This is a genomic window from Helicobacter sp. MIT 01-3238 (assembly GCF_003364135.1).
Taxonomy (GTDB): Bacteria; Campylobacterota; Campylobacteria; order Campylobacterales; family Helicobacteraceae; genus Helicobacter_B.
Genome location: NZ_NXLN01000023.1, coordinates 1 through 45084, shown reverse-complemented (window position 1 = coordinate 45084; position 45084 = coordinate 1). Strand labels below are relative to the sequence as shown.

36 protein-coding genes and 1 tRNA gene are annotated in these 45084 nt (G+C 40.5%); 28 read left to right on the top strand and 9 right to left on the bottom strand.

All coding sequences use genetic code 11. The annotated features are described in order from the left end of the window. The 9 genes from CQA40_RS08360 to CQA40_RS08320 all read left to right on the top strand — a co-directional run. Positions 1–2696: Plug domain-containing protein (locus tag CQA40_RS08360; RefSeq protein ID WP_115520411.1), on the top strand; the 2696-nt coding region annotated here is incomplete at its 5' end. Between the two features lie 14 nt (positions 2697–2710). Next, complete coding sequence (locus tag CQA40_RS08355) at positions 2711–3532, top strand: outer membrane beta-barrel protein (RefSeq protein WP_115520410.1); 822 nt, start codon at positions 2711–2713, stop codon at positions 3530–3532. Between the two features lie 170 nt (positions 3533–3702). Further along, positions 3703–4707 carry a phosphate acetyltransferase gene (gene pta / locus CQA40_RS08350; protein ID WP_115520409.1) on the top strand — a complete coding sequence of 335 codons (1005 nt, stop codon included), beginning with the start codon at positions 3703–3705 and terminating at the stop codon, positions 4705–4707. 17 nt (positions 4708–4724) lie between these two features. Then, positions 4725–6398, top strand: a complete 1674-nt coding sequence (mnmE, locus tag CQA40_RS08345; RefSeq protein ID WP_115520408.1) for a tRNA uridine-5-carboxymethylaminomethyl(34) synthesis GTPase MnmE — start codon at positions 4725–4727, stop codon at positions 6396–6398. Positions 6399–6443: 45 nt separating this feature from the next. Continuing rightward, positions 6444–7145: a hypothetical protein gene (locus CQA40_RS08340; RefSeq protein ID WP_115520407.1), complete on the top strand. Its 702-nt coding sequence runs from the start codon at positions 6444–6446 to the stop codon at positions 7143–7145. A 183-nt stretch (positions 7146–7328) separates the two neighbouring features. Beyond that, positions 7329–8354, top strand: coding sequence for a M23 family metallopeptidase (locus tag CQA40_RS08335; RefSeq protein WP_115520406.1), 1026 nt, complete (start codon positions 7329–7331; stop codon positions 8352–8354). Positions 8355–8392: 38 nt separating this feature from the next. Further along, entirely contained in the window at positions 8393–8713 is a 321-nt protein-coding gene (locus tag CQA40_RS08330) for a hypothetical protein (protein ID WP_115520405.1), read from the top strand. Positions 8714–8777: 64 nt separating this feature from the next. Continuing rightward, entirely contained in the window at positions 8778–10022 is a 1245-nt protein-coding gene (locus tag CQA40_RS08325; RefSeq protein ID WP_115520404.1) for a glucosyltransferase domain-containing protein, read from the top strand. Then, positions 9994–10485 carry a hypothetical protein gene (locus tag CQA40_RS08320; RefSeq protein ID WP_115520403.1) on the top strand — a complete coding sequence of 164 codons (492 nt, stop codon included), beginning with the start codon at positions 9994–9996 and terminating at the stop codon, positions 10483–10485. Before CQA40_RS08325 ends, CQA40_RS08320 begins: the two co-directional genes overlap by 29 nt. 182 nt (positions 10486–10667) lie before the next feature. On the opposite strand, the gene CQA40_RS08315 is transcribed toward CQA40_RS08320, so the two are convergent. The 5 genes from CQA40_RS08315 to CQA40_RS08295 all read right to left on the bottom strand — a co-directional run bounded on the left by CQA40_RS08315 (position 10668) and on the right by CQA40_RS08295 (position 15287). Next, positions 10668–12029: an MFS transporter gene (locus CQA40_RS08315; RefSeq protein WP_115520402.1), complete on the bottom strand. Its 1362-nt coding sequence runs from the start codon at positions 12027–12029 to the stop codon at positions 10668–10670. A 206-nt stretch (positions 12030–12235) separates the two neighbouring features. Beyond that, entirely contained in the window at positions 12236–12976 is a 741-nt protein-coding gene (locus CQA40_RS08310; RefSeq protein ID WP_408941419.1) for a YggS family pyridoxal phosphate-dependent enzyme, read from the bottom strand. Positions 12977–13082: 106 nt separating this feature from the next. After that, a tRNA-Arg gene (locus CQA40_RS08305) sits at positions 13083–13159 on the bottom strand. 48 nt (positions 13160–13207) lie between these two features. After that, positions 13208–13492, bottom strand: a complete 285-nt coding sequence (locus CQA40_RS08300) for an HU family DNA-binding protein (RefSeq protein WP_023927675.1) — start codon at positions 13490–13492, stop codon at positions 13208–13210. 337 nt (positions 13493–13829) lie between these two features. Further along, positions 13830–15287 carry a phosphomannomutase/phosphoglucomutase gene (locus CQA40_RS08295; RefSeq protein WP_258864511.1) on the bottom strand — a complete coding sequence of 486 codons (1458 nt, stop codon included), beginning with the start codon at positions 15285–15287 and terminating at the stop codon, positions 13830–13832. A gap of 300 nt (positions 15288–15587) precedes the next feature. Here CQA40_RS08295 and CQA40_RS08290 point away from each other — a divergent pair, with 300 nt between their 5' ends. Then, the gene (locus CQA40_RS08290; RefSeq protein WP_115520401.1) at positions 15588–18581 is read left to right on the top strand and encodes an autotransporter outer membrane beta-barrel domain-containing protein; all 2994 of its coding nucleotides are present in this window, start codon (positions 15588–15590) and stop codon (positions 18579–18581) included. Between the two features lie 66 nt (positions 18582–18647). Beyond that, positions 18648–18806: a hypothetical protein gene (locus CQA40_RS11240; RefSeq protein WP_181882895.1), complete on the top strand. Its 159-nt coding sequence runs from the start codon at positions 18648–18650 to the stop codon at positions 18804–18806. 79 nt (positions 18807–18885) lie between these two features. On the opposite strand, the gene CQA40_RS08285 is transcribed toward CQA40_RS11240, so the two are convergent. After that, positions 18886–19338: an acyltransferase gene (locus CQA40_RS08285; protein ID WP_115520413.1), complete on the bottom strand. Its 453-nt coding sequence runs from the start codon at positions 19336–19338 to the stop codon at positions 18886–18888. A gap of 34 nt (positions 19339–19372) precedes the next feature. Continuing rightward, positions 19373–21385, bottom strand: coding sequence for an N-6 DNA methylase (locus CQA40_RS08280; protein ID WP_115520400.1), 2013 nt, complete (start codon positions 21383–21385; stop codon positions 19373–19375). A gap of 48 nt (positions 21386–21433) precedes the next feature. Here CQA40_RS08280 and hisA point away from each other — a divergent pair, with 48 nt between their 5' ends. The 14 genes from hisA (at position 21434) to CQA40_RS08210 (ending at position 37236) form a co-directional block, all read left to right on the top strand. Further along, on the top strand, positions 21434–22159 hold the full coding sequence (gene hisA, locus CQA40_RS08275) for a 1-(5-phosphoribosyl)-5-[(5-phosphoribosylamino)methylideneamino]imidazole-4-carboxamide isomerase (RefSeq protein WP_115520399.1): 726 nt from the start codon (positions 21434–21436) through the stop codon (positions 22157–22159). Between the two features lie 163 nt (positions 22160–22322). Continuing rightward, positions 22323–22697, top strand: a complete 375-nt coding sequence (locus CQA40_RS08270) for a chemotaxis response regulator CheY (RefSeq protein WP_023927681.1) — start codon at positions 22323–22325, stop codon at positions 22695–22697. A 144-nt stretch (positions 22698–22841) separates the two neighbouring features. Next, positions 22842–24032 carry a 50S ribosomal protein L11 methyltransferase gene (locus CQA40_RS08265; protein WP_115520398.1) on the top strand — a complete coding sequence of 397 codons (1191 nt, stop codon included), beginning with the start codon at positions 22842–22844 and terminating at the stop codon, positions 24030–24032. 110 nt (positions 24033–24142) lie between these two features. Beyond that, positions 24143–26083 (top strand): ATP-dependent zinc metalloprotease FtsH, encoded by a 1941-nt coding sequence (gene ftsH, locus CQA40_RS08260; protein ID WP_115520397.1) that lies wholly within the window; start codon positions 24143–24145, stop codon positions 26081–26083. A gap of 55 nt (positions 26084–26138) precedes the next feature. Next, on the top strand, positions 26139–26732 hold the full coding sequence (locus CQA40_RS08255; RefSeq protein WP_023927684.1) for a phosphatidylserine decarboxylase: 594 nt from the start codon (positions 26139–26141) through the stop codon (positions 26730–26732). 187 nt (positions 26733–26919) lie between these two features. Beyond that, entirely contained in the window at positions 26920–27657 is a 738-nt protein-coding gene (gene pssA / locus CQA40_RS08250) for a CDP-diacylglycerol--serine O-phosphatidyltransferase (RefSeq protein ID WP_023927685.1), read from the top strand. A 76-nt stretch (positions 27658–27733) separates the two neighbouring features. Beyond that, positions 27734–29365, top strand: coding sequence for a 2-isopropylmalate synthase (locus CQA40_RS08245; protein WP_115520396.1), 1632 nt, complete (start codon positions 27734–27736; stop codon positions 29363–29365). Between the two features lie 6 nt (positions 29366–29371). Continuing rightward, the gene (locus tag CQA40_RS08240; RefSeq protein ID WP_115520395.1) at positions 29372–31867 is read left to right on the top strand and encodes a cation-translocating P-type ATPase; all 2496 of its coding nucleotides are present in this window, start codon (positions 29372–29374) and stop codon (positions 31865–31867) included. A 76-nt stretch (positions 31868–31943) separates the two neighbouring features. Continuing rightward, positions 31944–32162 (top strand): heavy-metal-associated domain-containing protein, encoded by a 219-nt coding sequence (locus CQA40_RS08235; RefSeq protein ID WP_115520394.1) that lies wholly within the window; start codon positions 31944–31946, stop codon positions 32160–32162. Between the two features lie 184 nt (positions 32163–32346). Continuing rightward, positions 32347–34092: an ABC transporter ATP-binding protein gene (locus tag CQA40_RS08230; RefSeq protein WP_115520393.1), complete on the top strand. Its 1746-nt coding sequence runs from the start codon at positions 32347–32349 to the stop codon at positions 34090–34092. Between the two features lie 9 nt (positions 34093–34101). After that, the gene (locus CQA40_RS08225; protein WP_115520392.1) at positions 34102–34764 is read left to right on the top strand and encodes a metallophosphoesterase; all 663 of its coding nucleotides are present in this window, start codon (positions 34102–34104) and stop codon (positions 34762–34764) included. A gap of 229 nt (positions 34765–34993) precedes the next feature. Further along, positions 34994–36211, top strand: coding sequence for a HipA domain-containing protein (locus CQA40_RS08220; protein ID WP_115520391.1), 1218 nt, complete (start codon positions 34994–34996; stop codon positions 36209–36211). 67 nt (positions 36212–36278) lie between these two features. After that, on the top strand, positions 36279–36554 hold the full coding sequence (locus CQA40_RS08215; RefSeq protein WP_181882894.1) for a hypothetical protein: 276 nt from the start codon (positions 36279–36281) through the stop codon (positions 36552–36554). Then, positions 36523–37236, top strand: a complete 714-nt coding sequence (locus CQA40_RS08210; RefSeq protein ID WP_115520390.1) for a nucleotidyl transferase AbiEii/AbiGii toxin family protein — start codon at positions 36523–36525, stop codon at positions 37234–37236. Before CQA40_RS08215 ends, CQA40_RS08210 begins: the two co-directional genes overlap by 32 nt. Before the next feature lie 97 nt (positions 37237–37333). On the opposite strand, the gene CQA40_RS08205 is transcribed toward CQA40_RS08210, so the two are convergent. Beyond that, positions 37334–38407, bottom strand: coding sequence for an outer membrane beta-barrel protein (locus tag CQA40_RS08205; RefSeq protein WP_258864513.1), 1074 nt, complete (start codon positions 38405–38407; stop codon positions 37334–37336). Between the two features lie 549 nt (positions 38408–38956). On the opposite strand from CQA40_RS08205, the gene CQA40_RS08195 reads away from it, so the two are divergent. The 3 genes from CQA40_RS08195 to CQA40_RS08185 all read left to right on the top strand — a co-directional run bounded on the left by CQA40_RS08195 (position 38957) and on the right by CQA40_RS08185 (position 43472). After that, a complete protein-coding gene (locus tag CQA40_RS08195; protein WP_115520387.1) occupies positions 38957–40732 on the top strand; it encodes a Re/Si-specific NAD(P)(+) transhydrogenase subunit alpha in 1776 nt (591 codons plus the stop codon). Positions 40733–40741: 9 nt separating this feature from the next. Continuing rightward, entirely contained in the window at positions 40742–42265 is a 1524-nt protein-coding gene (gene pntB, locus CQA40_RS08190; protein ID WP_115520386.1) for a Re/Si-specific NAD(P)(+) transhydrogenase subunit beta, read from the top strand. 130 nt (positions 42266–42395) lie between these two features. Next, the gene (locus tag CQA40_RS08185; protein WP_115520385.1) at positions 42396–43472 is read left to right on the top strand and encodes a hypothetical protein; all 1077 of its coding nucleotides are present in this window, start codon (positions 42396–42398) and stop codon (positions 43470–43472) included. Between the two features lie 102 nt (positions 43473–43574). Here the strand turns inward: CQA40_RS08185 and CQA40_RS08180 are convergent, their stop codons facing one another. Next, the gene (locus CQA40_RS08180) at positions 43575–44753 is read right to left on the bottom strand and encodes a cation:proton antiporter (RefSeq protein ID WP_115520384.1); all 1179 of its coding nucleotides are present in this window, start codon (positions 44751–44753) and stop codon (positions 43575–43577) included. Between the last annotated feature and the right edge of the window lie 331 nt (positions 44754–45084).

The window sequence follows — 45084 nt, the reverse complement described above, 5'->3', positions numbered from 1 at the left end:
ACACAGATTCTAGCGACAACCTAAAAGCAACTTCTCTAGGCAAAATCACAGCTTATGGACACAAAGACTCTTCTTCTACCTACTCATCAAGTGCGGGGACAATCTCACGCTCTTTGCTAGAATCAAACCCAAGTGGGAATGGCGATATAACCTCAATCCTGCGCTTGCTTCCAAATGTGCAGTTTGACAACTCCCAATTACGAAGCACTTCCCCCGGTGAAATCGACCCTGCAAATATCTCCATAAGTGGCGGGCTTTTTTGGCAAAATAATTTCCAACTTGATGGGTTTAATATGAACAACGACTTAGACCCGCACGGCAGCACCACAAACAACCAAACCTCCATACGCTCCACAGGCTCGCAAGGGCTAAACATCGACACAAGCCTTTTAGAATCCATAACCGTGCAAGATAGCAATGTTAGCGCAGCTTATGGAGGATTTAGCGGCGGGGTGGTGGAGGCAAATGTCCGCAGAGCACGCAAAGATGACGGAGGCTTCAAAGGCTGGCACGGCAATATCTCATATCAATTCACACAAGGCAATGCCGACCCTCAAAAATTCTCCCTCACTAAGTATCATTATGATGAGCGCGCGGAGAGCAGTCTCTTTTTAAGCGCAGATGAACGCTACCAACCAGAATTTTTCAAATACTCTATCAAATCAAGCCTAGAGGGGCATATCACTAAAGATTTAGGATTAGTAGCGAGCTTTACCACCACACAGAGCATTATCCCACTAAGCTCATATCGTAATCTCGCCTCATATCGCTATGGAAACGATTTAGACAAAAAGCGCGAAAACAAACGCCAATCCTACAACTACTACCTAAAAGCGCATTGGAATCCACGAGAAAACCTCACACTAGAAGCAAATCTAGGCTATGCCCCGCAGTATAACACTTACTACAATGACGCTGCGGCAAATAGCTACTATGAAATGCGAAGCGGAGGCTACCAAGCGGGACTAAAGGCGTTATGGCAGCTCCCAAAAGCCCTATGGACACAATCGCTAGGACTATCCTATGTAGAAAACTCACGCAAAAGCGATGCGAACTACTTTTATCAATGGTTTCGCAGTGTGGATAAAAATGGTGGTGGCACAAATTTACTTGTGTTTGAGGGTGGGTTTGGCGATTTAGACCAAACCCAAGCCACCACTACTTATAAAAGTGATTTAAGCTTTGAGCCGCTACAAATCCACCGCCTAAGCAACAATATCCGCTTAGGCTTTGAAATCTCTCATCTCTACATTGGGCGCAATCGCCCAACCGACCATTATTGGATGCAGGGCAATCCTACAAGAATGACTACGGTGCAACATTGCGGGGTGGATTCTCTAGGATATGATGGGCTTTGCTCTTCTTCGCCACTATTGCAAAACGGGCAACCTATGACAAGCGGGAGTGGTGCTGGCGGGCAATTTGCCACACAAATACGAATCAACAAAGCAAATAATTTTGTCTTTAATGGGCTAAGCTATGGAGTCTTTGCAGAAAATGATATGCAGCTAGATTTTGGCTTTATGGGGCTTCTTAACATTCGTCCGGGCTTGCGCTTTGATGGGGATAGCTATATGGGCAAGCACACTATTGCGCCGAGATTTTCGCTAAGTTATGTTACACCCGCGCCAAGAGAGTGGCAAACCAAACTCACATTTGGAGCAAATCGCTACTATGGGCGCAATTTGCTAAGCTTTTGGCTCTATGCACAGCAAAGCAAAAGCTGGGAGGTGTGGCACAGGCGAATGTGTGATGATGCTGCTAATGGTCAAGCAAATGGATATACTTGCAGTAGTGGCGCAAATGCGCCTAGCGATTGGAAGCGCAACAATGATTACAACCTAAGTAGCTTTTTTCACTTTGAAAAACTTCGCGTGCCTTATGATGATGAACTAATGGGCGGTATCACACAACAACTCGGAATCTTCGAGCTAAGCGCAAAGTATATTATGCGTTTTGGACGCGATGAAGTGATGAGGCAAGATACGGGAAATGCTCAAACGCGCAGCGATTCGTATTGGAACAATAACGGCAGCTCACAAAGCGACATAATAGCGGTAATACTACAAAATACACAGCCTATAAACACCTTTGGAATCGCTCATCACTATTTGTTTGCCTATGATGTTACGCAAGTAAAGCGCAGTTACAACATTTGGCTAAACACGCATAACGGCGTGGATAGAGATGATGATGAATATGCTAATAACGAGCTTATCTACTATGATGGGGCTCTCATACGCTACCGTGATAGACCTGTGGAAAACTTCGCGCGACCATTTACCCTGCGACTTACCACCACGCATAGCTTCAAAATCTCGCGCACAAAGTGGCTGTGGAACAACTTTTTTCGTTATCGTGGCGGGTTTGATAGAATGATAAATACCGCGCAAACCATAAGCATAAATGGCACGAATTATCAGCGGTTTGACAAAATGCACTTCAAAGCGGCATTTAGCTGGGATATGCGCATAGGAATGGAAGTAGATGTCTATCGTGGCAAAAAAATGCGAAACATACTTTATGTCAATGTGGATATTTATAATGTGCTTAACGCACGCAATATGACAACGCTCCAAGCCACAGGCGTAACAACCACTAATGGCGCGATAACTCCCGGGATTGCTTCTGCGGGAGCTTATGCAGTGTATGAAATGGGACGGCAGTTTTGGTTTCAAGTGGGATATAAATTCTAAAGGGGGGTTAGGCAATGAAAAGAGCAATCAAAGATTTATTTTTTGTAGGGTTTATAATGATTTTATCATCACAAGGACTTAAATCAAGCGATTTATTTGAATCGTCAAAATCCATAAATAGTGGCGAAGTAAGCGGATTTATACTAGGGCTTGGTGCGTCTTATGGCTCATTTGGATTCGCACAATACAGCGAAACACAAACCACTATCGTAAGCAATAAAGCCACAGCACAAGGTGGCACTACCACGACTACTACCATAACGCCACTTTCAACTATCAGTGCAAATGGCTATGGCGCGGGCGGTGGAATTATCTTGGGCTATCAGGGATTTTTAGAGCCTTTTAAGCAAATGGTGCAGTTTGGAGTGCGTGTATATGGCGACTTAAACGCCACAAAAACGCATATAAGAAATAACGACAAATTATATAACCCCACAATGCTACGATATGGACTAAATATCAATATGATGATAAATTTTATCGTAGTGAAGCGTGTGTTTGGGCTTGGGCTATTTGCAGGGGTGCGAATCGGTGGGATTTCGTATTTGGGTAAAGACATAGATAATATCAATAAGGAATTGCGCAAACTAAATAATGGCAATTTCCCCAAAAGCAGATTTGACTTAGGCATAAATGTAGGGCTAAGAGCAAATATCGCTAGAAATAGTGGGGTTGAGTTTATTTTTGCTTTGCCTATGTTTGAGCTTGATTACAAAGCAAATAAAGAGCGTGTAAATAAATCAAATGGACAAACTACAACCACCATAAATCGCTTAAGAGGCGACTTCAAAGAGCAGTGGAGCGTGGGCTTGCGCTACACTTGGACATTTGATTAGTGGCGTAAAATAAAAATGTGAAAATCTCTAACACAAAAGATTTTCATAAAAAGTGTGTATAAATGTAATCTTTTGTGCTTTTTGCCAAGCGACAAACCTATCTTTTAATCGCAAATTTATCAAAATAGCATAATATTTAGTGTCTTAAATTTCTTAAAAAGAGGTGTAAAATGAGTTTTATCGATGACATTAAAGCAAAGGCAAAGGCAGATATTAAAAAAATCGTGCTCCCAGAGACAAGCGACATACGCACGCTAGAAGCAGCGAGCGCGATTTTGGCAGAGGGCTTTGCAGAGGTGATTTTGGTAGGCGATGAGGGCGAGATAAACTCACGCGCTAAAGACAAGGGACTAAGCGTAGCCAAAGCAGAGTTTATAAACCCAGCTAGTAGCCCGCTTTTAGAAGAGTTTATCAAACTTTTTGTAGAATTGCGCGGGGCAAAGGGAATGGATAGCGCGCAAGCAAAGGATTTGCTCCTTAATAATCCTTTGTATTTTGGCGTGGCGTTGGTGCGAAGTGGCAAAGCAGACGGAATGGTAGCGGGTGCAATAAATGCCACCTCTGATGTGCTGCGAGCGGGACTGCAAATCATCGGCACGGCAAAAGATTCTAAAATCGTATCGAGCTTTTTTGTGATGGTCGTGCCAAATTGCGATTTTGGGCTTAATGGAACATTTGTGTTTGCTGATTGTGGATTGGTGCAAAATCCTAGCGCAGAGGAGCTCGCACATATTGCCATTAGCTCGGCAAAGAGCTTTGAAGCCCTTACCAAGGCTACGCCCTATGTGGGATTGCTAAGCCACTCCACTTATGGCAGTGCCAAGCACGCAGATGTGGATAAAGTGATAGAAGCGCGTGATATTGCCAAAAAGCTCGCGCCACACATTGCTATTGACGGGGAGCTTCAGCTTGATGCGGCAATCGTGCCAAGCGTGGGAGAATCTAAAGCAAAAGGCTCAAATGTCGCAGGCAAGGCAAATGTGCTGGTATTCCCTGATTTAGATTCTGGAAATATTGGCTACAAACTCGTCCAAAGGCTTGCTAAGGCGGAAGCGTATGGTCCTATCACACAGGGAATGGCAGCCCCTATCAATGACTTATCACGCGGGTGTAGCGCACAAGACATTGTGGGTGTAGCCGCACTTACCGCCCTGCAAGCACAAGACACGAAGTAGCCACGAAGCAATAAAAAATGCCAATAAAGCAAGAATCTAGCCCACACCTTAGCCCACAGCATATCTCTAGCGATACACAAGACACAATCGTAGCAATCTCTACGCCAAATATTGTGGCAAGTCGTCTAGATAGTGGCGGGGAAGGTGGGGTAAGTAGTAGTGGAGCGGGTAGTGCGGTGGGAGGGGGCATAGCCATAGTTCGCTTAAGTGGCACACAAGCCCTAAAAATCGCTTCTCTCATCGCCGTGCCTATAAAAAACAACACTTCAAACCCTAGCTACAAAAATCCAAGCAATCAAATAATTAACCAAGAAGTTAATCAAAAAACTAACCAAGAATCTAGCAAAGACAAAAACCAAATCCCTACACAAAATCCAAGTGCCACACAAGCAAAAGATACAAACACCACACAAGCAAAATCAAAAATAGATTCTATCGATTTATCCCCACGTCACGCTACGCTGTGCAATGTCTATGACAAAGGGGGAATCTTACTTGATGAGGCTATCATCATCTATTACAAGGCCCCACATAGCTACACTTGCGAAGATGTCATCGAAGTGCATTGCCACGCAAGTGATATTATCGCACAAAAGGTGCTACAATCCTGCTTACACTATGGTGCTAGGCTCGCACGCGGGGGGGAGTTTACCAAGAGGGCGTTTCTAAATGGACGCATTGACTTATCCCAAGCAAACGCTATCGCTCAAATGATAGCTACCAAAGATGCTTATCTGCAGAGTGCCCTTATATCCCAGCTAAAAGGCTCGCTAGGGGATTTTGTGCGTGAGGTGCGTGAGGTGCTGTATTTCACGCTTGCAAGTGCGGAAGTGATGATTGATTATAGTGAGGAGGATATTCCAAGTGAGCTTATAAGCGATATACACACCAAGCTAGAATCCTTGCGCATAAGGCTTGCTAAAATCTATGATTTTTCCACCACTAGAGCCAAAATCGGCAACGCGTGGAAGCTAGCAATCATCGGCAAGCCAAATGTCGGCAAATCTTCACTTCTAAATGCGATTTTGCTCCAAGAGAGGGCGATTACCTCAAGTATCGCAGGCACGACACGCGATAGAATCGAAGAGGAAATCATAATTGACGGTAGCATTGTGCGCCTTATCGATACCGCAGGCATACGCACTAGCACAGATATGATAGAATCCAAAGGCATACAGCTAAGTTTGCAAGCCTTGCAAGAAGCAAACATTGTCCTTGCGATTTTTGATAGCTCACGACTGCTAGATAGCGAGGACACTCAAGTGCTAGACGCGCTAAGCAAAAACAAAAAAGACAAAAAAATTTTAGCTATTTTTAACAAAAGCGATTGCAAAAATGTCCTAAAAAGCCAAGACATAAAGCATATAGAAAATCTATGTGATGAAAGCCTAGCCATAAGTGCGCTAGATGTCGAGCGCACCGCACACACACTCCAAGAGAAGCTAAAAGAAATCATCACCAAAAGCAATCTAAATGGCGAAGTGATTTTGAGTGCGTCCTATCAGCTAGAATCCCTAAAAGCAAGCATTGCTAATCTTGATTTGGCATTGCAAAGGCTAGACACAAGCGAGCTAGAGCTCTTTGCCTATCATATAAAAGATACGCTAGAATCTATCGGGCAAATCACTTCGCCATATACAAATGAGGAAATGCTAGATAAAATGTTTTCTCAATTTTGTCTTGGCAAGTGACAAAATGTGATAGAAGTTCAAAAGTGCGCTAAACAAGGAGAATCTATGAGAGTTTGTATATTTGCATTGTGTGTAGTGTTTGGAAGCGGTTGTATGAGTGTTTGTATGGCGGATTCTAGCATAAAATCTAGCCCAAAATCTAGCTTAGATTCTAGCGTGGATTCTACACTAGAATCTAGCGCGGATTCTAGTGAATCAAGCAGTGCAAAATCTAGTAAAAAATCTAAATCCAAAAAAGATTTTAGCCCTACTTCAAATTTTGCTTTAGGGGTTTTTGGCAATTTTGGCTCGATGATGGGTGGTGGGGTAGAAGCTGGATTTTGTATCTATTGTGGCGAAGTGTGGCAGGTGCGAAACGCCATATCACTTGAAGCAAAAGGCATAAAATTACACAGCGATTCTTATGATAGCCTAGCCCTCATCGCACACGAAAAAGTCATATTTAGCGCGACACTTGGTAGCTCTCTAGCCTCACGCATAGGGTTGCCATTTTTTCGTCCATATCTGCATATCAGTGCTGGATTTGGCTTGCTAGATTCTGCCCATACGGATTTTTTTCGCTCGCCATATTATTATGAAGTGCAAGGTGGAATGGGACACGAGTTTATCTCGCTTAGAGGGCATAGTGCGTATTTTGAAGTGGGAGGAGGGGTGGCAAACTTAAGTGCTAGAGTGCCACAAAGCCTTGAAAAAACTACATTAGGAGGGATTTTTAAAGTTTTGGTGGGAATGAGATTTTATTTCTAGAGATTTTTAGCCTAAATTTTTATTGCGCTTTTGTGGTGGCTGGACTTGTAGCTAGCTAGTTGGCTTAAAATTGTGCTTTTTTGGGTAAAATGCGCCTCTAGGGCTTTAAGCAAAATCTCTTAAAACCATTTTAAATCCTTAAAGCAAAAATCACAAATCCAAAACCCACAAAAAAGGAGCAAAATGAAAAATATCAAGCTATATATATGCGTGTTTTTGCTCACTAGCGCATTAGCCCAAAGCATAGAGCAAAATCAATCCACTCCACCACAAAATCCAAAACAAGAAAAAAATAAAGATTCTGCCAAAAAAGACACTAAAAAAACTCCTCAAAACAATCCTCAAAAAAAAGCACAAAACAACCCACAAAACAACACACCAAAACCACAAACTACTACAACCACACCACTCAAAAGCCAAACACCACTTACTTCCCCTAGTGCTATCACAGCACAAATCCCGCATATCGCTTATAATGGCACGGCATATATTTTCACTACAAATGAAGCAAATCCAAAGCCACTAAAATTTGGTGCAAAGACGATTTCTTGGCTAGCCCACCCCACAAAGACAGATACAAAAATCGCGCTTGTGGGCGTGCCATATCGCGCAAATCTTGGCAAAATCACCCTAAAAGATGGGCTTATCTTGGAGGTAAAAGCTGCCAACTACAAAAAAGAGCAAATCACAGTTACAGATACTTCCAAAGTCCGTCCAAACGCAGCACAGCAGGAGAGAATAACGCGCGAGCTAGAGGAAGCAAACAAAATCTACCTAACGCGCACGAAAGAGCGACTATGGAGTGAGAGATTTGAGCTACCACTAGGAAGCGTGATAACAAGCCACTATGGCAATGCTAGAATGTTTAACAACGAACTAAAAAGCTACCACGCAGGCACGGATTTTCGCGCAATTATCGGCACACCCATAAAAGCAGCAAATGATGGCAAAATAGCACTTGCAAAGGAGAGATTTTTATCTGGCAAAAGTGTAGTCATCGACCACGGAGAGGGGATTTATAGTGCTTACTTTCACTGCAGTGAGCTAAAAGTCGCAGTGGGCGATAGCGTGAAAAAAGGGCAAATAATCGCGCTAAGTGGCGATACAGGGCGCGTTAGTGGTGCGCATCTGCATTTCTCTATGATGGTGCAGGGAGTGAGTGTAGATGCACTGCACTTTATTGCCACGCTAAACGCACTATTTGAGTGAAGTAAAAAGTAAAATCTGAAAAAGCACAAGGGGTAAAAATGACAAAAAAACTTAAAAAACTACTCTATGATTTTTATATAGTCAATAAAAGCCTAGATGAAGCAAAAAAAGAAGTTGCCACAGATATGTCAGAATATGTCATAGCAGAAGAAAAAACAGAGGAGTTATTTCGTATTTTGAGCTTAATTTCAAAATGTCCTTGCGGGACACCTGCTTATTTGGATTCACAAGCTAGGACAGGGCTTAGAAAAAAATCAAAAAAGGCTTTTTTATCAAAAAAGCGATACGAAGAGGAAAAAGCTCAATATGACAAGATTATGAAAAAGACACTAAAGATGATTGGTAGCAAAAAGCTATAAAAAATTAAATTTGCCAAAATCCAAGCTACTAGCCACAAATCGCTAACTTACAAAGGAATCACAAATGCCACAAAGAAAAATCTCACAACACTACGCAGTTTTTAAACAAAATCTGCTAGATTTTATTCACACGCCACAATTTAAGGCTATTTTTGTTTTTGGTGTTTGTCTATATCTTGTCGCGCTTTTTGCGTTATTGCGAGGGAATGCGTATTATTTAGATGATTGGGTTAGGAGTATGAATCGTCAAGGGTTCAGTGGCTTTTCTCGCTATATGGCGACATTTTTGGTAGAGGTGCTAAATCTTTTTGATGGGATTTTGGATATTTCCCCACTTTATCAGTTGCTAGGCATTTGCTTTCTCACTCTTGCGTCTATGGCGATTTTATACGCGCTAAATGGTGGCTTTAGTTTTTGGGGAATCATCGCTTTAGCACCGCTTGGGCTAAGTCCGTATTTTTTGCAAAATATCTCATACAGGTTTGATTGCGCTACGATGAGTTTCGCGCTATTGTGTGCGTGCTTGCCTTTTATCTTTCGCAAAAATCTAGCTGTGTTTTGTGCTGTGAGTGTGGTTTGCCTAGTGTTTTCATATCTAAGCTATCAAGCTGCAAATAGCGTATATATCGTGCTTTGTTTATTTTTTGCCTTTGTGATGATAGTTGAAAGCTTTAGAAACAACAAAAAGCATATTTTGGCTTTTGTGCTATCTTGCGCAGGAAGTTTTGTGTTTGCTAGTGGGATTTACAAAGTAATTTTTGTGCGAAAGACTGATATAAACAGCTATGCTAGCGATAAAATGCTTTCTTTTAGTGAAATGTTTGGCGGGGGGGGGGGGATATATGCAAACATAAGCACTTATTTTCATCACTTACTTAGCGGTATGGCGTGGAGTCCATTTATTTTTATTTTTTATGCACTATGTGTGTTTTTTGTGGTTATTTGTTGTTTTGGGGACTTTGCTAGAGAATCTAAAAATACTAAGGCTTCTTTGCTAGGCAAAGCCTGCATATTTGTTTGTGCTGTTTTGTTTTTGGGTGTGAGCTTAGGCTTGTCTTTTGGGGCGTATTTGGTGCTAGAGAAGCCTATATTTGCACCACGAGTGTTTAATGGAATCGGCACTTTTGTAGCTGTGCTTTGCTTGTTTTGCCTTAGATATTCTCAAAATGGCAAAGTTTTTAAATTTTTGGGACGAGCTTTTGCACTTATTTTAGCCTATCAGTGTGTGCTTTATGCCAATTGCCTATGGCAACGCACTTACAAAGCAGCAAGAATACACAATGTTTCGGGCAAATTTGCTGATAAATGATTTGATTAAAATAAAGCCAAACCCCACTTACACAACGCATTTACAAGACAGGCGAAATCCAAACAAATGGTGGCACAAATGGAAAAAACCAAAGCTAGTCAAAGACTATGACACGATAATTTTCATAAAAGGCACTATCGGCTACACTCCTACCGCACAAGAGTTATCGCGTAGATATGCTATCACAAAGGCACTTTTGCCGATACATTTGGGCGAGGATTTTACCACGCCTGCAGTCTTGCAAGTCTATAAGATTCCTTATGCGATTGAAACTTTTAGTGAGCAATCCTACCAAGAATGCACCAAAAAAGCCACAAAATTTGCAAGAGATTCTACCATAGATTCTAGTGCGAAAGTTTTGCTAGAAAATCCCTATCACAAAATCGAAACTCATCAAGCAAAAGAATCCAAAAACGACACACCAAAAACTTGCCTTATCGTCACGCTTAAACCAAGCGAGTAAAATCTAAAATGATTAAGCAAGCAAAATCTAAGCAACCAAAATCTAAGCAAGCAAAAAATCCTTAGACAAATAAAATCATCAAACAAAAAGAATCTTAGATTTTTTCGGTTCGCTTATTTTTAGATTTTGTTCTTTTTGTGGCGAGATTGTTTTTATAGCTCTTGCTCTCTTATGGATTTTTCCTAGTTGATTATTCCTCTTTTGGGTAGTAGGCTAGCTACGATTAGCACGAGTGCCATCATTATCGTTACATAGATAAAAAATCCATTCTCCACCCCCGCGTTTTTGAAATTTAGCGCGATATATTGCGCAGAGCCACCAAAAATCGCATTTGGTATCGCATAGCCAAACCCCGTGCCAAGCGCACGAATGTGCATAGGAAATAGCTTTGCTTTAAAGATTCCAGCCACTGAAGTGTAAAAACTAAGTATCACAAAAAGTGCGACTATCACGCCAAAGGCATAGTATGGATTTGCACTCACTTGCGTGCTTCCTAGTAGCATAAATAGCGGGTAGATTCCACACATTGCAAGGGTGGCAAAGATGATGAGAGACCGTTTATGTCCGATTTTATCCCCTAGTAGCCCAAAAAGTGGCTGCATACACATAAGCAAAAATAGCGCGTAAAGCATAATATGATTGGAAGTAGTCGTGCTGATATGTGCAGAATTTATCATAAAAGTCTTTGTATAAGTCGTGATGGTATAAAACGCTAGAGAGCCGCCCGAAGTGATTCCCACCACGAGCAAAAAGGGCTTCCAGCTTTGAAGCAGTGCCTTTAGCGTGCCTCTATCCTCGTGCTTTTCTAAATCCTGTGCACTCTCTTGCATAATACTTCTCACAAAAAGTGAGCCTAGTGCCAAAATTCCGCCGATGACAAACAAAATCCTCCAAGCCCACTCTTTCATTTCCGCTTCGGTGTAGAAATATAGCATTATACTGATACTTGCCACTGCCAAAAGCTGCCCACCGATAAGTGTAACATACTGAAATGATGAGTAAAATCCGCGCTTACCCTCGCTTGCTAGCTCGCTAAGATAAGTCGCTGCTATGCCATACTCGCCACCCACGCTTATGCCCTGAATAAGCCGCGCTATAAGCAAAAGTATCACGGCAAATTCTCCCACGCTATCTTTGCTAGGTAGAGCTGCTATCATAAAAGAGCCTAGTGCCATAAGCACGACTGAAATCACCATAGATGATTTTCGCCCGATTTTATCCGCCAAAGAGCCAAAGAGCCAAGAGCCAATCGGGCGCATAAAAAACCCAAGCGCGAAAATACCAAATGCGTTTATCTGCTGAATGGTGGGGTTATCTGAAGTGGAGAATGTGTGTGCGAAATACACCGCGCTAAAGGCATAAATATAGAAGTCAAACCATTCTACGAGATTTCCACTACTTGCTGCGATGATAGAGCGGATTTTGGCTTGCTTTGAGAGTTGGCTCGTAGCGGATGTAGAGTCTGCTTTGTCTTGTGAAGTGCCACTCTGCGAAGTAGTGCTTTGCGAAGTGGCAGTAGTGGATAGGTTTTTAGATTTTTGCATTTTAGTCCTTTTGGTGATTTAAGTGGTTTGGAATTGTCTTTTTTGATTTTTATGGAATTTTTAGAAAATCAAAAAAAAAATATTAAAGTAGAATCCAAAAACATTCTAGCCAAAGAGTTTTAAAACGACTAAAAATATTGCATAGCTTTTTGTTTCTTTTTGACAAAGGGTTACAAAAATAAACAAAATATTGCCTGCTTGAGTTTTTACGGATTTTGCTTATTTGTGGAAAAAAGTGCTGAGCCTATGCGAAGCATATTTGCCCCGTTTTGTATCGCTAAGTCAAAATCCCCACTCATACCCATAGATAGCACACTAGCACCTGCGTTAGATAGGCTATCATATAGCTCTTTTGTGATTGCAAAGCTATCATTTATCTTGCTTCTATCATCGCTGTGCGCACCGATAGTCATTATCCCACATAGATTGAGATTTTTGGCGCGGTCTTTTATTTCTAGAAACGCTTCTTTAGCACATTCTAGGCTAAATCCGTGCTTGCTAGGCTCATTTGCGCTATTTACTTGCAATAGCACAGGTTGGATTATGCCTAATTCTAAGCATTTCTCATCTATGGCTATGGCTAAGGGTAGGGAGTCTATGGAATGGATAAGTGCTGGGCGAAGTGCAAGGAGGGAGTTTATTTTGTTGCGCTGAAGTGTACCGATGAAGTGCCATTTGATAGGATTTTTATCAATAGAGTTTTTGCCAACAAGACTTTTGGAATCTATTTCGCCAATTTTTTGCCTCAAGTCTTGGACTTTGTTTTCGCCAAAGCAGCATTGCCCTAGAGAGTGCAAGTCCAAAATCTCTTGCGTGCTGTGGTATTTTGATACGGCGATTAGCTTTATTTCGTGGGTTTTTATATTGTGTTTTTGTGCGTAGATTTGGGAGTATTTTTGGATTTTGTCTTGGATAGATTTTAGGTTTTGTCTAAAGTCGTTTATCATTGCTTCTCTTTATTGCAAAAATAGGAGATATTTTGGTGGAGATAGTAAAAACATTCTAAAAAGTGCAAAAAAAAAAAAAAACAAAAGTTTCAAAGAAAGTAAAAAGTGGTGTCCTCGGCGGGATTTGAACCCACGACCTTACGATTAGGAATCGTACGCTCTATCCAGCTGAGCTACGGGGACAAGCCCCCACAAAGGGGACAAGCCCCATAAAAATGGGGGGAAGAAGACTTATTTAGCCTTAGCTACTAGGTCTTTCAAGCTCTTACCGGGCTTAAACTTAGGAACATATTTGTCCTTAGTTGTGTAAGTTTTGTTGCTACCGGGAACTTTACCAGTTTTGCCTTTTTGCACAGTGGCTTCAAATTTGCCAAAGCCAACTAGCTCAACAGGCTTTTTCTTGCTAAGTGCTTTTTCCACAGCTGCTACAAAAGCGTTTACTGCGTCCTCTGCACCTTTTTTGCTTGAAAACTTGCCAGCTTCTTTTACAAGTTCTACAAACTCTGCTTTATTCATCGTGTCTCCTTTGAGGTGAAATTTAAAGCGTGCTTATTCTATACAATTTTTTCCCTAAAATCAAGGATTTTGCGCAAAATTTTATAAAAAAGTGCAAAATTTTCCCTATTTTTAGGGCATTTTGCACGATTTTTGTCCTACAAAGCCCTTTTTTACTTGATTTTTAGGTTTTAGATTTTTGATGTTTTTGCTTCTTTTTTTGCTTATTTTTGACACTCGCTAGATTTCACACACCTTGTATAATTCATTTGTAGTGCAAAATTTGCACTCCCCTTGCATCACTTGCACCACTCAAATCCCACCAAAAGCCCCCTTTCTAGCCCCCCTATCCACACTCTTAGCATTCCCTTAGCACCGAAAATATCGCATTTTGATACTGCTCTAGCTCTTCTTTTGATTTTGCTTCAAACCTCGTTACAAGCACGGGCGTAGTGTTGCTAGCCCTTACCAAAGCCCAGCCATTTTCAAACACCACTCTTACCCCGTCAATGTCGATAATATCATATATTCTTGGGAATCTGCGATGAGATTCTGTATGTATGGTTATATCTCTACTATCTCGTGCTATCGCTTCTAGCTTTGCTTTTAGATTTGCTATTTTGGCAAATTTTTCTTCCTCTGTGGTTGAGATTTTTTCCTCATCAGTGGAGTAGAGCTTGGGTAGGGATTTTATGCTAGATTCTACTTCGCTAGGTGTGTGCATTGCAAACAGCTCTAGCGAGCGCAACGCCGCATATAGCGCATCATCATAGCCAAAATACCTATCATTAAAAAACAAATGCCCGCTCATTTCTGCTGCCATTTGCGCATTTAGCTCTTTTAGTTTTACTTTTAGATTGCTATGCCCTGTCTTATACATTATAGCTGTGCCTAGAGAATTTATCTCATCATACATTATTTGAGAGCATTTTACTTCGCCTATGATAGTTGGATTTGGCGTGATTTTGGCGATTTCTCGTGCAAATAGTATCGCCATTTCATCGCCTTTGTAGAGATGATTTTGTGTCATTAGCGCGATTCTATCCGCATCTCCGTCAAAAGCGATTCCAATAGGTGTGCCATTTTCTTTCATATACTTGATAATATCAGCGAGGTTTTTTTCTTCGCTTGGGTCTGGGTGGTGGTTGGGGAATGTGCCATCAGGCTTTTCATATAGGCTTGTATGCTTTATTTTTAGGCGAGATAGCACATTTTCTAGCCCGAGTGCACCCACTCCATTGCCATAGTCAAGCACGATTTGGTAAGGGAAATCCTCCAATCGCGCAAAATGCTCCACCAAAAAATCCTCATAGCATTTTAGCGCGTCTAGATTTTTGGCTTGATTTTGCGCTGTATCTAGTGCTTTTAGCTCGCCTTGTGCTAGCTCTGCTCCTAGATTTCTTATATCCTCTCCATAAAAAGGCTTTTTATCAATAGTGATTTTAAACCCATTATACTGCGGTGGATTGTGGCTACCTGTTATCATAACAGAGCTTGTGATATTTGCTTCTTTGTCTATTTTTTCGCTTGCAAATGTAGCGAAATACGCCACAGGCGTGGGAATCATACCCATAAAATACACTTCCACACCACTTGAGATAAAGCCATCTTTTAGCCATTCATACAGCGTGGGGGAGTGCGTGCGCGCATCATACCCTATGGCGACTGCCTTGCTTGCGCTAGCAAGTATGCGCTTGCCAAGCAAAAATCCTATATGTTGCACGACTTCTTTTGTGAGGCTTTCTCCATAAATCCCGCGAATGTCATACTCCCTAAAGATATTCATATCTACTTTTTGGTTCGCATTTTTACTCATTTTTGCTCCTTTTTGCTGTGGCTTTGCTTATTTTGAGATTATAGATTTTCCTACATTCTCACTAATGAGAGTCTAATAAATCTACATTTTTTTACATAACCTTATTTTGCTAAACCTGCATAAAAATCCTTAAAAAATTTTTAAGAAAGTTTGTAAAACCTATATAGATTTTTCATATATTAGATAAAAAGACACCAAAAAGACTTAAATTTAGATTTTTTGCTTTACTTTTGAGTTAAACTTATAGGGTTTGTAATAAACTAGACACAACCCAAAAACATTACTTCCTAAGGAGATACGATGAATATAGATAAAAGCACAAAATGTATAAGTGCTTTGAGACATAAACGAGAGAGAGAGAGAGAGAGTAGTTCACGATCAATTTGTCATACTGAGCGAAGCGAAGTATCCAAAAATGCAAACGCAAATCTGCAAAATCCTTTGGATATTTCGGTTTCTGCGAAACCTCAATATGACAAAGCAGGTGGGCATAATGTAATTTCCCCCTCCCTTGCAGGTGGCGATTCCACTTATTCCCCCTCCCTTGCGGAGGGGGTAAGGGGGTGGGTAGATACCACTTCCGCACTTCAAGTAAAGCCAACAACTGCTAGTGAATATGGCATTTCCGTCATTGCGAGCAAGCTAAGTGAGCGTGGCAAGCCACAGATTTCAAAAATAGATTGCCACGACTTGACTTCGTCAAGTCTCTCAATGACGAATAAAAGTGTAGATTGCCACGCAAATGCCAACGCATTTGCTCGCAAAACGAGGCGAAGCCGAAGTTTCTTTAGTAATGACGAATCTTTCCACGCTTTTTCCAATGCAAAAGACGCCCACCCCCAAACCCCACTCGTGCTGCGGGAGGGGACTTTTAAAAAGCCAAGCCACACCCACTTAAGCGCAAAAATATCCCTAGCCAAAGCAGCAATCATATCGGGGCTTTTTTGTCAAGCAATTGTAGCAGCAGATTTCACAGGCTCTATGAGTGCTAGCGAACTGCAAAATAGGCTTGCAAATGCCTTATCTAGCAGCGATAGCATCTACAATCTAGGGCTAAAGGATAGCCAACTATCCGTAGGTGCAGGAACCGTAAAAGTGGATTTAAGAACCACAGGTAGACAAGTAAACTTTGGTAATATATCTGCATCTAGCACGATTTTTGACTTCACTAGCTTAGGTGGCAATACCATAACAGCTAGTGGAGGCTCATCTTTAGGTAAACTTATTTTAGGCAATTTTAGCAATGTAAGCATAGCAAGTGGGGCTAGTATCGGTAGTGGGATAAGCGGTGGTGGAATCCAAGTTAGCGTTAACTCAACCATACAGTCACTCACTATAAGTGGTGCAGGAAGTTTTGTAAGTCAAATAACCACCCTAAACGGTGACACAAGAGGTGCTATAAACACGCTTACCATAGGCACTCAAGGAGTATTCTCTCCTCATCTCTCAAGCTATTATTTGAATGCTACCATTCTTAGACTAAACATATATAGCGCATCTCTTAGTATAGATGCTTCTGCAACTCAATGGAACTCCAAAGCCACAACACCCAAACTAAAAGCACAGCATATCATCACAGCAAATACAACAAACAACAACCCATCTGCTATCAATATAGGAAAAGGTGCTATATACCTCACTATTGGTCCAAGCGCAGAGGCTAATAAGCCATATTTTTATGATTTTATCGTGCTAACAGGGGATGGCGGATATTATAATACCAATACAAAAATTGATTCTACAAATGTTTCAGCTTCCCCCGGTGTCTCGCTAAAAGAAACAACAGGACAAGCAAATGTTGAGATAAAAGGGGTGGTAACACCACAGACAAAAAAAGGCTTTATATTACAAGCTGATGCTTCCACTAGCTATGGCGCGAGTGTATATCGCTCTCTAGCTCTAAGCTATATGCGCAGAAATGCAATGACTCAAAATATCCTAGATACAATGACGACAAAGACATTTCATAGCGATAGATACTACAACCAAGAAGTAGAGCTAAGGCTAATCCAATACGATATGTCTAGGCTAACCAACCGTAGCAGCAAGTTTGCCAAGCAAACTCGCAAAAATCAAGCAAAAATCGACAAAATGCGTGATAAGCTAGCCAAGCTAACCCTAGAGCAATCTAAAGGACAAAATCTAGACAAAGGATATAATAACTTTGAAGTCATAGACCAACTTGATGTAATGTTTATCCCCTATACGGGTAGGCGAGATTGGCGAGTTTTTGCGCTTCCCTATGCTGTGCATAGCTTCGTAGATATGGGTGCAAAAAGCTCTGCCATAGAATACGCAGGTGGTGCATTGGTAGGATTGCAAAGAAATTTAAAAGCAAATGGAATCGTTGGTGCGTATATGGGGTATGAGTTTTCTCACGCAGATACTACCCTAGCTGGTGCTCCTGCCACAGTGCAGACAAATAGTATCCAAGCAGGGCTAAACTATTTTAAAACCTTTGCTATTACTTCTAAAATATGGGAGGGGTTTATCAAAGCAACTATTCGCGGTGGAGCGGATTTACCACAATTTAGATTTGAAGCAGGCGGAAAAACAAACAAAATAGACTCCGACTCAAAAAACTCTAGCGTGCCACTGATGTATAGCATAGGTGCAGAAGTGCGCGGTGGTTTTACATTTTATTACTTCAAGCGAAATAGCTACCTAAGTCCTGAAGTCGGGCTAAGCTATGATATGCTAAGCGCGTTTGCTATGAAGTTTGCAAAACCAATAACAAGGCTAGATAGTGGGGTAGATATAATGCCGCTAGGCGCAGATGAATACTATAAGTCTATATATTGGCATCTACCTCAAATAAGCGTAGCATTGCGCTATCACAAAATGTGGGGTAATACATTTCGCACAAATCTAAAAGTGGGCGTAAAATATAACATAATCAATAAGCAAACATCTAGCTTTATGATAGGCAAGCCAGATTTTAGCGATACAGGAATCATTACCCTACCTGCAGTGTATGGGAATCTAGCACTTGATTTTATTTGGATGATAAAGAAAAATCACGAGCTAAGTTTGGGCTATGATGGGCTTTTCTATGCTAGCACTTTTGCCAAAGAGAAAAACGCTCAAGGGCAAAGCGTAAAAACAGATGATTGGTTTAATGGCGTAACTACGACTTTGAATCTCAAATACGCGTATTGGTTTGGTGGCACGGACTATGTCAAAGACAAAGAGGGCAATGCTATCTCTCGCTCCGCACTAGAGAATTCACAAAAGAAATCCAAACCCAAGAAGCCTAAAAAGTCCAAGAAAAAAATCTACTATATTGATGAATAAATGGCTTGATTTAAGGATAGGCATTTGATGAGTAAGGCTTAGATTAGGTTTTAGGGTTTTGTCATTTTGTCATTGCTAGCGAACGAAGTGAGCGTGGTAATCCATAAAAAAGACATAGATTACCACGAGAATCCTTGCGGACACTCTCGCAATGATGGGGGTTTTGTAGGCTACTGCGATTTTGCTAATGCAAAAGATACCTACCCCCCAAGCCCCTCGTGCTAAAGAGTGGGAAATAGATTGCTTCGGGCTACAAGTCGCCCTTGCAATGATGAATACTTTTGGACATTTGATAACTTAGTATTTACAAATCACGGATTTTTTTGGCAGGGTTGCCAGCATAGATTCCACTTTTGGTTATGTCTTTGGTTACCACACTTCCCGCGCCGATTACGACATTATCACAGATTTTTACAGGCAAAATCGTAGCATTACTCCCGATGCTTACATTATTTCCTATACTTGCGCCACACCATTTGTTTTTATCAGCACTTGGCTTACCCTCTCTAAACAAATCATTTACAAACGCCACACTATGTCCGATGAAGCAATTATCTCCGATAATACTAAGTGAGCAAATGAAGCTATGGCTTTGGATACGGCAATTATGCCCGATAGTTACTTCGTTTTGGATTTCTACAAATGGTCCCACAAAGCAGTTATCCCCAAAATGACAGCCATAAAGATTTAGTGGCTCTACTACGCAAAACCCTTTCCCGTGCGTAATATCTACAATCCTGCTTTTCAAAATCCGCATTTGTGATGATTGTGCTTTTTTGGATTCTGTATTATTATTTGCCATCTTTTATGCCTTGTATTTCCCACTCTATCGCATAGATTCTCTCTTTTGCATTATCAAGCCTAGCGATTTTATCCATAGAGCCTTTGTCATAGTCGCTTGGCACGCGCAAAGAGTGCAGGCTTTGGGTGTCTATCGCGCCATCGGTGCTTGTTTTGTAAAGCCGTGATAATGCTTCCTCGCCCTGTGTGGAGAAAAAATAACAATAAAGCCCGATAGCTACTTGCTTGCTAGGGGCGCGAAGCACGATGATTCCAGCATTTACCACACTTGGAATCATATTTATGCTAGAGATACTAACCCCATCTTTTTGCAAGACTTCTTTTTTGGCAAACGCGTTTTGTCCTACTATGGCGATTTTGGGGCTTACTCCTCGCAAAGATAGCAAAATATCATAAGGCTTTATGCGGTATTTATAGATTTTGGTAGCATTGCCTTTATCTTTTTTGGCTTCAAAGCTTTGCGTAAAGCCACAGATAGCAAAATCTGCTATACCTATGTCATAAAATTCGATAGGCTCATCTTGGCTTGTGCCTTGCACTCTTTGCCCGCGAAATATCTCTACACCCAAATCTTGCAAGCTAAAATCTTTGGCAAGTTTTTTTGTTTTGGCAGTGATTGGCAGTGGGGTAGGTGGCACAAGTCGCAAGTTTATGTAGCTTTGGGCTCGCAAGTCTTTTGGAGAGATTTTCTCAAGCGGAGTTAGCGCAGAATGTGGAGTTAGCTTTTTGTAGCGATAGATTTCTAGAAGTCTTTCGATATTTTTTAGGCGATTATACTTGCCGTCTTTGGCAAAAAAATGCTCGTTATTTGCGTTTATATGCAAAATCTCTTTGTTGCTTTTAGAGATGACAATCACAGAAAAATCATAATTTTGATGAGGAAAAATATTTTTGGGTAGCTCGATTATGGCTTCTATAAGCCCATTTTGACACAGATAGGAGCGTAGCTTGCCCTCTAGCGAGGATTTTAGCAATGTTTGGTTGCGCACGATAAAAACACCTTTTTGCTTTAGGTGGGCAAGGGAGTGCACCAAAAACACTAGCTCAGGATAGGATTTTGCTAGTATTCCCATTTCCCTAAACCTCATATCATCTTTTAGATTTTCAGTGCTCATTTGTGCGTTTAGTGGCGGATTGCAGAGGATTTTGTCAAACTTCATAAAGTCAAAATCTTGTGAATCTATCGTGGAATTTTTGCTTTGGGCAGTGTTTTGTTTTGTGCTTTGTGTGTTTTTTTGGACTCTAAAGAGTGGATTTTCCAAAATATCGCCCACGCCCAAATGTGTCTCCTCTATCCCGCTAATGCTTGCAATAAGCCTAGCAAGATAAGAAAGTTTAGAATCTAGCTCTTCGCCATAGAGTTTTATTTTTTTGCTTGGCAAGCACAAAAACACACTTCCCATTCCATAGCAGGGGTTATACACTTCATCATTATCTTTTATATCTAAAATCCCCACCAAAAGACGATTTATCTCGCTGGGCGTGGAGTAGAAATATAGCTTATTAGAGGTTTTTTTCTGTGTGATAAGGTGCAAAAACTCCTCAATTAGCTCATTTGAAATCTTTGATATGTGGCTTTGCTCGATAAATCGCAAAATCTTTATAGGGTTTATTTTGGATTCTTGTGTGAGTAGTAAAGTAGTGTATTTAGGTTCTTTTAGAGCGGTTTTTAGCACTTCAAGTAGTTTATTGCTAGTTTTTGTTTTGTTGGCAGATGAGAGCAGGCTAGAGTATTGTTTTGGCTTTTTGATTTTTAGCAAAATCATCTCAAGCATAACACCTATAACATCAAGTGTGTCGATATAATAAGGCTTTAGATAGTCAAAGCATTTTAAAAGCGGCTGCAATGTATCAAAATCTGTTTTTTTTGTAGAATCCATTTTGTAAAAAACTCCATTTTCAAAAATCTGCACCAAAATTCTAGCATTTTTGTCAAAATCATCGCCAAAATCACAGATGAAATTGCGATAAAAAGCTATAATTTTGGCTTTGTTTTTTGTCAAAAAGTTTTCTTAAAGTTGATTTAAGTTTATTTTTAGAGGTGATTTATTATGCTAGAGATTTTCCCTGCGATTGATTTAAAAGGTGGCAAGGCTGTTAGGCTATATCAAGGCGAATTTGATAGTGCGAAAATCTATGGAGAAGCACACGATTTTTTGCGTTTATTTGAAGAGGCTGGGGCAAAGTGGGTGCATATTGTCGATTTAGATGGTGCGCTAAGTGGAAAGAATGAAAATCTAGCATTGATAGAATCTTTGCGCAAAAGCACTTCACTACAAATCCAAGTAGGAGGTGGAATCCGCGATGAAGAAGCTATCAAGCGATATGTAAATATCGGTGTAGATAGAGTGATACTTGGCTCAATCGCGCTAAAAAATGTGGAATTTACCAAATCTATGGCAGGTAGCTATCCTGTGGTGGTAGGCATAGACGCTAGAGGTGGCAAAGTCGCAGTAGAGGGCTGGGGAAGCGTAAGTGAGATAGATGCGCTAGAGCTAGCAGGGGAGTATAGCGATAGTGCCATAGAGGGTGTTATCTGCACAGATATTTCAAAAGATGGGGCATTAAGCGGGATAAATATTGACTTCACACTCTCTATCGCAAAGGCTTGTGGCAAGCCAACTATCGCAAGTGGCGGGTGCAAAGGCATAGAAGATGTAACCAAATTAAAAAATGCTTTTGAGGGTGAAAATCTAGCTGGTGGGATTATAATCGGCAAGGCTTTTTATGAGGGGAAAATCAACTTAAAAGAAGCGATAAAAGAGGCTAATTGCTAGCTTTGTGTGATTTTCAAATGTGTGCAAAAACCACAAACAAAATCTAATAAAAAGGCAAAGAAAGGGATAAATCTTAATGGTTTTATGTTATGATTACGCAATTTAAAAGGTGCGTAAGATTTGCCCTTGCATTGATTAAGCAAAGTAAATAAAGGAGTTTCCCTTGAGATTATTAGTCGTTGATGATAGCTCCACAATGAGACGAATCATAAAAAACACTCTTGAGCGACTAGGCTACCAAGATATTTTAGAAGCCGAGCACGGAGTGCAAGCGTGGGAGATTATGGATGGGCAAGAGGGTATAGGGGTGCTGATAACAGACTGGAATATGCCTGAAATGAATGGGCTTGATTTGGTAAAAAAGGTTCGCGCCGATGGGCGATACAAGGAGATTCCAATCATTATGGTAACCACAGAGGGTGGCAAGTCTGAAGTCATTACCGCGCTAAAAGCTGGCGTGAATAATTACATTGTGAAGCCATTTACCCCACAAGTGCTAAAAGAAAAGCTAGAAGTCGTGCTAGGGGTAAATGATTAGTATAGATTTTGCGTATTTGAGTTGCGTTGCTTTTGGCAAATGGCTATAAGTGCAGAGCCCATATGGGAATTCATAGAGTTTTATAAAGATTGCAAAAATTATAAAATTCAAAAATCATAAGATTATAGAAGCTATATAGTTTTTATGAAAACACATTATTATGAGACTTGCATTGTCCCCACAGGCTACTTTGATATTTTTTGCGATTATGTGCTGGAGGCGACAAAAGAGGCTATCGAGCAAAAGCCTATAACGCAAAAAGAGCTTCAAAAATCTAACCAAGAATCCACAAAATACACTACAAAAACTTCCACAAAATCTGCAAAAAAGCTTGCAAAAGATTCCACAAAAACCCCAACCAAAAATCTTTCAAATCCTATATGGCATTGTTGCAATGCTGATTTTAGCGAGATTTGCACAAACTTAGCGATAGCTGAAGCACAAGGCACAGAATCCCAAATGATGATTGTCCGCGCAGAATCCACCCCACAAAGTCTTTTGAAAGAATTGCAGGATTTTACACAAACTTTAAGCGAGCGCGTAGGAGAAAAAGTAGGTTTTGCTTATAGTGTAGAAAAATGCGAAAATGTTGATTGGATAGAAGCGTATAAGCGCGGTGTTAGCCCCATAGAGTGCGCGAGATTTTATATCCGTCCTTCGTGGTGTGAGCCACCAAAATCTAGCTATACCCAAACGACAAAGCCACCAAAAAGCACAAAAGCACCCAAAAATGCCAAATCTAGCGAATTTATAGACATTGTTATCGACCCGTCTTTAGCGTTTGGCTCTGGGCATCACGCAAGCACTTTTTTGTGTTTAGAGGAGTTGCACAAAGTCGATTTGGAGGGAAATTTGCGCAATAGGGTTTGTTTAGATTTGGGCTGTGGGAGTGGGATTTTGGGCATAGCTATGGCAAAAATGGGTGCAAAAGTCGATGTGTGCGATATTGATGAATACGCCATAGAGCAAACGCATAAAAATTTCGCGCAAAATCGTGTGGGTTGTGGCAAAGCATATCAAAGCACGCTTGATAAAATGCTAGCAAACCCCTCATTTGATACAAAATATGACCTTATTTGTGCAAATATTTTGGCTGATATTTTACTGCCTTTGCGAGATGATTTTGCATTTGCTCTAAATCGTGTCAAAAATCGCAAAAATAAAAAAAACTACGATAAACATATTTTTACTCCTCTGCTGATATTATCGGGCATTATTGAGAGCAAAGCTCCCCTTATCATCTCACATTTTTGTGCCAAAGATTCTGCCTTTGTCTTGCTTGATGAGAAGTGCAAAGATGAGTGGGTGTGCATAAAATTTGCTTTGCAGAATTAGCATTAGCCAAATTCAACTAAATTTGGCTAATTTTCTTGCCAAAATATACTATAATGTGGCTTTTAAGTCTTTTGACAAACAAATTATTTTAGAGGAAATAAGAGGAAACAATGGAGCAAAATACACAAAATAATCAACAAAATGGTGGCAAAAAACCACCAAAAACACCACCAATGAAGCAAAATCCTATTTTACTTTTTATCGTTTTTGCCGTGATTGCTATGTTTGTGGTGAAGTTTAGCAGTGGTGATTCTGCGCTTTTTAGCACTGCTTTTGGTGGTAATGCAACTCGCAGTATGGAATACTCCGAACTAAAGCAGCTTATCTCTAGCCGTCAAGTAAGCAATGTAAGCATAGGGCAAACTATCATCAAAGCAAATGGTATAGATTCTAATGGTGCAAAGATTACTTTCATAGCGCGAAAAGTAGCCGACCCCACGCTAGTTCAGTTACTAGAAGAGAATGGCATTCCTTATGGTGGGTTTAGCGAGAGTAACTTTTTGACAGATATGTTTGGCTGGTTGCTGCCCATTTTTATTTTTCTTGGGCTTTGGATGTTTTTGGCAAGCAGAATGCAAAAAAATATGGGCGGTGGGATATTTGGTATGGGAAGTTCAAAAAAGCTCGTAAATGCCGAAAAACCCAAAGTGAAATTTGATGATATGGCGGGCAACGAAGAGGCAAAAGAAGAAGTTGTAGAAATCGTAGATTTTCTAAAATACCCCGATAGATACGCTGCTGTGGGGGCAAAAATCCCAAAAGGCGTCTTGCTTGTAGGACCACCGGGCACAGGTAAGACTTTGCTTGCAAAGGCAGTGGCAGGCGAAGCAAATGTTCCGTTTTTTTCTATGAGTGGGAGTAGTTTCATAGAAATGTTTGTAGGACTTGGTGCAAGTCGCGTGCGTGATTTGTTTGAAATGGCAAAAAAAGAAGCACCTAGCATTATTTTTATTGATGAGATTGATGCTATCGGCAAATCCCGCGCCGCAGGTGGAATGGTAGGTGGGAATGATGAGCGAGAGCAAACGCTAAATCAGCTTTTGGCAGAAATGGACGGTTTTGGTAGTGAAAACGCTCCTGTCATCGTGCTAGCTGCGACAAACCGCCCTGAAGTGCTTGACCCTGCTTTGCTTCGACCGGGGCGATTTGATAGGCAAGTCTTGGTTGATAAGCCAGATTTTAGTGGCAGGCTAGAGATTCTAAAGGTGCATATCAAAGCTGTGAAACTATCACGCGATGTGGATTTAGAAGAAATCGCAAAACTTACCGCAGGACTTGCGGGAGCTGATTTGGCAAATATCATCAACGAAGCCGCACTCCTTGCAGGTAGAAACAACCAAAAAGAAGTATCTCAAAGCAATCTAAAAGAAGCAGTCGAGCGCGGAATCGCAGGGCTAGAGAAAAAATCTCGCAGAATCTCCCCCAAAGAAAAGAAAATAGTAGCCTATCACGAGAGCGGACACGCCCTCATAGCCGAAATGACAAAAGGTGCTTCTAAAGTTAATAAGGTATCTATTATTCCGCGTGGTATGGCAGCACTTGGCTACACGCTAAACACGCCTGAAGAAAACAAATACCTTATGCAAAAGCACGAGCTACTAGCAGAAGTTGATGTGCTACTTGGTGGGCGCGCAGCTGAAGATGTGTTTTTGGGCGAAATCTCCACAGGTGCTAGCAATGACTTAGAGCGGGCTACTGACATACTAAAAGCGATGATAAGCTACTATGGTATGACAAATGAAAATGGACTTATGGTGCTAGAAAAGCAACGCAACGCATTTTTGGGTGGTGGGCTTGGTAGCTCAAGGGAATTTAGCGAAAAAACCGCAGAGAGTGTGGATAGCTTTGTGCGAGCTACGCTAGATTCTCGCTTCAGTGAAGTCAAAAAGACGCTAAAAAGCTATGATGGCGCGATAGAACTAATGGTAAAAGAATTGTTTGACAAAGAGGTTATTGACGGCTCGCGTGTGCGCGAAATCATCACTGATTTTGAAAAACAAAACGATATGCCAACGCGCATTATCCCGCAAGAGCAAGAAGAGGAGGTTTAGAAATCTTAATAAAATAAGATTTTTAAACTAGATATACCAAGACAAAGGAGCTAAAATGAACAACACGCAAATCATTACAAAAGAAAGCTTTAATGGACTTTTTGCTCTTGGGATTTGGATAGTTTTTTGCTGGTTTTTTGATTTTTCATTTGGGACATTTATCGGTGTTTTGGGACTTTTGGCTTGGATTTGGGCTTATAGAAATCCTGAGCGAATTGCTTTGCAGCAAGGCAAAGACATTGTCTTAGCCCCGATAGATGGCTATATCAGCAATATTGAGCAATTAGATAATGGTGTTTGCATACATATCAAGGTGGGGTTTTTTGATGTGGGCTTGGTGCGTGCACCTACGAATTGTAAGGAGCTATCTATTTCTAAGCAAGCAGGGCTTTTGGCGTATTTTTCTCCGCTAAATGAAAGCCTAAATGAAAGCCTGCACGCAAAAAGCAAAAACTTTGAAATTATGCTTTTACCACGCATTTTTAGGCATTCTTCGTTTTATGCACCTATCGAATACAAAGCGGGCGATAGAATCGGCTTTATGAAAGTGGGCGAAGTAAAAATGCGTGTTTATGGCAATATAGAGATGATAAGCAGGATTGGGGACAAAATCCAAGCAGGCGTGAGCGTGGTGGGAAATCTACGCTAAAGTCATCAAAATGCAAAAAGCACCTGATAAAAATTGCAAAAATTTAGAAAAAAGACAAGGGGCATAAAATCTTGTAATGCTTTTCTTAAACTTGCAAGCCGCGTATTAAGCTAAAACTTGCAAGCACAAAAACATAGCTAAATCTGCAAAACCTAGCAGAAGTTAGTAAAATCATAAGGATAAGGCGATGAATATAAACCCTCTTTTTATCTTGCCAAACCTATTTACCGCAGGGGGAATCTTTTGCGGAATAGTAAGCATTATGCTTGCTTCAAACACACGCTTTGAGCTAGCGGCGTGGCTTATCGTGCTTGCTATGGTATTTGATGGACTTGATGGTAGGGTGGCTAGGCTTACACACACTACTAGCAAGTTTGGCGTGGAGTTTGATTCTCTAGCAGATATTGTAGCCTTTGGCGTAGCACCTGCTATGTTGCTTTATTACTACATTCCACAAATCGGCTCAAGCTACGGATTTGACGGAGATTATGGACTATATCGCATTTTTGTTTGCGCGCTATTTGTTATATTTGGTGCGATTCGCTTAGCGAGGTTTAATGTAACGACAAGCAACACCGAGCCAAATACATTCATAGGGCTTCCCATACCTAGTGCAGCGGTGATTTTGGTGCTTTGGATTTTGCTTGATTTGCGTTATGGATTTTTAGCACCCAAGTTCAGCTACGCGCTCCTTATTTTGGCATTTTTGTTAAGCATTCTAATGGTAAGCAATATCCGCTATCCTAGCTTTAAAAAATTGCGGTGGAATCTAAAGCTATTTGTCATCTTGCTAATCGCCCTTGCGGCGATTATTAGTTCAAAATTTTATGTGGAGATTTTTTGCGCTCTTTTAAGCGGATATATGCTTTATGGCATTATTCGATTTATCGTGCTTATGTGCAAAGTCCTCCTTAAAAAATGCTAAAAAATAAATAAACACTTTTAGCGCGAAATCCGCGCTTCACTCAAAGAATCTCTAGGATTCTAAAAAAGGAAAAACAATGAAAAACACAACAAATGATAGAATCATCATATTTGATACGACATTGCGAGATGGGGAGCAAAGCCCCGGGGCTTCGATGAATATTGAGGAAAAAATCCAAATCGCATTGCAGCTAGAAAAACTAGGCGTAGATGTCATCGAAGCGGGGTTTGCAGCTTCTAGTCCGGGAGATTTTGAAGCCATACACCAAATCGCTTCAAGGCTTACTACTACGAGCGTTTGCTCACTTGCTCGCGCGGTAGATAGCGACATAGAAGCAGCGGCAAAGGCGATAACCCCAGCCAAACTAAAAAGAATCCACACCTTTATCGCCACAAGCCCAATCCATATGCAATACAAACTAAAACTCCCACCAAATGAAGTCATCAAACGCGCTATCAATGCCGTAGGACTTGCAAAGTCTTTATGCGAAGATGTGGAGTTTAGCTGTGAGGACGCACTTAGAAGTGATATAGGGTTTTTAAAAGAAATCTTGCCAGCTGTGATTGAAGCAGGGGCTAGCACGATAAATCTCCCAGATACTGTTGGCTATCGCTTGCCAAATGAAATCGCTTCATTTATGAGTGAAATCCACAGCTTCCTTTATGAGAGATTTGGCGAGAAAGCATTGCTATCTACGCATTGTCATAATGACTTGGGGCTAGCAGTGGCAAACTCTATCGCTGCGATACAAAGTGGTGTGCGACAGGTAGAGTGCACTATAAATGGTTTGGGTGAGAGAGCAGGCAATACCGCACTAGAAGAAATCGTAATGATACTAAAGACACGAAAAGATTTGTTTGGGATAGGTTCTGCTCTTGATAAAAAGCCTAGCAAAAATTCACTTGATACGCGCATAAATACCAAAGAGATTTATACCACAAGTAAGCTAGTAGCCGACATAACAGGTATCCGCCCACAGCCAAACAAAGCTATCGTAGGCAAAAACGCATTTGCACACGAGAGCGGAATCCACCAAGATGGCGTGCTAAAAAACCCAGAGACTTATGAGATTATGCGTCCTAGCGATATTGGCATACCAGATTCTAGTGGATTGATTTTGGGCAAGCACTCGGGTAGGGCGGCATTTAAAGACAAAATAAAAGAACTAGGGTTTGCGCTAAATGATGAGGAAATCCAAGTCGCTTTTGGTAAATTTAAGCAACTTTGCGATAGCAAAAAAGAAGTCTTTGATGAGGATATTAGCGCGATTTTGCGTGAGCAATCAAGCCATATTCCTCAAGTATTTAGCCTAAATTTACTTCAAGTAAGCGCGTGTAGCAGCGGTAAATTTTGCGCTGCTGTGAGTATCAGCAAGCTAGAATCAGATTCTAAAAAGCAGATAAAAGAGGTAGAATACAGCGATTCCGCACTTGGAAATGGCGCGGTAGATTGCGTGCTAAAAAGTATTGATAGGATTAGTGATATTAGCGGGCATTTGCTTGACTACAAGGTAGAATCCGTAAGCAAAGGCAAAGACGCCCTAGCCAAAGTCGTAGTCAAGGTCGCTTTTGAGGACGCCAAAAAAGCAATGATAGGACACGGCATAGACATTGACACGATGAGCGCAACTGCAAAAGCATATATCTCTGCGCTAAATAGCTATCTTTCTATGAAAAACTTTTTGGGAAAAAACTTTTTGGCAAAATAAAAATTTGTGAAAAAAGATTTTGGCAGAGATACATATATGGATTTTTCATCACAAGAAAATTTAGCAGGGACTTTAGCTAGTGGTGCACAAGAAGTAAGCACGGAGGGGGTTTGTAGTGCGAAGTTTTATATTGAGGGTATGAGCTGTGCGGCGTGTAGCGCAAGCATAGAGCGTGCGCTATCTCGCAAAGATTTTATAAAATCCGCTCAAATAAACCTAATCACAAAATCTGCCATTGTCAAATACGATAGCACAAAAGCTAGGCTAGATGATATTTTTGCCCTTATCTCAAAGCTAGGATTTTCGCCCTTTATGGCAGATTCTACCCCAAAGCAAAAACTAGATTTTACAAAATCTAGTGCGACTATTCTAGGCACAAATCCCACTGCGATACACACACAAACCACAGCAAAACCTATAAACCAAATCTTAAAAAAACTTCGCTTTTTTATCACTTTTTTTAATTCCCTTGACAAAAGGCTTTTGCCACCAAAATTGCGGATTTTGTGTAGTGTGCTTGCCACACTTCTTGTGCTATATTTATCAATGTTTCCTATGTTTAGCTCTAGCGTGCTTATTGCGCCATTTGATGATTTTGGTATAAATATCGCCACACAGATTATTTGCACGCTCATTGTCGCACATATGGGGAGGGATTTTTATTTCAAAGGCTTTGCTACGCTTTTTGCCTGCACACCTACTATGGATTCTCTAATCGCTATTAGCACCACAAGCGCGTTTGCATATAGCTTGTGGCTTTTGATTTTTCATACACACGGTGGAGAGATACCACATTTATATTTTGAGAGCATTTGTGTGATTATCACATTTGTGCTTTGTGGCAAATCCTTAGAATCAAGTGCGAAATCCCAAGCAAACGAAGTGATAAACGCGCTTTTATCGCGCAATGTCAAAAACGCCATAAAGCTAGATTCCCTCACGCATAAAGTAGAGTCAAATATCCCCATAGATTCTATCAAAGAGGGCGATTTGCTAAAGGTTTTGCCTTATAGCTTTGTCCCTGTCGATGGCGTGGTGGCTAGCGGGGATTGCGCCATAGATGAGTCAATGCTAAGCGGGGAGGTTTTGCCCGTGCCAAAAAGTATAGATTCCCCACTTTTTGCAGGCTCGCTAAACACCACACAAGCATTTATAATGCGTGCGACTTCTAGCGCAAAAAATAGCAGCCTAAGCGCGATGATAGCACTCATAGAGGAGGCTATCACTTCTAAGCCACACATTTCACGCATAGCTGATAAAGTCGCAAGTGTATTTGTCCCCGCTGTGATTGTTATCGCGCTTATTGCAGGCGGTATTTGGAGTGTGGCAAAAGATTTTAGCTTTGGCTTTGAGATTTTTATCAGTACTCTAGTGATTTCTTGCCCTTGTGCTTTGGGGCTAGCCACACCGCTAGCAGTGATGATAGGCAATGCCCTAGCAAACAAAAATGGCGTATTTTTCAAAAACGCGCAAAGTTTTGAAATCGCTTCAAAGGTCAGCGATGTCGTATTTGACAAAACAGGCACGCTTACAGATTCTGCCCTAGAAGTGCGTGAAGTGCTGTCTTTGGGTGAGCTATCAAAAGATGAGATTTTGGCTATGAGTGCGAGCATAGAGAGAGGTAGTGAGCATATCATCGCAAAAGCCCTCATAAAAGCCGCTACACAAGGCGTGACTAATAAGAGCTATGATTTTAGCGATTTTGTCGCTTATGCAGGGCTAGGCATAAAAGCCACAATGCAAGAAGCAGGCAATAAAAAGGGGCAAGTTTTTGCGCTAGGAAGTGAAAAGTTTTTCAAAAAATTAGATTCTAGCATATCTCTAAAATCGTTTGAAAAAGACGCGATTTGTGTGTATCTAGGAGTGCAAAACCAAGACAACACATACAAAATCTTAGGTGTGATTTATCTGCAAGATAGCATAAAAAGCGAGGCTTTTTTGCTAATAGAATCGCTAAAAAAGCACAATATCACGCCACATATCTTAAGTGGGGATATTACTAGCAATGTTAGTCGCGTAGCACAAGAGTTGCAAATAGATGATTTTATCGCGCAAGCTAGCCCAAAAGACAAGCTAGAATTTATCAAAAATCTAAGTCAAAAATCCACACAAAAATTTGCACAAAAAGATTCCACAAACACCCAAAATCTTATAATGATGATAGGCGATGGCGTAAATGATGTGGGTGCACTGCAAGCAAGCGATATTTCGTTAAGTTTCAAAGAAGCAAGTGAGGTAAGCGAAAAAAGCGCGGATATTATCATTTATAGCCACGATTTAGGCAAAATCTACTATGCGATTAGCTTAAGCAAAGCAGTGCTAGCAAATATCAAGCAAAATCTATTTTGGGCGTTTTGTTATAACGCGCTTTGTATCCCACTAGCGTGCGGTGCGCTATATGGATTTGGTGTGCTTCTAAATCCTATGATTGCAGCATTTGCAATGAGTGCTAGTAGCCTTAGCGTGGTTTTAAACGCGCAAAGATTGTGGCGATTTGGATAAATCAAATAGGATTTAGATAAAATACCCCACCAAAAAATATAAAACGCGATAAAAACCAAAACAAAAAGGAGCAACTATGCAAAATCTCACTCTAAAAGTCAGCGGTATCCATTGTGAAAACTGCGCAAGCAAAGTAAAAGCTATTCTAAAGGGCATAAAAGGCGTAGAGCACATAGAAGTGGAAGTGATAAAAATGCAGGGAAATGGGATTGTCAAAATCGAGTTTGACACGCCAGCTAGTATTGAAGCGATAAAAGAGGAAATCCTAGATTGTGGCTATGAAGTGCTAGAATAAAATCCCAAAAAAGCAAAATCCATAGCCCAAAATCTAGCATTCAAAATTTTCGCTTCCAAAATCTTGCACTCCAAAATCTCGCATTAAAATCATAGTGCTACAATTTCATCTACAAGTTTTATCCACAAGTCCGAAGTCTGCAAATTTGCATAAAATCTACAAAAGATATAACAAAAGGCAAAAAATGCAAAACGCTACACAAACCACAAATCCCCCCAAAGTAACGCTAAAAAGTTTTTATAAACGATTTTATCCTTACATAAAAGACTATTATTTGTTTTTTTTCTTAGTCGTTATTTCTAGCTCCATAACAGCAGCTGGGACGGCTGGCTCTGCCTATCTTATCAAACCCGCCCTTGATGACATATTTCTAAACAAAGATGCAAAAATGCTAACTATCGTGCCGTTTTTGGTGGTTGTGGCGTATTTTGCCAAAGGGATTGGCTCTTATGCCCAAAATTTCTTTATAAACTACATAGGCTCTGACATTGTGCGGAGAATCCGCGAAGATGTGCTAGAGCATACCTTGCGACTTGATTTGCAGTTTTTCAACAAAATGCGGACAGGCGAGCTACTCGCACGACTAACGAGTGATATAGAAATGGTGCGTGCAGCAGTGGCAAACTACTGCACAGATTTTGTCCGCGAGGCTTTTACTATTGTGGGGCTTATCGTGGTTGTGATTTACCAAAGTCCTATGCTTGCGTTTTATTCATTTGTGGTGTTACCTTTTTCTGTCGTGCCTGTGATTATCCTTATGCGCCACGTCAAGCGTCTAACTCGCAAAGGTGTGCACAAAGGTGCAGATATTGCCTCAAAACTTACCGAGATTTTCTCTAGTGCTGAAATCATCAAAGCAAACAATGGCGAGCAACTAGAATTAGAGCATTACAAAAAAGAAAACAAAATCCTTTTTAAGCTAGGCATTAAAGGCGTGCTAATCGGTGGAATCAACACACCTTTAATGGAGTTTTTGGGTGCAATCGCCATAGGCTTGGTTATCTTTGTAGGTGGAAATGAAGTCATACAGGAGCGAATGACGGTTGGCGAGTTTGGTGCTTTTACTGCGGCATTATTTATGCTTTGGACACCTATAAAAAGGCTAGTTGGGATTTTTATGAGCTTTCAAAGCGCACTTGTAGCAGGGGAGAGAATCGCTTATATTATGGATTTGCGACCAACCATAATCGATGGGAATCGCACGCTAAATAAACCCATAGAATCTATACAGGTAGAAAACGCCAAACTTAGCTATGATGAAGTCGCAGCCCTAAATGGCGTAAGTTTGCAAGTGGCTAGAAATGAGATAATCGCGCTTGTTGGCAAATCTGGCTCTGGCAAAAGCTCGCTTGTAAATATGATTTTGCGACTTTATGAGCCAAGTAGTGGGAGGATTTTGATAAATGGTGTGGATACAAAAGAATTTACCCAAAAATCCGTGCGTGATAATATCAGTATCGTTACGCAAAGAATCTTTATTTTTAATGACACGATTGCGGCAAATGTCGCTTATGGAAGCACGATAGATGATGAGCGCGTGATAGACGCGCTAAAAAAAGCTCAAATGTGGGATTTTATCCAAAGTATTGAGGGCGGGATAGAAGCAAGGCTTGATGAGTTTGGCACAAACCTAAGTGGCGGGCAAAGACAGCGCATAGCCATTGCAAGGGCGATTTATAAAAATAGCGATGTGCTTATATTTGATGAAGCCACTTCCGCTCTAGACATAAAGACAGAGGAGGAAATACGCAAAACCATAGAATCCATAAAGCAAGATAAAATCATTATCCTAATCGCTCATCGCCCTAGCACGATTTCGCTTGCAAGCAGAATCTACCACCTAGAAAATGGACTCATCACGCATATCAACACACCTGAAGAGTTTTTCCGTGATGAAGCCCTAAGCCAAGAATTGCAAAAAGAGCAATAGCAAAAAACAATGAAATACAACATAAACCTTGATACTTTTTTGATTTCGGATTCTCATTTCGGGCATAAAGCCGTGATGAAAAAAGAGCCCTCTCGCAAAGAAGCACTCAAAAGAAGTCCTTTTAAGGTGTTTGAGGATTTGACCGTATATGAGTGGAACACAGTGGTAAATCGTGGCGATAAAGTGCTGCATTTGGGGGATTTGTATTTTGATGATGGGTATAAATACTTGCCAAAGCTAAGCGGGGACAAAATCCTGCTTGTTGGCAACAACGACATTGGTAAATTTTGGCGAGTGCAGGAAATGGAGGAATGGCAAGTCTGCAAAAAGCTAAAGCTACAAATCCCGCACAAAAACAAAATCTTGCGTAGGCTAGTAGAAAAATTTGGCAAAGAGCAAGTCAAAAATATCTATGCAAACGCTATCGTGCTAGATATAGGTAAAGAGCGGATAATGTTTAGCCATTTTCCCGTGATGAATCGCAAGAGTAATGATAGATTTTGGGAAGCGCGAGATGTGCTAGATGAGGCGTATCGGCTAAGTGAATGTAGCTTAAACATACACGGACATACGCACTCTAAAAAAACGCATAATAAATTCTGCATAAATGTCAGCTGTGAGGAGACAGAGTTTCGCCCTGTGAGATTATCTCAAGTGCTTAGTATGCACTAACTGTGTCCTTACTTATCGTGGTTTATTCTTTTTCTGCAAAAGCATAGTTTAAAGGGTGCTAGATTTTAAGATTCATAAAATTTAGGTTTTGTGTTATAATCCAAGCAGTTATTAAAAATATTTTACGCAATAGAATTTCACAAGTTCGTTAAAAGTCATTTGAGGATAGAAGTTTTTAGGCATAGGCAATATTGGGAATTATATATCCAAAGAATCATAAGGACAATTTATGCCATCAATTCTAAGTAATAAAAATCAAACAAATGAAACATATATCTACAAGCAGCACAAACTCTATGCGAAGTTGCTAAGCGGAGAATATTATTTGCTCAAAAATAATAGTTTTGTCCTAGCAAATGATGAGATAAATGAGATTTTGGATATTTTGCCAGAGGGTATAGATTTAAAAATAATGCAAAAAAGTTTTAATGTAGAAAACCCTATTGAGCTTTTGCCCTACCTTAGAAATACTATCGGGGATTTTGATTTTTCACATTTAAGCACAAAAACAAATTTTGATAAGCCAATTATGTCAAATCTATCACTAGATTGTGTATTTCCAAAGATACTAGATTGTCAAATCGATATAAATCCAAGCGCATTGTATCCAAGCAGGGATATTGACCCAAAAAATAATGGAATCCAAGTTTTATCACTAAGTGGTGCGCAGCACAAACTTCAAGTAAGCATTACAAATAATGTAATTGCAGAAAATTATGGAGATTTTATCCTAAAGCCTGATAATGAGGAATACTCAAATCTAGCAGTAAATGAACATCTAAATATGAGTTTTATGCGCGAATTTGGGTTTGAAGTGCCTTTTAACGCGCTTGTTTGTGATAGACATTTTGGAGAGTTTCATTATGTGGTTAAGCGATTTGATATAGATGAAAATGGCAATAAAATGCCACAAATAACGCTTAATGCACTAACAAAAAGCAAAAGAAAAGAAATAGGAAATATTGAGGACATAGCAACTTTTCTGCGAGATAGGCTAGATAATACAGAAAAAATAAAATTTATAAGATATATCTATGCAAATGCTTTGCTACACAACAACGACTTGCACAAAAAAAATATCAGTTTTGTATTTAAAGATAACAAACTTAAATTAAGTCCAGCTTATGACATTTTAAATATTTATCCCATAAGAAAGCTAGAAAATACTCAATGCCTCTTGCTAATCAACAACAAGCAAAACAATATAAAAATCGATGATTTTCACTCAATCAGTCAAAATCTAGGAGTTGATTTTACACAAACTAGAGAAAACCTAAATCAAATACTAGATACTTATCTAAACAAATACCCTGAATATATCAAAAAATTAAGCGATATACTAAAGAAGCACCCCACAAGAAATGTAGAAATTGCTATGAGTTTTAAGGATTTTAGAAATAAACTTTTAGATAGTTATGATAAATGTCAAAAAAATAAGGAGATTTAGCAATTTCTGCAAAAAAAGTATTATAATCTTGCCAAAATGTAGGTGTCTAAAAAAAAGGAAAATAAAAATGAAAAAAGTTAAAAAACCAAATCCGATGCTGTTGCTTACGATAAATTGTTCCATAGGCAATAAACGAAATCATCTAAGCATTAAGCGTTTGTGCGATTTATTTTTGCATATCAAAGAAAAGGAAAATTCTCTAACCAGCCTTGAAAAATATGCAATCACAACAATGCAAGAAGAAGCAAAGCCACAAGAAATAGAATTATTTAAGCAAGAATATCCACATATACCGAAAGAAAATATTGATTATGCCTTATCAATTAAACCTTACGCAAAGTAATGTGGATTTTATAAAAACATATTGCGCAGAGCAAATATACGCGCTAGAGCAGTTTTTGCCAATCGTTGATGAATCTGTGAATAGAGGAGCTATAAAAGATGGCATAGCTTTTGGTGGCGGAACTGCACTAACAATGTATTATCTAGCGCATAGGAGGAGTTTTGATATTGATTTATTTGTAGATGATAGACAATATCTTTCCTTTTTTAGCCCAAAACTTTGGATTTTAGAAAATTCAAAGTTTAATGATAGTTACACAGAGCTTGCCCACCATATTGGTTTTAGCACAAAAGAAAACATAAAGATAGATATACTTGCTAGCCCTTTTATTGAAAAAGCATTATTAGATGATTCCAAATCTTTTTTCAGCCAAAGTGTCTATATTCATTCCATAGAGGACATTATCGCAAATAAAATCCGCTTTAGAAAACTTGATAATAAAACAAGAGATATTTTTGATATTGTTGCTAGTATCCAAAAATACCCTAATTTGATTGATAATTTACTAGAAAAAGAATCAATCAATAAAAATGACATAAAAGACTTAAAAACAGCTATACAAACGCTAAATTATGAAAAACATCATAATGATATAGAAATGATGCAACCCGTCCAAGAATACAAAGAAATAGCCTTAAATGCCCCCAAAATTCTAATAGATTTATTGACACGCATATACTAAAAACAACCACAATACCTCTCCAAACCCCCAGCAAAAAACCAAATCCCCTCACATAAGGTTTCGTGCGATTCTAACCCCCAAATCCCAACCCCCCAAACTAAAACACAAAATTGTAGCGGAAGAATATGTCATAGTTTGAGCCGACTACCGCTTTTGTGCCTACTTTTGTTGTGTTGCCATTGCCGTTTCCTCCACCATTAGTAGGACTTGATAGCATTTTTTGCTCATCTAGTGTAGCTCTCACAGGGCGAAACCTAACACCCAGCTCGACATCGTGGTGCTTGGCTAGATTTGCCCTCACACCGAAGTTTATAGCGACATTGAAGCTAGTTTTTGGGTTGCTAAACTTCTTGCCTTTGTAGTTTGTAGGAAGCTGTTTGGGTGCAGTAGTTACGCCACCACTTCCAGCTGCATCTCCTGCTGCTTCTAGCATATTTTCTAGCAGTTTATTGCTCCAGCCATAGCTCTGCGCTCCTAGCCCCACACCAGCAAAAAACCCAAAGAAATTGTTGTTTTTCTCTACGATATTTAGTAGCCCATCGATATTTAAATTATAGTTCATACCCCAGATTTTGTTTTGGTGTGCATAAGAGTAGTTGAAGTCCGCATAATATCGCAAGCCAAATCCACCTGTGATAGCGTGCTTGTATCCCACTAGGATTCCATAGATTCCTGTGGCTCTATCTAGTGAAGCTGATGAAGTGTAAGTGTTTTGCACTCCACCTGTGGGAGTGGCGAGATAGCTTACAGCTCCATTGTAGCTCAGAGATGCTACACCGATGCTTAGCCCCACAAACACGCCACTTTTTTCTTTATTCATAGGCTCGATTTCAAAGGGGCGAGTTTGCTCCTCTTGGGCTAATTGCTCTTGGGTGTTTTCTCCTGTGCCTAGCGTGTCTGCGCTTTCTTGTGTGTGTGTGTGTGGCACTCCGCAGCCCTCCCCACAAGGCGTGCTAGTGGATTGCACAGGCTCTTTTTGGTTAGGCATTTGTGCTTGGCTTGCCTCATTTGTCGCTTCGCTTGCTGCTTCTTGCGCGGATTGATTTGTCGCTTCTTGTGTCGCCTCTTTGGTTGCTTCTTGGGCTTTGGTATCAGCAGGTGCTTGTGCTTCACTTTGCGCTTCAGGCTGTGCGTTTGCGATACTTAGGGCAAAAGCACTTGCCAAAAGCACTTTACCCAAAGGTTTTAGCTTTGTGTGTTTAGGATTATTGTTTGGGGTGTGGTTGCAGTCTTTTTGTGTAGTAAGCCTTTCATCTCCTTTTTGCTTCTTTTGTGTTTGTGTTAGCTTGAGTGTTTTTCTTGTTTTTCACGCTTTTCATACCCAATCTTTATCAACGCTTTGTGGATATTTTGTGCTTTTTTGCAAAAAATCGTGTGATTATAACACAACTAAAACAAAAAAAAAAAAAAATGGAAAAATATTTTGGGATTTTTTGTGTTTTGCATTGTTTTATTGTGTTGTATTGTGTATTTTTATGGTGTGCAATGCCAACTTTGCCATAATGCTAATTTTGCCATAATCCCAAACTTTTGTCATATTTAGCATTAGCGAAATACCTCATATACAAGCCATAGCTTTACTTAAAAACAATGCTAATTTGGGCATAACTAAATATTTAAAAAACTGCTATAACATAGCACATAGACTTCAAATCCCACCGCGAAATCTCCAAACTACTCTAACTCCAAAAGTGTGAAACATAAAACTTAAGGATAAAAAATGCAACAAACACTTTTTACAGCTACATCGCAATCCCAAATCGGTATCCCACAAATAGGCATTCCAAAAGAAAGCCAAAAAAACGAAGCACGAGTAAGTGCCTCTCCTGCAAGTGTGAGTGCGCTACAAAAGCTAGGATTTACCGTAGTGGTGGCAAAAGGTGCTGGGGCAAAAGCTGGCTTTAGCGATGAGGAGTATCAAAACAATGGCGCGACAATCGTCACCCAAAATCAAGCCCTATCTAGCGACATAGTCCTAGTAGTAAATGCCCCAAGCGATGAAGAAATCAAACAGCTAAAAAAAGGCGCGATTCTAATCGGGCTACTTGGCATAGCGCACGATAAGCCACTTTTAGAATCCCTAAACGCGCAAGGCATAAACGCGCTTAGTATGGACTGCGTCCCTAGAATCTCACGCGCTCAAAGTATGGACGCGCTTAGCTCTATGGCAAATATCGCAGGCTATCGCGCTATAATCGAATCTAGCTTTGCTTTTGGGAGGTTTTTTGGTGGGCAAATCACTGCTGCTGGCAAAATCCCACCCGCAAAAGTCCTAGTCATCGGTGCAGGGGTAGCTGGACTAGCCTCAATCGGCACGGCAAATAGCTTGGGTGCGGTTGTGAGGGCGTTTGATACGCGCCCTGAAGTCAAAGAGCAGGTGCAATCTATGGGTGCGGAATTTTTGGAGATAAACATAGAAGAGGAAGCGGGCGGGGGTGATGGCTACGCAAAGGTAATGAGTGATGCTTATATAAAAGCTGAAATGGAGCTTTTTGCCACCCAGGCAAAAGAAGTAGACATTATCATCACTACCGCTCTTATCCCGGGCAAGCCCGCTCCCAAACTCATCACCAAGCAAATGGTAGAATCTATGAGGCAGGGCAGTGTGATTGTGGATTTGGCTGCCCAAAACGGTGGCAACTGCGAGCTAACAAAAGCAAATGAACTAATAGTTAGCAAAAATGGCGTAAAAATCATTGGCTATACGGATTTGCCCTCACGCTTGCCTACGCAAAGCTCACAGCTATATGCGACAAATGTGCTAAATCTACTAAAGCTAATGTGTGAAAAAAGCCAAGCTATCCAAGAAAGCAAAGAAAGTAAAGAAGGCAAAGAGGGCAAGCTAGAGATTGATTTTGATGATGAGATTTTGCGCGGTGCGTGTGTGTGCAAAGACGGGCAAATCACTTTCCCACCACCACCTATAAAAGTCTCTGCTACAAAAAATCCCGCAGATAATTTGGCAAAATCTGGCAAAAAAGACTCTGCAAAAGAGGATTTGGCACAAAAGGATAGCACGCAAAGTAGCACAGATTCTAGCAAATCTTGCCCTCTAAGAAAGATTTGGCACAAATATTATAGCTACGCACCGCTTGGATTTGGGATTGTAGCGATTTTGGCGTTTTTTGGGATTTGTGCAAATGCGCCGAGCGAGTTTTTGTCGCATTTTATGGTGTTTGCACTTGCTTGTGTGGTGGGCTACTATGTCGTGTGGAATGTAAATCACGCGCTTCACACCCCGCTAATGAGCGTTACAAACGCCATTTCTGGTATCATCGTTGTGGGGGCATTGCTACAAATGGGCGAGGGAAGCCTAATTAGCGCACTTGCTTTTGTGGGTGTGTTTATCGCTAGTATCAATATTTTTGGTGGATTTTTTGTTACACAGCGAATGCTAAAAATGTTTCGCCTTGATAGAGATGATAGGCAAGATAGCAAGACTACCAAGTCTAGCAATGCTAAATCTAGCAGTGCCAAAGCTAGCAATGTGAAGTAAGGAGGCAAAATGTTTGATACTTTTTTTGACAATGCAAACCTAACAAACGGTGCTTATATCATTGCTTCGATTTTGTTTATCCTCTCTCTTGCTGGACTATCTCAACACAAAAGCGCGAAAAGAGGCAATCTTTTTGGTATAGCAGGTATGGCTTTAGCCCTCTTAGCGACAATACTTAGTGGCGATATAGGCAATCTCGCTCTAATCATCGCAGCTATGCTACTAGGCGGTGGCATAGGAGTGATTTTAGCCCAAAAGGTAGAAATGACACAAATGCCCGAATTAGTAGCGATTTTGCATAGCTTTGTGGGGCTTTGTGCTGTGCTGGTAGGGCTAAATAGCTTTATAGGCGATTTGCAAGATTCTAGCAGATTGGTTGAGCAACTAGAATCTAGTGGGCTTGATTCTGGACTAGAATTTGGGCTAGGGCTTATGTTGCCATTTTTTGGTGCGGATTCTGCTGGGCTTGATGAGATTGGCAATCCTGCAAGTGCCAATCCAATCCACCTAGTCGAAGTATTTTTGGGTGTGTTTATCGGGGCGGTTACTTTCACAGGTTCGCTTGTAGCGTTTGGCAAACTTCGTGGAATCCTATCGGGCGCACCGCTAAACTTGCCTTTTAAACATTATTGGAATCTAGCCGCGCTTATTTTGTCATTTGTCGCGCTTATCGTGTTTGTAGCTAGCGATGATATGCTCCCACAAATCATCGCTATAAGTGCTATGCTATTTATCGCGCTTGTCTTTGGCTGGCATTTAGTCGCTTCTATCGGTGGGGCGGATATGCCTGTGGCTGTGTCTATGCTAAACTCATATTCGGGCTGGGCTGCGGCTGCGGCGGGGTTTATGCTAGGAAATGATTTGCTTATCGTTACAGGTGCGCTTGTGGGTAGCTCTGGGGCGATTCTCTCATACATTATGTGCAAGGCGATGAATCGCTCATTTATCAGCGTGATTGCAGGGGGGTTTGGCACAGATGGGGGAAGTGCTAGCACAGATGAGGGGGGAGAATACACACAAATAAGCCCCGAGCAAGTAGCCACACTGCTAGAAAACGCAAAATCTGTCATCATAACCCCGGGCTATGGACTAGCAGTCGCACAAGCCCAATACCCTGTCTATGACTTGACAAAAAAGCTCCAAGATAGAGGAGTGGAAGTGAGGTTTGGCATACACCCTGTGGCAGGGCGACTCCCGGGGCATATGAATGTATTGCTAGCAGAAGCAAAAGTGCCTTATGACATCGTTCTAGAAATGGAGGAAATAAACGCAGATTTCCCAAGCACTGATGTCGTGCTAGTCATCGGCGCAAACGACACAGTAAACCCAAGCGCACTAGATGACCCAAATAGTCCCATAGCAGGTATGCCTGTGCTTGAGGTGTGGAAAGCAAAGAATGTGATAATGTTTAAACGCTCAATGAATACGGGCTATGCGGGCGTGCAAAATCCGCTATTTTTCAAAGAAAATACCAAAATGCTTTTTGGCGATGCCAAAAAGAGTGTGGAGGCGATTTTGGGCGCATTGCAATAATAAATCTGCAAAAGAGATTCTAACTCAAATAAAGATTCTAGGCAAGTATAGATTTTTGTAAGTATTTGCCAATCTTAGAAATCAAACTAGCAAAATCAAACTGCCAAAACTAAAGCATAAGGACAAAACAATGACAGCACGACAAAGAATCTCAAAAATCACAAAATCCCTAAAGCCTCTAAAATCCCACGACAAAAATGCTATCAAAATCTTAAACAGCGTTTTTTTAGCATTTGGAATGTGTCTATCTACCTCGCAAGCTAGCAATCTAAAGTGTCAGCTAAAAGCCACTCAATATCCACAAAGCTACAAAATCTCCCAAAAAGAACAACAAGCCCTAAGCCTAATCACCCAATCCATACAACAGCCAAATAGCACAGAAATCATCAAAAAACTTGCTACGCTAGATTCTACTCTTGGCAAACTCTATATTTTGCAACTTCATTCCTTGCTAAACCAAATCAAATCCATACAAGCCACAGATGATAGCGAGATAAAGTGTCAGGCTTGCGCTGACTTTGCTAAAAGTGCGTTGTCTTTTGCTTTTGCAAGCGATGCAGAAAAAAATCAAAATCACATAAAAGAGATTTTATGGCTAGATTCTAGCGCAAGGGTGGGCGAAGAGCTACTTTGCGTAGGGCTAGTAGCTAAGGACACAAAGGCGTTGGTAGAGTCTTATGCACACTTTGCACTTGCGGGGGTAAATACTCGCGCGATAAATGCGCTGCTAAGCGCGGTAAAAATGGGCGATAAAGACGCAGCTAGGATTTTGGAGTTTTTGCTTGATAATGGTGTGTATTTGGCGCAAAACACCCAAGCTAGCCAAACGCTAAAAAAAGCGATAAGTAGTGGGAATCTAAATAGCATTTTTACAAATTCTAGCAAGGATTTTGTAGTGCGTGAGTTTAACGCATATAGTAATGTGCTAGAAAATCTTTTTTATCAATCTTTGCTTAGCAGGGGGGCTATCATAGATGAGCTAGATACTCGCTATGCCAACTTAAGCGCAGCGTCAAAAGCTGATAGTGCTAGCGTTTTAGCCAAAGAGCTAGATAGGGCAAAATCCCTAAAGCAAGCCGCGATAGCAAAAATGTCTACTAACGAAAAAAATGAGTTTAATGAGGCACTAAAGTTTAAGCAGCATTTGCACAATGTCGATGAAACGCCTTATACTAGCACTTATTTAATCAAGCAGAATAAAAAATAAACAAATAGAATCTAAAATATAGTGGATTTTATAAGAACTTTGTAGCTAGGCAAAGCTAGAAAATGAGCTAGTATCGTAGGCTAATGCTTTTTTGAGATTTTGCTATTTATGGGGCTTTTTCCATAGATTCCAAAGAAATTTGATAATTATGCTAAAAGCTATGCCCTCTATCATCGCTGCTATCAAAAACGCATAATACATATCCTTGCTTATAGCATTCCAATCATCTGCGATTTTGGCAGTAACGACAAGAAAAGTCAAAGGCATAGCGTGGCTTAGCGCAAAAAGTGTGGTGCTTTTGGCACTTTTAAAATACCGAAAAAACGCCATATTTGCCGCTACAAGCCTCAAAATAAGCATAGCAACCGCAATATATACGCCCTCTAAAACATAGCTAGGATTTTGCAAAATCAGCTTCAAATCTAGCGTGCTTCCCACATATACAAAAAATAGCGGGACAAAAAACCCAAACCCGATTTCATTTAGTTTGCCAACCAACTCGTGCTTGTAAGAAAAAAATATCGCCACAATCGTCCCTGCCAAAAATGCCCCTAGCACAGCTTCCAAGTCAAGAAACAGCACCAATGCCACAAACACAATAAAAAGCATAACCACAAATCTAATATCGCGATTGCTCAAATCATCATAAGGCATAAGAAAGAGTTTGAAGTTTGGAAACCACCAAAACAGCATTTTAAACACCCAAAAAATCCCAACTATTCCAAGCATAAACACCAAAAGCACAGCTAGATTTTCATACAAACGCAACGAATTGCCATAGTGATAAAATCCGCTAATAAGGGTTAGGATAGCAATACTTATTACTTCGCCTATCACGCCTACGGCTAGGGATATTTCTAGCCAAAGTTTGTCTTTGCCATAGTCTTTTATCAGCGTCATTATCATACCAAGACTCATCACAGGAAGTGCAGCTATAAAGACATTTGGTAGCTCCAATACAAGCACGATAATCGCTGTGAGTGCGTATAGCACGACAAAATACACCACCACGCTTTTTAGAAATCTTTTGCCAAGTCTGCTAAATCCGCGCAAATCCACCTCCATCCCGCACAAAAACATCAAAAACAAAAATCCAACCTTTGCCATAAGATCAAAGGCTTCGCTATGGCTAAACACGCCAAAATAAACACCAAAACAGCCCAAAAACATTTCTACTACGACTATGGGGATACGCGTGAGATTGGCAAGTGTGGGGGCTATGACTATGCAAATAGCGATGATAGAAAAAGCGATAAAAATATCTAGCAGAATGTTTTCCATTTTTGGCTTTGATTCCTTGTGAGGTTTTGTAGGCTGGGTAGTTGGTGGTTTTAAGACTTTTAAGAGTTTTTGCTCCTAGCCTTTGCTAAATCGGTAGTTTTTTGCTTTGATTTTAGCTTGATTTTGACTTGGGATTGGCAAACGGCTATAAAAATAACGATAAAAGTAAAATCAAAAAACGCACAAAATCAAAAATACAAAAGAGTGATTGCATTTGCTTGGAATTTAATTTGATTGCATTTTTTATGTTTTAGGCAAAAAATCAAAATTTTATGAACTTTGTTTGTTTATTTTTCTTGTTAATTTTGGCTAAATCTTATAAATCTCACTC

Bases quoted from the DNA above. Each gene is read 5' to 3' on its own strand.
- CQA40_RS08210 (WP_115520390.1), top strand. From the start codon at position 36,523: ATGCCTTATCAATTAAACCTTACGCAAAGTAATGTGGATTTTATAAAA.
- CQA40_RS08310 (WP_408941419.1), bottom strand. From the start codon at position 12,976: ATGATAAACGACTTTAGACAAAACCTAAAATCTATCCAAGACAAAATC.
- CQA40_RS08325 (WP_115520404.1), top strand. From the start codon at position 8,778: ATGCCACAAAGAAAAATCTCACAACACTACGCAGTTTTTAAACAAAAT.
- CQA40_RS08255 (WP_023927684.1), top strand. From the start codon at position 26,139: ATGAACAACACGCAAATCATTACAAAAGAAAGCTTTAATGGACTTTTT.
- CQA40_RS08320 (WP_115520403.1), top strand. From the start codon at position 9,994: ATGTTTCGGGCAAATTTGCTGATAAATGATTTGATTAAAATAAAGCCA.
- CQA40_RS08340 (WP_115520407.1), top strand. From the start codon at position 6,444: ATGAGAGTTTGTATATTTGCATTGTGTGTAGTGTTTGGAAGCGGTTGT.
- CQA40_RS08215 (WP_181882894.1), top strand. From the start codon at position 36,279: ATGAAAAAAGTTAAAAAACCAAATCCGATGCTGTTGCTTACGATAAAT.
- CQA40_RS08180 (WP_115520384.1), bottom strand. From the start codon at position 44,753: ATGGAAAACATTCTGCTAGATATTTTTATCGCTTTTTCTATCATCGCT.
- CQA40_RS08235 (WP_115520394.1), top strand. From the start codon at position 31,944: ATGCAAAATCTCACTCTAAAAGTCAGCGGTATCCATTGTGAAAACTGC.
- CQA40_RS08295 (WP_258864511.1), bottom strand. From the start codon at position 15,287: ATGAGTAAAAATGCGAACCAAAAAGTAGATATGAATATCTTTAGGGAG.
- CQA40_RS08195 (WP_115520387.1), top strand. From the start codon at position 38,957: ATGCAACAAACACTTTTTACAGCTACATCGCAATCCCAAATCGGTATC.
- CQA40_RS08290 (WP_115520401.1), top strand. From the start codon at position 15,588: ATGAATATAGATAAAAGCACAAAATGTATAAGTGCTTTGAGACATAAA.
- CQA40_RS08335 (WP_115520406.1), top strand. From the start codon at position 7,329: ATGAAAAATATCAAGCTATATATATGCGTGTTTTTGCTCACTAGCGCA.
- ftsH (WP_115520397.1), top strand. From the start codon at position 24,143: ATGGAGCAAAATACACAAAATAATCAACAAAATGGTGGCAAAAAACCA.
- pssA (WP_023927685.1), top strand. From the start codon at position 26,920: ATGAATATAAACCCTCTTTTTATCTTGCCAAACCTATTTACCGCAGGG.
- CQA40_RS08355 (WP_115520410.1), top strand. From the start codon at position 2,711: ATGAAAAGAGCAATCAAAGATTTATTTTTTGTAGGGTTTATAATGATT.
- CQA40_RS08230 (WP_115520393.1), top strand. From the start codon at position 32,347: ATGCAAAACGCTACACAAACCACAAATCCCCCCAAAGTAACGCTAAAA.
- CQA40_RS08245 (WP_115520396.1), top strand. From the start codon at position 27,734: ATGAAAAACACAACAAATGATAGAATCATCATATTTGATACGACATTG.
- hisA (WP_115520399.1), top strand. From the start codon at position 21,434: ATGCTAGAGATTTTCCCTGCGATTGATTTAAAAGGTGGCAAGGCTGTT.
- CQA40_RS08185 (WP_115520385.1), top strand. From the start codon at position 42,396: ATGACAGCACGACAAAGAATCTCAAAAATCACAAAATCCCTAAAGCCT.
- CQA40_RS08300 (WP_023927675.1), bottom strand. From the start codon at position 13,492: ATGAATAAAGCAGAGTTTGTAGAACTTGTAAAAGAAGCTGGCAAGTTT.
- CQA40_RS08220 (WP_115520391.1), top strand. From the start codon at position 34,994: ATGCCATCAATTCTAAGTAATAAAAATCAAACAAATGAAACATATATC.
- pta (WP_115520409.1), top strand. From the start codon at position 3,703: ATGAGTTTTATCGATGACATTAAAGCAAAGGCAAAGGCAGATATTAAA.
- CQA40_RS08225 (WP_115520392.1), top strand. From the start codon at position 34,102: ATGAAATACAACATAAACCTTGATACTTTTTTGATTTCGGATTCTCAT.
- CQA40_RS08265 (WP_115520398.1), top strand. From the start codon at position 22,842: ATGAAAACACATTATTATGAGACTTGCATTGTCCCCACAGGCTACTTT.
- pntB (WP_115520386.1), top strand. From the start codon at position 40,742: ATGTTTGATACTTTTTTTGACAATGCAAACCTAACAAACGGTGCTTAT.
- CQA40_RS08315 (WP_115520402.1), bottom strand. From the start codon at position 12,029: ATGCAAAAATCTAAAAACCTATCCACTACTGCCACTTCGCAAAGCACT.
- mnmE (WP_115520408.1), top strand. From the start codon at position 4,725: ATGCCAATAAAGCAAGAATCTAGCCCACACCTTAGCCCACAGCATATC.
- CQA40_RS08330 (WP_115520405.1), top strand. From the start codon at position 8,393: ATGACAAAAAAACTTAAAAAACTACTCTATGATTTTTATATAGTCAAT.
- CQA40_RS08285 (WP_115520413.1), bottom strand. From the start codon at position 19,338: ATGCGGATTTTGAAAAGCAGGATTGTAGATATTACGCACGGGAAAGGG.